The sequence below is a fragment of the Kitasatospora sp. NPDC058190 genome, assembly GCF_042883685.1.
Lineage (GTDB): Bacteria > Actinomycetota > Actinomycetes > Streptomycetales > Streptomycetaceae > Kitasatospora.
Genome location: NZ_JBHVVI010000037.1, coordinates 1 through 57,671 on the forward strand (window position 1 = coordinate 1; position 57,671 = coordinate 57,671).

42 protein-coding genes and 1 rRNA gene (1 of these 43 running past the window's edge) are annotated in these 57,671 nt (G+C 72.7%); 9 read left to right on the forward strand and 34 right to left on the reverse strand.

The annotated features are described in order from the left end of the window. The 10 genes from ACFVWU_RS18645 to eccD all read right to left on the reverse strand — a co-directional run. Window positions 1-85, reverse strand: a 16S ribosomal RNA gene (locus tag ACFVWU_RS18645); the annotation flags it as partial. Between the two features lie 480 nt (window positions 86-565). Continuing rightward, the gene (locus tag ACFVWU_RS18650; RefSeq protein ID WP_380614698.1) at window positions 566-2,251 is read right to left on the reverse strand and encodes a ribonuclease J; all 1,686 of its coding nucleotides are present in this window, start codon (window positions 2,249-2,251) and stop codon (window positions 566-568) included. Between the two features lie 169 nt (window positions 2,252-2,420). Further along, window positions 2,421-3,320 carry a 4-hydroxy-tetrahydrodipicolinate synthase gene (gene dapA / locus ACFVWU_RS18655; RefSeq protein ID WP_387621884.1) on the reverse strand — a complete coding sequence of 300 codons (900 nt, stop codon included), beginning with the start codon at window positions 3,318-3,320 and terminating at the stop codon, window positions 2,421-2,423. A gap of 214 nt (window positions 3,321-3,534) precedes the next feature. Next, the gene (thyX, locus tag ACFVWU_RS18660) at window positions 3,535-4,266 is read right to left on the reverse strand and encodes an FAD-dependent thymidylate synthase (RefSeq protein WP_387621886.1); all 732 of its coding nucleotides are present in this window, start codon (window positions 4,264-4,266) and stop codon (window positions 3,535-3,537) included. Next, on the reverse strand, window positions 4,263-4,721 hold the full coding sequence (locus ACFVWU_RS18665) for a hypothetical protein (RefSeq protein ID WP_387621889.1): 459 nt from the start codon (window positions 4,719-4,721) through the stop codon (window positions 4,263-4,265). Before ACFVWU_RS18665 ends, thyX begins: the two co-directional genes overlap by 4 nt. Before the next feature lie 25 nt (window positions 4,722-4,746). Then, on the reverse strand, window positions 4,747-5,493 hold the full coding sequence (dapB, locus tag ACFVWU_RS18670) for a 4-hydroxy-tetrahydrodipicolinate reductase (RefSeq protein ID WP_387621892.1): 747 nt from the start codon (window positions 5,491-5,493) through the stop codon (window positions 4,747-4,749). 40 nt (window positions 5,494-5,533) lie between these two features. Beyond that, window positions 5,534-6,886: a M16 family metallopeptidase gene (locus ACFVWU_RS18675; protein WP_387621895.1), complete on the reverse strand. Its 1,353-nt coding sequence runs from the start codon at window positions 6,884-6,886 to the stop codon at window positions 5,534-5,536. Window positions 6,887-7,005: 119 nt separating this feature from the next. Further along, window positions 7,006-9,213: a polyribonucleotide nucleotidyltransferase gene (locus ACFVWU_RS18680; protein WP_387621898.1), complete on the reverse strand. Its 2,208-nt coding sequence runs from the start codon at window positions 9,211-9,213 to the stop codon at window positions 7,006-7,008. 470 nt (window positions 9,214-9,683) lie between these two features. Continuing rightward, window positions 9,684-9,974 carry a 30S ribosomal protein S15 gene (gene rpsO / locus ACFVWU_RS18685; RefSeq protein WP_030062424.1) on the reverse strand — a complete coding sequence of 97 codons (291 nt, stop codon included), beginning with the start codon at window positions 9,972-9,974 and terminating at the stop codon, window positions 9,684-9,686. Window positions 9,975-10,214: 240 nt separating this feature from the next. Continuing rightward, the gene (eccD, locus tag ACFVWU_RS18690) at window positions 10,215-11,672 is read right to left on the reverse strand and encodes a type VII secretion integral membrane protein EccD (protein ID WP_387621902.1); all 1,458 of its coding nucleotides are present in this window, start codon (window positions 11,670-11,672) and stop codon (window positions 10,215-10,217) included. Window positions 11,673-12,096: 424 nt separating this feature from the next. Between eccD and eccCa the strand changes: the two genes are divergently transcribed. Together eccCa and ACFVWU_RS18700 are read left to right on the forward strand one after the other, a co-directional pair. Further along, entirely contained in the window at window positions 12,097-16,038 is a 3,942-nt protein-coding gene (eccCa, locus tag ACFVWU_RS18695; protein ID WP_387621905.1) for a type VII secretion protein EccCa, read from the forward strand. Window positions 16,039-16,507: 469 nt separating this feature from the next. After that, window positions 16,508-17,911, forward strand: a complete 1,404-nt coding sequence (locus ACFVWU_RS18700; protein ID WP_387621908.1) for an APC family permease — start codon at window positions 16,508-16,510, stop codon at window positions 17,909-17,911. 80 nt (window positions 17,912-17,991) lie between these two features. Here ACFVWU_RS18700 and ACFVWU_RS18705 read toward each other — a convergent pair whose 3' ends face one another. From ACFVWU_RS18705 to eccB, 6 genes are all read right to left on the reverse strand, one after another. Beyond that, the gene (locus ACFVWU_RS18705) at window positions 17,992-19,293 is read right to left on the reverse strand and encodes a hypothetical protein (protein ID WP_387621911.1); all 1,302 of its coding nucleotides are present in this window, start codon (window positions 19,291-19,293) and stop codon (window positions 17,992-17,994) included. 56 nt (window positions 19,294-19,349) lie between these two features. Next, the gene (locus ACFVWU_RS18710) at window positions 19,350-19,892 is read right to left on the reverse strand and encodes a SigE family RNA polymerase sigma factor (RefSeq protein WP_387621914.1); all 543 of its coding nucleotides are present in this window, start codon (window positions 19,890-19,892) and stop codon (window positions 19,350-19,352) included. A gap of 110 nt (window positions 19,893-20,002) precedes the next feature. Further along, window positions 20,003-21,271: a type VII secretion-associated serine protease mycosin gene (mycP, locus tag ACFVWU_RS18715; protein WP_387621917.1), complete on the reverse strand. Its 1,269-nt coding sequence runs from the start codon at window positions 21,269-21,271 to the stop codon at window positions 20,003-20,005. 84 nt (window positions 21,272-21,355) lie between these two features. Continuing rightward, the gene (locus ACFVWU_RS18720; protein ID WP_387621920.1) at window positions 21,356-21,649 is read right to left on the reverse strand and encodes a WXG100 family type VII secretion target; all 294 of its coding nucleotides are present in this window, start codon (window positions 21,647-21,649) and stop codon (window positions 21,356-21,358) included. Between the two features lie 111 nt (window positions 21,650-21,760). Then, window positions 21,761-22,060, reverse strand: a complete 300-nt coding sequence (locus ACFVWU_RS18725; protein WP_387621922.1) for a WXG100 family type VII secretion target — start codon at window positions 22,058-22,060, stop codon at window positions 21,761-21,763. A gap of 176 nt (window positions 22,061-22,236) precedes the next feature. After that, window positions 22,237-23,910, reverse strand: a complete 1,674-nt coding sequence (gene eccB, locus ACFVWU_RS18730) for a type VII secretion protein EccB (RefSeq protein ID WP_387621925.1) — start codon at window positions 23,908-23,910, stop codon at window positions 22,237-22,239. Between the two features lie 199 nt (window positions 23,911-24,109). On the opposite strand from eccB, the gene eccE reads away from it, so the two are divergent. The 3 genes from eccE to ACFVWU_RS18745 all read left to right on the forward strand — a co-directional run bounded on the left by eccE (window position 24,110) and on the right by ACFVWU_RS18745 (window position 28,636). Continuing rightward, a complete protein-coding gene (eccE, locus tag ACFVWU_RS18735; RefSeq protein ID WP_387621928.1) occupies window positions 24,110-25,513 on the forward strand; it encodes a type VII secretion protein EccE in 1,404 nt (467 codons plus the stop codon). Then, on the forward strand, window positions 25,513-26,280 hold the full coding sequence (locus ACFVWU_RS18740; protein ID WP_387621931.1) for a hypothetical protein: 768 nt from the start codon (window positions 25,513-25,515) through the stop codon (window positions 26,278-26,280). Before eccE ends, ACFVWU_RS18740 begins: the two co-directional genes overlap by 1 nt. Window positions 26,281-26,410: 130 nt before the next feature. Continuing rightward, window positions 26,411-28,636, forward strand: a complete 2,226-nt coding sequence (locus ACFVWU_RS18745; RefSeq protein WP_387621934.1) for a MinD/ParA family protein — start codon at window positions 26,411-26,413, stop codon at window positions 28,634-28,636. Window positions 28,637-28,692: 56 nt separating this feature from the next. Here ACFVWU_RS18745 and ACFVWU_RS18750 read toward each other — a convergent pair whose 3' ends face one another. From ACFVWU_RS18750 to rimP, 10 genes are all read right to left on the reverse strand, one after another. Continuing rightward, window positions 28,693-29,637 carry a bifunctional riboflavin kinase/FAD synthetase gene (locus ACFVWU_RS18750; protein WP_387621936.1) on the reverse strand — a complete coding sequence of 315 codons (945 nt, stop codon included), beginning with the start codon at window positions 29,635-29,637 and terminating at the stop codon, window positions 28,693-28,695. Between the two features lie 65 nt (window positions 29,638-29,702). Then, window positions 29,703-33,293: a serine protease gene (locus tag ACFVWU_RS18755; RefSeq protein WP_387621938.1), complete on the reverse strand. Its 3,591-nt coding sequence runs from the start codon at window positions 33,291-33,293 to the stop codon at window positions 29,703-29,705. A gap of 187 nt (window positions 33,294-33,480) precedes the next feature. Next, window positions 33,481-34,386 (reverse strand): tRNA pseudouridine(55) synthase TruB, encoded by a 906-nt coding sequence (gene truB, locus ACFVWU_RS18760; RefSeq protein ID WP_387621940.1) that lies wholly within the window; start codon window positions 34,384-34,386, stop codon window positions 33,481-33,483. A 35-nt stretch (window positions 34,387-34,421) separates the two neighbouring features. After that, the gene (locus tag ACFVWU_RS18765) at window positions 34,422-35,525 is read right to left on the reverse strand and encodes a bifunctional oligoribonuclease/PAP phosphatase NrnA (protein WP_387621942.1); all 1,104 of its coding nucleotides are present in this window, start codon (window positions 35,523-35,525) and stop codon (window positions 34,422-34,424) included. Between the two features lie 2 nt (window positions 35,526-35,527). Beyond that, window positions 35,528-35,971 carry a 30S ribosome-binding factor RbfA gene (gene rbfA, locus ACFVWU_RS18770; RefSeq protein WP_380614675.1) on the reverse strand — a complete coding sequence of 148 codons (444 nt, stop codon included), beginning with the start codon at window positions 35,969-35,971 and terminating at the stop codon, window positions 35,528-35,530. Between the two features lie 153 nt (window positions 35,972-36,124). Next, window positions 36,125-36,421 carry a DUF503 domain-containing protein gene (locus ACFVWU_RS18775; RefSeq protein WP_196949803.1) on the reverse strand — a complete coding sequence of 99 codons (297 nt, stop codon included), beginning with the start codon at window positions 36,419-36,421 and terminating at the stop codon, window positions 36,125-36,127. Window positions 36,422-36,574: 153 nt separating this feature from the next. Beyond that, complete coding sequence (infB, locus tag ACFVWU_RS18780; RefSeq protein ID WP_387621946.1) at window positions 36,575-39,598, reverse strand: translation initiation factor IF-2; 3,024 nt, start codon at window positions 39,596-39,598, stop codon at window positions 36,575-36,577. 230 nt (window positions 39,599-39,828) lie between these two features. Beyond that, entirely contained in the window at window positions 39,829-40,122 is a 294-nt protein-coding gene (locus ACFVWU_RS18785) for a YlxR family protein (RefSeq protein ID WP_380614926.1), read from the reverse strand. Window positions 40,123-40,225: 103 nt separating this feature from the next. Further along, window positions 40,226-41,218 carry a transcription termination factor NusA gene (nusA, locus tag ACFVWU_RS18790; RefSeq protein ID WP_387621949.1) on the reverse strand — a complete coding sequence of 331 codons (993 nt, stop codon included), beginning with the start codon at window positions 41,216-41,218 and terminating at the stop codon, window positions 40,226-40,228. Window positions 41,219-41,271: 53 nt separating this feature from the next. Then, window positions 41,272-41,811, reverse strand: a complete 540-nt coding sequence (gene rimP, locus ACFVWU_RS18795; RefSeq protein ID WP_387621953.1) for a ribosome maturation factor RimP — start codon at window positions 41,809-41,811, stop codon at window positions 41,272-41,274. 303 nt (window positions 41,812-42,114) lie between these two features. Here rimP and ACFVWU_RS18800 point away from each other — a divergent pair, with 303 nt between their 5' ends. Continuing rightward, window positions 42,115-43,110, forward strand: coding sequence for a ferritin-like domain-containing protein (locus ACFVWU_RS18800; protein ID WP_387622015.1), 996 nt, complete (start codon window positions 42,115-42,117; stop codon window positions 43,108-43,110). Between the two features lie 312 nt (window positions 43,111-43,422). Next, a complete protein-coding gene (locus ACFVWU_RS18805; RefSeq protein ID WP_387621956.1) occupies window positions 43,423-44,352 on the forward strand; it encodes an aminoglycoside phosphotransferase family protein in 930 nt (309 codons plus the stop codon). Window positions 44,353-44,445: 93 nt separating this feature from the next. Here ACFVWU_RS18805 and ACFVWU_RS18810 read toward each other — a convergent pair whose 3' ends face one another. From ACFVWU_RS18810 to dxr, 5 genes are all read right to left on the reverse strand, one after another. Next, on the reverse strand, window positions 44,446-45,003 hold the full coding sequence (locus tag ACFVWU_RS18810) for a GNAT family N-acetyltransferase (protein ID WP_387621958.1): 558 nt from the start codon (window positions 45,001-45,003) through the stop codon (window positions 44,446-44,448). Between the two features lie 141 nt (window positions 45,004-45,144). Continuing rightward, a complete protein-coding gene (locus ACFVWU_RS18815; protein ID WP_387621961.1) occupies window positions 45,145-46,038 on the reverse strand; it encodes a GNAT family N-acetyltransferase in 894 nt (297 codons plus the stop codon). Window positions 46,039-46,189: 151 nt separating this feature from the next. Then, window positions 46,190-47,350, reverse strand: coding sequence for a flavodoxin-dependent (E)-4-hydroxy-3-methylbut-2-enyl-diphosphate synthase (ispG, locus tag ACFVWU_RS18820; RefSeq protein ID WP_030290407.1), 1,161 nt, complete (start codon window positions 47,348-47,350; stop codon window positions 46,190-46,192). Between the two features lie 144 nt (window positions 47,351-47,494). Then, window positions 47,495-48,799, reverse strand: a complete 1,305-nt coding sequence (locus tag ACFVWU_RS18825) for a M50 family metallopeptidase (RefSeq protein ID WP_387621965.1) — start codon at window positions 48,797-48,799, stop codon at window positions 47,495-47,497. A 93-nt stretch (window positions 48,800-48,892) separates the two neighbouring features. Further along, entirely contained in the window at window positions 48,893-50,134 is a 1,242-nt protein-coding gene (gene dxr / locus ACFVWU_RS18830; RefSeq protein WP_387621968.1) for a 1-deoxy-D-xylulose-5-phosphate reductoisomerase, read from the reverse strand. Window positions 50,135-50,209: 75 nt separating this feature from the next. Between dxr and ACFVWU_RS18835 the strand changes: the two genes are divergently transcribed. Continuing rightward, window positions 50,210-50,878 carry an NAD(P)H-binding protein gene (locus ACFVWU_RS18835; protein ID WP_387621970.1) on the forward strand — a complete coding sequence of 223 codons (669 nt, stop codon included), beginning with the start codon at window positions 50,210-50,212 and terminating at the stop codon, window positions 50,876-50,878. Between the two features lie 106 nt (window positions 50,879-50,984). Here ACFVWU_RS18835 and ACFVWU_RS18840 read toward each other — a convergent pair whose 3' ends face one another. The 3 genes from ACFVWU_RS18840 to ACFVWU_RS18850 form a co-directional block, all read right to left on the reverse strand. Beyond that, entirely contained in the window at window positions 50,985-52,427 is a 1,443-nt protein-coding gene (locus ACFVWU_RS18840; RefSeq protein ID WP_387621973.1) for an aldehyde dehydrogenase family protein, read from the reverse strand. A 154-nt stretch (window positions 52,428-52,581) separates the two neighbouring features. Then, complete coding sequence (locus ACFVWU_RS18845) at window positions 52,582-54,147, reverse strand: PucR family transcriptional regulator (protein WP_387621976.1); 1,566 nt, start codon at window positions 54,145-54,147, stop codon at window positions 52,582-52,584. A 209-nt stretch (window positions 54,148-54,356) separates the two neighbouring features. Continuing rightward, window positions 54,357-56,438: an ATP-binding protein gene (locus tag ACFVWU_RS18850; protein WP_387621978.1), complete on the reverse strand. Its 2,082-nt coding sequence runs from the start codon at window positions 56,436-56,438 to the stop codon at window positions 54,357-54,359. Window positions 56,439-56,679: 241 nt separating this feature from the next. Here ACFVWU_RS18850 and gabT point away from each other — a divergent pair, with 241 nt between their 5' ends. Beyond that, window positions 56,680-57,671, forward strand: partial view of a 4-aminobutyrate--2-oxoglutarate transaminase gene (gabT, locus tag ACFVWU_RS18855; RefSeq protein WP_387621981.1) — the 5' portion only. The gene runs 364 nt beyond the window's last position; the window shows 992 of its 1,356 coding nt (coding positions 1-992); the start codon lies at window positions 56,680-56,682; the stop codon falls past the right edge of the window.

Below are 57,671 nucleotides of genomic sequence, written 5' to 3' on the forward strand. Positions count from 1 at the left end.
ACCCCGAAGGGCTTCACCGTTCGACTTGCATGTGTTAAGCACGCCGCCAGCGTTCGTCCTGAGCCAGGATCAAACTCTCCGTGAATGTTTACCCGTAATCGGGTCCACACCCGCGTTGAGCGGCACGGCAACCACCGGAATAAGGCGGCCCCGCGCACTGCGTCCTCGCTAGTGTTATTTCAAAAGGAATCTCCAACCCCGATCAAACGATCAAGGCCGGGGATGTCAACATATCTGGCGTTGACTTTTGGCACGCTGTTGAGTTCTCAAGGAACGGACGCTTCCTTCGGACCGCCTTCCAGCGGGCCCTCCGGGCGCTTCGTTCTTTCGTGTTTCCAGCTTATCAGATGTTTTCCGCTCCGTTTTCCGGAGTTTCATTCATCCGATTTGGCTTTCGCCTTTCGGCGCTCCCGAACTCTATCAGAGTTTCTCGGTCCGTTTTCCCGGTCGTTCTCGAATTCAGATTCGAGGACTTCCTTGGGGCTCGTCCCGTGGGGCAACCCGGAGAACATTACGCACCGGGTCGCCCCACGTCAAACCAGCCTCAGACGGGGTCGGAGCAGGCTCAGACCTCGACGACGACCGGCAGGATCATCGGCCGGCGGCGGTAGTTGTCCGCGACCCACTTGCCGATGGTCCGGCGGACCAGCTGCTGCACCTGGCGGGGCTCCAGCACGCCGTCGCTGGCCGAGCGGTCCAGGGCCTCCTGGAGCTTGGAGACCACCGGCACGAAGGCGCTGTCCTCGATGCCGGAGCCGCGGGCCTGGATGGTCGGACCGCCGACGATCTTGCCGTTGGTCGAGTCGACCGCGACGAAGACCGAGATGAAGCCCTCCTCGCCGAGGATCTTGCGGTCCTTGAGCGAGGCCTCGGTGATGTCGCCGACCGAGGCGCCGTCCACGTAGACGTAGCCGGCCTGCACCTTGCCGACGATCCGGGCGACGCCCTTCTCCAGGTCGACGCAGACGCCGTCCTCGGCGATGACCACGCGGTTGCGCGGCACACCGGTGGCGATGCCCAGCTCGGCGGCGGCCCGCAGGTGGCGCCACTCACCGTGGACCGGCATCAGGTTGCGCGGCTTGCAGATGTTGAAGAAGTAGAGCAGCTCGCCGGCCGAGGCGTGGCCGGAGACGTGCACCTTGGCGTTGCCCTTGTGCACGACCTTGGCGCCCCAGCGGGTCAGGCCGTTGATCACGCGGTACACGGCGTTCTCGTTGCCCGGGATGAGCGAGGACGCCAGGACGACGGTGTCGCCCTCGACGATGCGGATCTGGTGGTCGCGGTTGGCCATCCGGGAGAGCGCCGCCATCGGCTCGCCCTGCGAGCCGGTGCAGATGAGCACGACCTCCTTCTCCGGGAGGTCGTCCAGCTGCTTGACGTCCACGATCAGGTTGCCGGGGACCTTCAGGTAGCCGAGGTCGCGGGCGATGCCCATGTTGCGGACCATCGAGCGGCCGACGAAGGCGACCTTGCGACCGTACTCGTGGGCGGCGTCCAGCACCTGCTGGATGCGGTGCACGTGGCTGGCGAAGGAGGCGACGATGATGCGCCGGTCGGCGTTCGCGAAAACGTTTCGCAGCGCCGCCGAGATGTCCCGCTCGTGCGGGATGAAGCCGGGGACCTCGGCGTTGGTGGAGTCCACCAGCAGCAGGTCCAGGCCCTCCTCCGCCAGCTTGGCGAAGGTCGGCAGGTCGGTGAGGCGGCCGTCCAGCGGCAGCTGGTCCATCTTGAAGTCGCCGGTGGCCACGACCATGCCGGCGGGGGTGCGGACGGCCACGGCGAGGGCGTCCGGGATGGAGTGGTTGACCGCGATGAACTCGCAGTCGAAGGGGCCGATGCGCTCGCGCTCGCCCTCCTTGACCTCCAGCACGTACGGCCGGATGCGGTGCTCGGCGAGCTTGGCCTCGATCAGCGCCAGGGTCAGCTTCGAACCGATCAGCGGGATGTCCGGGTTCTCCCGGAGGAGGAAGGGGACGGCGCCGATGTGGTCCTCGTGCCCGTGGGTGAGGACGATGCCGTCGACCTTGTCGAGGCGGTCCCGGATGTAGCTGAAGTCCGGGAGGATCAGGTCGACGCCGGGCTGCTCGTCCTCGGGGAAGAGGACGCCGCAGTCGACGATCAGGATGCGGTCCCCGTATTCGAAGACCGTCATGTTGCGGCCGATCTCGCCGAGGCCGCCGAGCGGAGTGATACGGAGGGCGCCCTCCTTCAGGGCCGGGGGCGCGCCGAGTTCGGGGTGCGGGTGGCTCAAAAGACTCTCCTCACGACGCACGCCATATGCCCGGGGTCCTCCCCTGGAGACATATGGCGTGCGTACTCAGTGTCGTTTTCCTACCGGGTCGGTGCTCTCGCGCCTTCGGTCCGGTCCAGCGGCGGTCCCGTGAGGGTCCGGCGAGCCGGGGCGCGCACGTCTGTGTCTGCTACAGGTGTACCCCGCCGGCGGCGAGATCCTGCTTCAATCGGTCGATCTCCTCGGGCGTCGCGCCGACCAGCGGCAGCCGCAGCGGTCCGGCCGGCAGGCCCTGGAGTTCCAGCGCGGCCTTGGTGAGGATCACGCCCTGGGTGCGGAACATACCCGTGAACACGGGCAGCAGACCCTGGTGGATCGCGGTGGCCTTGGCCACATCACCCGCCAGGTAGGCCTCGATCATCGTCTTCAGCTCACCGGCCACCACGTGTCCGACGACGCTGACCACGCCGACGGCTCCGACCGACAGCAGCGGCAGGTTGAGGATGTCGTCGCCGGAGTACCAGGCGAGGTCGGAGCGGGCGATCGCCCAGGCCGCGGCGCCGAGGTCACCCTTGGCATCCTTGTTGGCGACGATCCGCGGGTGCTCGCCGAGCCGGACCAGCGTCTCGTGGCTCAGCGCGACCCCGCTGCGGCCCGGGATGTCGTACGCCATGACCGGCAGGCCCGTGGCGTCGGCGACCTGCGTGAAGTGCCGGTACAGGCCCTCCTGCGGGGGCTTGTTGTAGTACGGCGTGACCACGAGCAGGCCGTGCGCACCGGCGGCCTCGCCCTGGCGGGCCAGCTCGACGCTGTGGTGCGTGTCATTGGTGCCGACGCCGGCCACCACGTGCGCCCGGTCCCCGACCGCCTCCACCACGGCGCGGACGAGCTGGGCCTTCTCGGCGTCGCTGGTGGTCGGGGACTCACCGGTGGTGCCGTTGACGACGAGGCCGTCGTTCCCGGAGTCGACGAGGTGCGTGGCGAGGCGCTGGGCGCCGTCGAGATCGAGTCCGCCGTCGGCGGTGAACGGGGTGACCATCGCGGTCAGCACCCGGCCGAACGGCGTCTGGGGGGTGGAGGTCGGAGCCATGGGTCCAAAACTACTCGTAGGCGGTGGGGCGGTACCCATGCCGGTCCAGGGTTCGGACAGGTGTAGCAGGTCAGAGGCAGGAAATGGGATCCCGGTACTGCCCGCTCGGGGGTTCAGGCAGCACCGGAATCCGTGGTCACGAATCTAGGGAGCGGCTAGAAAAGCCGCAATCCAGACATGCCACACACTCTGCCCATATGCCTGTCGTCCCAGGTCAGGGGGCGACTCGACCGTGCTTCTCGAAGGCCGCATGGGTGAGCGGCATGAGCTGGGCCCACTGCTGCTCCATCTGCTCGGCGACCATCTCGATCTCGCGCTGCGGGAACGACGGCACCGCCGAGTTCTCCCGCCTGGTGCGCAACGAGAGGAAGTGCATCAGCGAGCGCGAGTTGCAGGTCGCGTACATCGAGGAGAACAGGCCGACCGGCAGCACCGCGCGGGCCACCTCCCGGGCCACGCCCGCCGCCAGCATCTCCTGGTAGCGCGCGTAGGACTCGCGGTACGCGGCCTCCATCGCCTCGGTCGTGGTCCTGTGCTGCTCCGGGGTGCCCTCGGTGAACTCGTACTTGCCGGGGCGGCCCTGCTGGACCAGCTTCCGGTCCTCGCCGGGGACGTAGAAGACCGGCTGCAGCTCGCGGTAGCGGCCAGACTCCTCGTTGTACGACCAGCCGCTGCGGTGGCGGTGGAACTCGCGGAACACGAAGATCGGCGCGCTGATGAAGAAGGTCATCGAGTTGTGCTCGAAGGGCGTGCCGTGCCGGTCCCGCATCAGGAAGTTGATCAGGCCCTTGGACTTCTCCGGGTCCTGCTGGAGCGCCTCCAGGGACTGCTCGCCCGCGGTCGAGACCCGGGCCGCCCAGATGACGTCCGAGTCGGCGGCGGCGCTGCGGACCAGCTCCACCGTCACGTCGCTGCGGAAGCTGGGGGCCGTCGGTTCGTCGCTCACGCGTTACTCCTTGCGGGTTCGGTGCTGTGCAGCTTGATGGCGTGCTGCATGGTCTTACGGGCGCGCGGGGTGTCGCCGGCGTCGGCGTACGCCACGGCGAGGCGGAACCAGACCCGCCAGTCGCCGGGCGCGGCCTCCGCCTCGGCCTGGCGGCGGGCGAACACCGCGTCGGCCGAGGCCCGGTCGATCCGCCCGCCGGTGGTGCGCTTCAGCTCGTCCACCGGCAGGCCGCCCTCGGCCTCCAGCTCGTGGGCGAGCTGCTCGCTGGCCCGGCCGAAGCGGACGGTCTGGCGCAGGAACCAGACGCCGATCATCGGGATGACGAAAGCACAGATGCCGATGCCGATGCCGAGCGGCTTGCCGGTGGCGATCAGCTGGACGCCCTCCCCCACGCAGAGCAGGGCGACCAGCAGCAGCACGCCGGACAGGACGAAGAAACCGGTACGAGAGGTCATGTCACTCTCCCAGGAATGAGCATGGTCACAGGTCCAGGAAGTGTTCGAGGCCGAAGGTCAGCCCCGGCGTCCCGACCACCTTGCGCACGCCCAGCAGGATGCCCGGCATGAAGCTGCTGTGGTGCAGCGAGTCGTGCCGGATGGTGAGCGTCTCACCGGTGTCGCCGAACATCACCTGCTGGTGGGCGAGCAGGCCGCGCAGCCGTACCGCGTGCACCGGCACCCCGTCCACGTCGGCGCCGCGGGCGCCGGGCAGGCTGTGGGTGGTCGGGTCCTGCTGCCGGGGGCGGCCGGCCTCGGCGCGGGCGGCCGCGATCAGCTGGGCGGTGCGGGTGGCGGTGCCGCTGGGGGCGTCGGCCTTGCGGTCGTGGTGCAGCTCGACCACCTCGACCGACTCGAAGTACCGGGCGGCGATCTGGGAGAACTTCATGCCGAGGATCGCACCGATGGAGAAGTTCGGCGCGATCAGCAGACCGAGCTCCGGGGCCTGGTCGAGCCAGCCGCGAACGGTGGCGAGCCGCTCGTCCGTCCAGCCGGTGGTGCCGGTGACCACGTGGATGCCGTGGTGCAGGCAGTAGCCGAGGTTGCCCATCACCGAGTCCGGGTGGGTCAGCTCGACGACGACCTGGGCCCCGGCCCCGGTCAGCTCCTCCAGCTGGGAATCGCGGCCGAGGGTGGCCACCAGCTCCAGGTCCGGCGCGGCCTCGACGGCCTTGACCGCCTCGGAGCCGATCCGGCCCTTGGCGCCGATCACGGCGACACGCAGTGTCATAGCGAAAGTCCTCTCACCAGCAAACTCACACCGGGCAATCTCAGACCAGCAGATCGGCGAGCTTGGCGGCCCGCTTGTCGTTGACCGGGCCGATCACCGCCAGCGACGGCCGGTACGCGCCCAGCACATCACGGGCCACCGCGTGGACGTCCTCCAGGGTCACGGCCGCGATCCGCTCCAGCATGTCGTCCACCGACAGGTGGTGCCCGTAGCTGAGCTCGGCCTTGCCGATCCGGTTCATCAGCGACCCGGTGTCCTCCATACCGAGCACGGTGGAGCCGGAGATCTGGCCGATCGCACGGTGCAGCTCCTCCTCGGTGATGCCCTCGGCGACCACCTTGGCCAGCTCGGTGCGGCAGATCCGCAGCACCTCCTCGACCCGCTTGGGCTGGCAGCCGGCGTAGATGCCGAACAGGCCGCTGTCCGCGTACGAGGAGGAGTACGAGTAGACCGAGTACGCCAGCCCGCGCTTCTCCCGGACCTCCTGGAACAGCCGGGAGCTCATCCCGCCGCCCAGGGCCGCGTTGAGCACGCCCATCGCCCAGCGGCGCTCGTCGTGCCGGGGCACTCCGGGCACGCCCAGCACCAGGTGGGCCTGCTCGGTGGAGCGGTTGAGCACCTCGACCCGGCCGGCCGTGCGCAGTGCCTTGACGCCGCGGCGGGCCTCGGCGGGGGCCGCGGTGGAGCGGGCCAGCACCGGGGCGAAGGCCTGCTCGACCTGCTTGACCACCTTGCGGTGGTCCAGGTTGCCGGCCGCGGCGACAACCAGGTGCTCCGGGCGGTAGCGGCGGTGGTAGAAGCCGGCGACCTGGTCCCGGGTGAGCGCCTTGATGGTCTCCTGGGTGCCGAGGATCGGGCGGCCGAGCGGACCGCTGCCGTAGATCACCTTGGCGAACAGGTCGTGGACCACGTCACCCGGGTCGTCCTCGGCCATCGCCATCTCCTCCAGGATGACGCCGCGCTCGGCCTCCACGTCCTCGGTGCGGATCAGCGAGCCGGTGAGCATGTCGCAGACCACGTCGATGGCCAGCGGCAGGTCGGTGTCCAGGACCCTGGCGTAGTAGCAGGTGTTCTCCTTCGCGGTGAAGGCGTTCATCTCGCCGCCGACCGCGTCCAGGGCGGCCGAGATGTCCAGCGCGCTGCGCCGCTCGGTGCCCTTGAAGAGCAGGTGCTCCAGGTAGTGGGTGGCGCCGTTGAGCTGCGGGGTCTCGTCCCGCGAGCCGACGCCGACCCAGATGCCGAAGGTCGCGGAGCGCACCGTCGGCAGGGTCTCGGTGACGACCCGCAGGCCGCCGGGCAGCACGGTGCGGCGCACCGTTCCGGCGCCGTCGACGCCCTTGAGCAGGGTCCGGGTGGTGCCGGGTCGCTGCTTTACCGCCGGGGCCTGGGCCACGGGGGGTACCTCCAGACAAAACGCACGTGGAAAGACACGTACGGACGAACGCGTGGGCAACAGGGTGCGGCCCGCACGCCGGGAGGCGTACGGGCCGCAAGGGGTCAGCTAGCGGCGCTTCACTCGGAAGCGGCCTCGCCGCCCTCCTCGCCCTCGATGACCGGGATCAGGGAGAGCTTGCCGCGCGGGTCGATCTCGGCGATCTCGACCTGCACCTTGGCGCCGACGCCGAGGACGTCCTCGACGTTCTCCACGCGCTTGCCGCCGGCCAGCTTGCGGATCTGCGAGATGTGCAGCAGGCCGTCCTTGCCCGGCATGAGCGAGACGAACGCGCCGAAGGTCGTGGTCTTGACCACGGTACCCAGGTAGCGCTCGCCGACCTCCGGCATGGTCGGGTTGGCGATCTGGTTGATCGTGGTGCGGGCGGCCTCGGCGGCCGGGCCGTCGGCGGCACCGATGTAGATGGTGCCGTCGTCCTCGATCGTGATCTCGGCGCCGGTGTCCTCCTGGATCTGGTTGATCATCTTGCCCTTGGGGCCGATGACCTCACCGATCTTGTCCACCGGGATCTTGATGGTGATGATGCGCGGCGCGTTCGGGGACATCTCGTCCGGGGAGTCGATGGCCTCGTTCATCACGTCGAGGATGTGCAGGCGGGCGTCGCGGGCCTGCTTCAGCGCGGCGGCCAGCACCGAGGCCGGGATGCCGTTGAGCTTGGTGTCCAGCTGCAGCGCGGTGATGAAGTTGCGGGTACCGGCGACCTTGAAGTCCATGTCGCCGTACGCGTCCTCGGCACCCAGGATGTCGGTCAGCGCGACGTAGTGGGTCTCACCGTCGATCTCCTGGGAGATCAGGCCCATGGCGATACCGGCGACGGCGGCCTTCAGCGGCACACCGGCGTTCAGCAGCGACATGGTCGAGGCGCAGACCGAGCCCATCGAGGTGGAGCCGTTGGAGCCGAGCGCCTCGGAGACCTGGCGGATGGCGTACGGGAACTCCTCGCGGGTGGGCAGCACCGGCAGGATGGCCCGCTCGGCCAGGGCGCCGTGGCCGATCTCGCGGCGCTTGGGCGAGCCCACGCGGCCGGTCTCGCCGACCGAGTACGGCGGGAAGTTGTAGTTGTGCATGTAGCGGCGACGCGTCTCCGGGGAGAGCGTGTCCAGCTGCTGCTCCATGCGCAGCATGTTCAGCGTGGTGACACCCAGGATCTGGGTCTCGCCGCGCTCGAACAGGGCCGAGCCGTGGACGCGCGGGATGGCCTCGACCTCGGCGGCCAGGGTGCGGATGTCGGTGACGCCGCGGCCGTCGATGCGGACCTTGTCCGTGATGACGCGCTCGCGGACGATCTTCTTGGTCAGCGCGTTGTAGGCGGCGCTGATCTCCTTCTCGCGACCCTCGAACTCGGGGAGCAGCTTCTCGGCCGCAACCGCCTTGACGCGGTCCAGCTCGTTGTTGCGCTCCTGCTTGCCCGGGATGGTGAGGGCCTGGGCCAGCTCGTCCTTGACGGCGGCGGTCAGCGCGGCGAGGACGTCGTCCTGGTAGTCCAGGAAGACGGGGAACTCGGCGGTCGGCTTGGCGGCCTGGGCGGCCAGCTGCGACTGCGCGGCGCACAGCACCTTGATGAACGGCTTGGCGGCCTCGAGACCGGCGGCCACGACCTCCTCGGTCGGCGCCTCGGCGCCGCCCTCGACCAGCTTGATGGTCTTGTCGGTGGCCTCGGCCTCGACCATCATGATCGCGACGTCGCCGTCCGGCAGGACGCGACCGGCGACGACCATGTCGAAGACGGCCGACTCCAGCTCGCTGTGGGTCGGGAAGGCGACCCACTGGCCCTTGATCAGCGCGACGCGCACGCCACCGATCGGGCCGGAGAACGGCAGGCCCGCCAGCTGGGTGGAGGCGGAGGCGGCGTTGATGGCGACCACGTCGTACAGGTGGTCGGGGTTGAGCGCCATCACGGTGCAGACGACCTGGACCTCGTTGCGCAGGCCCTTGACGAAGGACGGGCGCAGCGGGCGGTCGATCAGGCGGCAGGTGAGGATCGCGTCCTCGGAGGGCCGGCCCTCGCGACGGAAGAACGAGCCGGGGATGCGGCCGGCGGCGTACATCCGCTCCTCGACGTCCACGGTCAGCGGGAAGAAGTCGAAGTGCTCCTTCGGCTGCTTGGACGCGCTGGTGGCCGACAGCACCATGGTGTCGTCGTCCAGGTAGGCCACGGCGGAGCCGGCGGCCTGACGGGCCAGACGGCCGGTCTCGAAGCGGATGGTACGGGTGCCGAAGGAACCGTTGTCGATCACGGCCTCGGCGTAGAACACGTTCTCTTCCACCTGGAAGATCTCCTCTTTCGTACGTCTCCGGGAGAGCGCCCCCGCGCACTGCCTTGCGTTTGGCCCTGGGGCCCTCCTGCCAGGGAGGGCGGCAGTCGGGCCGGTCTTCGATCGAAGCCTCCGGCGTGCCCCGCTCGGCTGCGGGGGTTCCGGGGGCCACTACCGAGGACCGGCGCCTCACGGCTGCCGGGCCGGGACGGGCGGTTCGCGTCTGGACGCTCTCTCGGATGCGGGCGGCTTCCGTTTGAAGCCTTCGTCCCGCGGGGGGTTCGGGTCTTTGTGCCCGGGTGGCGCGCTGGTGCGCCATCACCCGGCATGCCCACAACCCTACGGTGCAATCCTCGGCCACCTGGGGAGGTGCGCGCGAGTTGTTATGTCCGGGTGCCGCGGGCGGCGAGTTGTCGCTGGCCGCCGCGGCATACGCGCGAGGGGCGGCTCCCCGGTGTGGGGAGCCGCCCCGAGCGGCGTTCTCAGCGGGCGCCGCCGGCGGCACCGCGGCGGATGCCCAGGCGGTCGACGAGCGTACGGAAACGCTCGATGTCCTTCTTGGCCAGGTACTGCAGCAGGCGACGGCGCTGGCCGACCAGGATCAGCAGGCCACGACGCGAGTGGTGGTCGTGCTTGTGGGTCTTGAGGTGCTCGGTCAGGTCCGAGATGCGACGGGACAGCATGGCCACCTGGACCTCGGGGGAGCCGGTGTCGCCCTCCTTGGTGCCGAACTCGGCCATGATCTGCTTCTTGACGTCAGAGGCGAGAGCCACTTGCAACTCCTTCAAGGTCTTACCGAGCGGTCCTGGTCGACAGCACAGGACTCTGCGAGAACTCGGTGTCGATGAGCGCGGCCCGTACCCTTCCGGATTTGTCGCTGGGCGACCCATCGGGGGCGGACACACGGCTGCGCTCGGAGGCCAAGCGTACCAGTGCCGCCCACCCGGCTGGCCAGCGGGCCTCACGAGGGGTAGCGGAGCGGTTCCCGAGGAGGGCGGTGGCGGGCCGCGGGGTCAGCCGGTGGCGCCGCGGACCAGCCGGTAGATGTTGAGGACGGCGAGCGCCAGCGGCACCAGGGACATCAGGGTGAGGCTGTCGACCAGGTCCAGGATGCGCCCCCAGAACGGGGAGACGCCGAGCCTGGGCACCACCAGGGCGATCGCCGTGAGCAGCGCGGCGCCGAAGGCGATGGAGGCGGCCAGCCAGATGGTGCGCAGGTCGAGCTCGGTGGTGGAGCCGGCCGCGCGCAGGAAGAACTGCGGGGTGTGCAGGGACAGCCCGACGATCAGCAGGCACAGGCCCAGCAGGCCGGCGACGGTGAGGCTGAGGACCTGCGCGGTGTAGCGGAACAGCCGGGCGCGCAGCATGGTGGCGATGCCCAGGGCCAGCGCGAGCAGCTCGGGGAAGGTCCGGTCGGTGAAGGCGAGGACGGCGCAGGCGCCGACCACCACCGCGGCGCAGCCGCCGACCAGGCCGACCAGCACCTCGTGGCCGCGGCGCGCCTGGTGGGCGATCTTCTCGTACTGGACGGCCTCGGCGCGCTCGGCCTCCTCGTCGTAGTCGCGGCTGCGGGTGCGGGTCTGGCCGGGGGCGCTGAAGCCGACCGGCAGCCGGGCGAAGCGGGCGGAGAGGCTGGGCAGGAAGCCGACCGCGGCCACGGCGGCGACGCCGGTGACGGCGGCGATGTTCCCGGCCGGGGTGCCGGGCATCAGCACGGCGGTGAAGGTGGCGAGCGAGCCCGCGGTGGCGACGAAGGCGGCGGCGACGAACACCGCGTCCTTCTCGGGCAGAAGTCCGGCGAGCAGCACGGCGACCACCAGGACGGCGACGCAGCCGGTCAGGAACTGGAGCCGGCCGGGGCCGTCCCACTTGTGGGCGACGGCGAGGATGCCGCTGCCGCCGATCATGGCGTGCGGCAGGGCGCCGAGGCCGAGCGCGAGGGCGGAGTGGGCGTCCTGGTAGACCCGGGCGCGCACCCCGGCGAGCGCGGTGAGCACGACGGCGGTGACGCCGGCCAGGATGCCGGGCAGGCCGTGCATGTCGTGGCGCGGGTCGGAGAACCAGAGCGCGAAGCCGAGCAGGGTGAGCAGCACCCCGGCGCCGATCAGGCCGAAGCCGCGCATCAGGTCGACGGTCCAGAACCGGCGGTCGGCCTCGACGGCGCCGGCGATGGCGTCGGCGACGTCGTCGTAGACCGCCGGCGGGAGGGACTCGGCGAAGGGGCGCAGCGCGAGCAGGTCGCCGTCGCGGACCTGCTGGGCGGACAGCGGCAGGCTGCTGTCGAGCACCGTGCCGTCGCGGCGGACCAGGTGGAAGCCGGTGGGGGCGCCCTCGGGCTGGCTCTGCTTGGCCAGCCGCAGCACCTCGGGGTAGACGTCCGCGAGCGGGACGTCCTCGGGCAGGGCGACGTCGATCTTGCGATCGGGGGCGACGACGGTCACCCGGCAGTAACCGGTGGCAGCCGCGCTCATGCGCCCACCTCGCTCCGCTCGCCAGGCGCTTCGCGCAACGGGCAGCTCTCGATGATGAGCTCGCTCCGCTCACTCATGGGTGACTGCACCTCGATCCTTCGACGCACTGGCGCTCCCCCTTGTTGACGGTGCCGCGGCACGGCTGCGCGCGGTGTGGCTCTGGAACCGGCCCGGCCGGGCCGCGAGTTGGCGCGGCGTTACCCTACCCGTTCGGTTCGTGCCCGGCGCCGGTGCGGGGCGGCGGGCGGTGCGGGGGCGACCGGGGCCGGAACACGCCGCTATGTAGGATCGGCGCCTGCGCAAGGTAGTACGGGGGCTGCGCTGTGTGGGGCGTCCTCAGCCACAACCGTCCCGTACGGGCCGTACGCAGTCGCGTGAGGGCTGATGCCGAAGTGATCGATCGACGCCGCGGGGTGGATGACACATGGGTGTGATCACGGTCAAGCGACCGGCCAGGGCGTACCCGCCGACCGTGCCGGACGAGCCGGTGGAGCTGGTGACTCCGCCCGAGCTGCCCCGGCAGGGCGGCGAGGACTGGCTGATGAGCATCCTGCCGATGCTCGGCATGGGCGGCTCGGCGGTGTTCTTCTTCTCGCCCGGCGCAGCCGCCCCGATGAAGATCATGGGCGGTCTGATGATCGTCTCGACGGTCGGCATGGTGCTGGCCCAGATCGTGCGGGCCCGCAAGGGCGGTTCGACCGCGATGGCGGACGAGCGGCGCGACTACCTCAAGTACCTGCAGCAGACGCGCCGCCAGGTGCGTCGCACCGCGGAGAGCCAGCGCGGCGCGCTGCTGTTCCTGAACCCGGCGCCGGACCAGCTGTGGTCGATCGTCGAGGACGGCCGGCGGCTGTGGGAGCGGCGGACCTCGGACGGGGACTTCGCGCAGATCCGGGTCGGCCTCGGGCCGGTGCAGCTGTCCACCCCGCTGGTGGCGCCGCAGACCGCGCCGATGGACGAGCTGGAGCCGCTGTCGGCGGCCGCGATGCACTCCTTCCTGAAGGCGCACGGCACCCTGCAGGACCTGCCGCTGGCGGTGTCGCTGCGGGCCTTCTACCACATCACGGTGTGCGGGGACCCGGACTCGGTGTACGGCAACGTGCGCGCGATGATCGCCCAGTTGACCACCCTGCACTCGCCGGACGACCTGCTGGTGGCGGTCGCGGCGGCACCCGGCGCGGCCGAGGAGTGGGGCTGGACCAAGTGGCTCCCGCACAACCAGCACCGCAAGGAGGCCGACGGCGCGGGCTCGCGCCGGCTGTTCGCCACCGACCTGGGCGACCTGGAGTACCTGCTGCAGGACGAACTGGCCGGCCGCCAGCGCTTCGTCCGGGACGCCGCGCCCGCGGCGGACCAGCCGCACATCGTGGTGGTCATGGACGGCGCCGGGGTGCCGCACGACTCGCTGCTGGCCGGTGCCGAGGGCGTCCAGGGGGTGACCGTCGTCGAGGTCGTCCCGGGCGAGGTGGACGAGCCCAGCGGGCACCTGATGGTGACGGTCAGCTCCGAGGAGCTGGTGCTGCGTTCGGCCTCCGGCGCGACCTACACCGGCAAGCCGGACCTGCTCTCGGTGTGGCAGTCCGAGGCGCTGGCGCGGCAGTTGGCGCCGTACCGCATCTCGGCCGGCGGCGACGACGAACCGCTGCTGTCCAACCTGGACTTCACCGACATGATGAACTCGGGCGACCCGGGCTCCTTCGACGTGAACCGCAGCTGGCGCTCCCGCCCCCAGCACGAGCGGCTGCGGGTGCCGATCGGCGTCGGCGCCAACGGCGAGCACGTCTACCTGGACATCAAGGAGGCCGCGCTGGAGGGCATGGGTCCGCACGGCCTGTGCGTCGGCGCGACCGGTTCCGGCAAGTCGGAACTGCTGCGCACCCTGGTGCTGGCGCTGGCGATGACCCACTCCTCGGAGACGCTCAACTTCGTGCTCGCCGACTTCAAGGGCGGTGCGACCTTCTCCGGCATGGCGGACATGCCGCACACCTCCGCGGTGATCACCAACCTGGAGGGCGAGCTCACCCTGGTCGACCGCATGCGCGACGCGATCGAGGGCGAGCTGCAGCGCCGCCAGGAGCTGCTGCACCGCTCCGGCAACTACGCCAACCTCCACGAGTACGAGCGGGCCCGGGCGGCCGGCGCGGCGCTGGACCCGCTGCCCTCGCTGGTGCTGATCATCGACGAGTTCTCCGAACTCCTCACCGCCAAGCCGGACTTCATCGAGATGTTCATCCAGATCGGCCGCATCGGCCGATCGCTGGGGGTGCACCTGCTGCTGGCCTCGCAGCGCCTGGAGGAGGGCAAGCTGCGCGGCCTGGACACCTACCTCTCGTACCGGATCGGTCTGCGCACCTTCTCGGCGGCCGAGTCGCGGGCGGCGATCGGGGTGCCGGACGCGTACCACCTGCCGCCGGTGCCGGGTGTCGGCTACCTGAAGTTCGGCGAGGACGTGATGGACCGGTTCAAGGCCGCGTACGTCTCGGGGCCGTACCGGGCGCCGGGGCAGCAGCGGTCGACCGGCGGACGCCGGGTGAACGCCCGCCCGGTGGAGTTCACCGCGGCCTACGTGGAGCTGCCGGACCCGGTGGAGGAGGAGGCTCCGCAGGTGCCGGAGCAGGACGACGCGCTGGTGGACACCGTGCTGGACGTGTTCGTCCAGCGGATGTCCGGCCAGGGCCCGGCCGCGCACCAGGTGTGGCTGCCGCCGCTGGACGAGGCACCGAGCATCGACCACCTGCTGCCGCCGCTGCAGGTCGTCCCGGAGCGCGGGCTGACCGCGCCGGGCTACCCGGGCGGCCGGCTGCGGACGCCGATCGGCGTCGTGGACAAGCCCCGCGAGCAGAAGACCGACATCCTGGAGGTCGACTACGCGGGGGCGGCCGGCCACGGTCTGGTCGTGGGCGGCCCGCGCTCGGGCAAGTCGACCGTGGTGCGCACCGCGGTGGCCTCCTTCGGCGTCACCCACACCCCGCGCGAGGTGCAGTTCTACCTGCTGGACTTCGGCGCGGGAAGCTTCCAGTCGCTGACCGGGCTGCCGCACGTCGGCGGGGTGGCCGGGCGCCTGGACGTGGACAAGGTGCGCCGGATGGTCTCCGAGGTGCACGGGGTGATGAACCGGCGCGAGGAGCTGTTCCGGAGCACCGGGATCGACACCATCGGGACGTACCGGGCCCGGCGGGCGGCCGGTCAGCTGCCGGACGAGGCCTTCGGCGACGTCTTCCTGGTGATCGACGGCTGGAACACCTTCAAGCAGGAGTTCGAGGCGCTGGAGCCGGTGATCGGCGACATCGCCCAGCGCGGCCTCGGCTACGGCGTCCACCTGATCATCACCGCGACCCGCTACGCAGAGGTCCGCCCGGCGCTGAAGGACCTGCTGCAGAACCGCATCGAGCTGAAGCTCGGTGACGCGATGGAGTCCGAGGTGGACCGCCGGGTGGCGCAGAACGTCCCGCCGCTGGCCGGTCGCGGCGTCACCGCGGACCGGCTGCACTTCCTGTCCGGCCTGCCGCGCCTGGACGGCTCCTCCTCGGTGGAGGACCTGCAGGACGGCGTGGCCGGCCTGATCAGCGCGGTCGACGGGGCCTGGACCGGCCCGCGCGCCCCGCAGGTGCGCATGCTGCCGGCCGTGCTGGACGGGAACTCGCTGCCGAAGGGCTCCGAGCACCCGGAGCGCGGCATCTCCTTCGGCGTGGACGAGGCCGAGTTGGCCCCGGTGTTCGTCAACTTCGAGACCGACCCGCTGTTCATCGTCTTCGGCGACACCGAGTCGGGGAAGTCGGCGGTGCTGCGCATGCTGATCAAGCAGATCACCGAGCGCTACACGCCGGAGCAGGCGGGCATCGTGGTCGGCGACTACCGGCGCGCGCTGCTGGGCACCGTGCCGCCGGAGTACCTGGTGGAGTACGCGGCGGCGCAGCCGGCCATGTCGGCGATCGTCGACATGCTGCGCGGGGCCTGCGCCCGCCGTCTGCCCGGTCCGGACGTGACCGCCGAGCAGCTGCGCAACCGCAGCTGGTACAGCGGCAAGGACATGTTCGTGATCGTCGACGACTACGAGCTGGTCGCGACCAGCTCGGGCAACCCGCTGGCGCCGCTGGCCGAGTTCCTGCCGTTCGCCCGGGACATCGGCCTGCGGGTGATCGTGGCCCGCAGCGCGGGCGGCGCCGGGCGGTCGCTGTACGAGCCGGTGATCCAGCGGATGCGCGAGCTGGGCGGGCAGGGCGTGATCCTCTCCGGCAACCGGGACGAGGGCGCGCTGCTGGGCACCGTCAAGCCGCAGGCGCTGCCGCCGGGCCGAGGCGTCTACGTGTCACGCCGCGCGACCAACGGACAGATGGTCCAGACGGGCTGGCTGCCGGTGGCGTGACCGGGCCGCCGGCTACGGACGGTGATCGAAGGGGTCGGACTCCCAGGAGTCCGACCCCTTCGTCGTCCCAGGTGCTGAAACGTTACCTAGATCTTTCCTGGTCGGGGCTGCGGTTCCCGTACCCGGCCGGGGAGTTGCGCCGCCGCTCGAAGGCGCCTGGGCGTCGCGCCGTCCAGCCCGACCGTTGCCTTCGAATGGTGGCCTGCAATACGAAGTTCACCTTCGATTCATCCCCGATACGGTCGAGGTAACAAGTCGGACAAACCGCACGATGACCGTACGTGATCATCGGATCGCATGGTTATGCCCTTTGTCGCAACGGATTCCGAAGCAGTTCCGCCGTTGACGCAATCAATACGCCCAAGGTTCCATTGCGGCCCGGGAGCGACCGGAACAGACCCGAGCAACGAGCCAGCGGAGGCGATACCGCTCCCACTCCAAGGACCGCTCAGAGCCGATCGGAAGCCACATGACCGACACGCTTCGCCCGCCACAGACCGTAGCCGCCACGGCGGACGGGGCAGCCGCCCCCCAGCAGCTCAAGCGCTCCATCGGCGTCGTGGGCGGCACACTGCTCACGCTGTCCTGCGTCACCCCGGCCTCGACGCTCTTCGTGATCGTGCCGGAGCTGTTCTCCAGCATCGGCAGCGCCACCGCCATGGCCATCGCCATCGGCTCGGTGCTCTGCATCGCGGTCGCGTTCTGCTACTCCGAGCTCGGCACCCTGATCCCCAGCGCCGGCGGCGAGTACGCGATGGTCGGCACCCTGGCCGGGCGGCTGGCGGGCTGGCTGGTCTTCATCCAGTCGCTCATCGTGGTGATGATCGTCCCGTCGGTCATCGCCCTCGGCACCGCCGACTACCTGGCGCCCGTCCTCCACGTCGACAAGCCGATCGCCGGCGCCGCGGTCATGCTGGCCGCCACCCTGGCCGGTCTGCTCGACCTGCGGGCCAACGCCTGGATCACCGGCATCTTCCTGGTCCTGGAGGTCATCGCCGCCGGCGTCGTCTCGGTCCTCGGCTTCGCCCACAGCAACCCCCACCACCCCAGCCTGCTGCACGGCGTGGTCGCCGGGGACGGCGGCGCCGTCAGCCCGGTCGGCATCGGCGCCATCATCGGCGCGCTCGGCATCGCCCTCTTCGTCACCCAGGGCTTCTCCACCGCCGTCTACCTGTCCGAGGAGCTGGAGAACCCGCGCCGCACCGTCTCGCGCACCGTGCTGTGGACGCTCGGCCTCTCCAGCGCCATCATCCTGATCCCGGTCGCCGCCATCACCGTGGGCGCCCCCGACCTGCAGACCCTGGCCTCCGGCGACATCTCCGGCATGGTCGCCACCTGGAGCAACTCCGCGGTCGGCACCTTCATCAGCCTGTGCATCGCGCTGGCCATCATCAACGCCGGCATCGTGATGGTCATCCAGAACTCCCGGGTGCTGTTCGCCTCCGCCCGCGACAAGGCCTGGCCCGAGCCGGTCAACAAGGCCTTCGGCACCCTCGGCCGCTTCGGCTCCCCGTGGATCGCCACCCTGGCGGTCGGCATCCCCGGCGCCGCGCTCTGCTTCGTCAAGGGCGAGCTGCTCAGCAACATCACCGGCGTCGCCGTCACCGCGATGTACCTGCTGGTCGCGATCGCCTCGCTGCTCTCCCGGCGCGGCCACCACAAGCACGCCTCCGCCTGGCGGATGCCGCTGTGGCCGGTCGTCCCGGCGGTGCTGATCGTCGTGCTCGTCTACATCATGACCCAGCTGGACGCCGAGCCCCTGCTGTGGACCGGCGGCATCACCGCCGCCGCCACCCTCTACTGGCTGTTCTACCTGCGCCCCCGACAGGCCACCCGCTGGGTGATCAGCCTCCCCGAGGACCAGCAGGGCTGACCCCCGCTCCCCCACACCCCTCCCCCACACGGCAGTGCCCCGGGCTCCCCCAAGCCCGGGGCACTGCCACGTTCACGCCGCTACTTCTTCAGCTGCCAGACCGGGGCGGCGGCGATCGCCTGCATCTGGTCGTCGGTCAGCACCGGGGCCTTGCGGGTCGTCGGGGCCTGCTGGGTGCCGCTGTTGAACGAGCTGATCACCACCCGCAGGCCGTCCGGGTGCAGGGTGTCGACGCTCCACATGCCCACGCCCGGCTTGTCGCTCCCCTTGCGGACCACCACCTTGGTGCCGTCCGGCAGCGTCTGGGCGTTGCCGAACAGCTCCTCCTTGGTCTTGTCGTCGTGGCTCCAGTCCTGCACGTTGAGCTGCACCATGGACTTGCCCTTGCCGTCGTCGAGCACGAAGTTGGCGTAGCCGAAGCCGTCGCTCATGGTCTCCGTCTCGGTCAGCCCGCTCGGCAGCAGCTTGGCGACGGTCTGCAGGATCTCCTGCGCGCTGTACTCCTTGGAGGTGTCGCGGACCGGGGCCGGCTTCGGCTCCGGGATCGAGGCGACGACCCGGTCCCAGGACTTGTCGGTGACGATCGCCTTGAGCTGCTCCGGCGACAGCGGCGGGGTCGGGCGGCTGTCCGGCGAGCCCTTCTCGGCCGCCGAGTTCCACTCGGACAGCTGGATCTGACGGCCGTCCTGGCCGATCAGCCTGGCGTTCCACCACTTGGTGGTGGCCCGCTTGTCCGGGTACTCGTAGCCCTGGAGGACGGTCACCGAACCGCCGCCCGGCAGGCTGGTGGTGGTGCAGGCGTCGTACGGGACCATCTTCTTGTCCGGGCAGGCGTTCTGCGCCGCGTTGGGGTCGTTCGACGCCACGCGGCCGAACGAGATGCCCATCGCGGCCTTGCCCTTGCCGTCGTCGAACACCAGGGTGGCGCCCGCGCCGCCGGGCTTGCCGGGCGTCGGCTCGGTGCCGGTGCCCTGACCGGCGGTGACCTGGCCCTTGGGCAGCAGGGCCTGGAAGGCGGCCAGCACCTCGTCACCGGAGACCGGCGCGGTCGCCGGCGAGGCGGTGGCGGAGGGCGCGGAGGCCGGGGCCACCACGGCGGTGGAGGAGCTCGCGGCCCAGGAACTCGCGGCGGCCACCGTGCCCGGGCCGGAGGAGCCGGGGGAGGTGGCCCCGGTCAGGTACACCGCGCCGGTGCCGACCAGGGCCAGCGCGGCGGCGCCGCCCACCACCGCGGCGGTCGAGCGCCGGCGCCAGCGGCGGCGGCCGCGCTGGTAGCCGCCCGCGACCAGGCCAGTCTGATCGGCCTGCTCCGGGCGGAAGCCCTCACCGGTGCGGGTGATGGCGTAAAGAACATCGTCCTCGAACTTGTCCGGTTCGGACATGGCTGATCACCGTCTCCTTGCATCACGAATGTGGTCGGTGGGCTGTGCAAAAGCGTTCAGCGGGCGGCGAGTTCGGCCAGCGAGTCGCCGAGCAGGGTGCGCAGCCGGGCCAGCGCCCGGGTGGTCCGGGTGCGGACCGCACCGGAGGAGACCCGCAGCACCTCGGCGGTCTCCTCGACACTGCGGTCCTCCCAGTAGCGCAGCACCAGCACGGCCCGGTCCTTCGCCGGCATCCGCCCGAGCGCGTCGAGCAGGGTCAGCCGCAGACTGCTGTCCGCGTCCTGCCCCTCCGGCTCCGGCAGCGCCTCGGTCGGGCGCTCGCCGCTGGAGCGGCGGCGCTGCTGGGCGATGAAGGTGCGCACCATCACGGTGTGGGTGTAGGCCGCCGGGTTGTCGATCCGGTGCCGACCGCCGGTGAAGGCACTGCGCCGCCAGAGCACGTACATCCGGCTGAGGGCCTCCTGCACGAGGTCCTCGGCGTAGTGGGTGTCCCCGCTGGTGAGCAGACAGGCCGAGCGGTACAGGTGCCCGGTGCGGCTGGAGACGAGTTCCAGGAACTCGGCGTCCTTGGCCTCCCGGCCGCCCCCGATCCACCCCATGCCCGCCGCTCCCCCGCGTCCGCCCGCCCTGACACTTCTTCGATGCGGTGAGCGGCCGACGGTGTTACAGACGTTTCACAGGATTTTTCCGAGCAGTCGCGAGGCGCGGATCAGTCGGCGGACCTGCGGCGCTGGTCGCGCAGCACGACACCGCCGCCGATCAGCAGCGCGACCAGCAGCGCCCCGGTCGCGAGCACGTACGTCGCGGTGCGGCCGTCGCGGTCGGCCTGGGTCTCGCCGAGGCCGACCGGCTGCGGCACGATCGGGGCGGCGGCCAGCTGCACCGGGGCGTCCGGGGTGGGGGCGGACGGCGCGACGTCGGGGGCCGTGGCGACGGCCTTGACCGGGTCCACCACGCCCCAGCCGGTGAACCGGTTCGGGTCGCGCTCGGTGCGCTGGGCGGTCTGCTCGATCCAGGCCCGCACCTGGGCCGGTGTCCACTTCGGGTGGGCGCCGACCAGCAGCGCGGCGAGTCCGGCGACGTACGGGGCGGCGAAGCTGGTGCCGTTGTCCACGCACTGACCGCTCCCGGGCACGGTGGACAGCATGTCGACACCGGGCGCGGCCACCTTCACGAAGGAGCCGTACTGGGAGAACGGCGCGCGCTCGTTGTTGCGGTCCGAGGCACCGACGGCCAGCACGGTCGGGAAGGCGCCCGGGTAGGTGTCGCCCTCCTTGCCGTCGTTGCCGCTGGAGGCGACCACCACGATGCCGGCGTCCTCGGCGGCCTGGATCGCGGCCTTCAGCTCCTGGTACCCGCCGAACTGGGCGTCGCCCGCGCCGCGCACGTCCTGGGAGATGTTGATGACCCGGATCGGGGGCTTCTTCGAGTCCTTGTTGTTGTTGACGACCTCGGTGATGGCCGCGACGAGGCTGGAGACGTCGCCGTTGCCCTCGCTGTCGTTCTGCCGGATCGAGTAGATCTGGGCGTCCGGGGCCAGCCCGACGAAGCCGGTCCTGTCACTCTTACGGGCGGCGATGATGCCCGCCACCTTGGTGCCGTGGCCGACCGGGTCGATCTTGGAGGTGCCGTCGACCGGCTGCTTGGTCTCCTTGTTGACCAGCAGGTTGCCGCCCTGCAGCACCTTGCCGGCCAACTGCGGGTTCTGCTCGTCCACCCCGGTGTCGATGACCGCGACCACCACGCCCGCGCCGGTGGTCTTCCCGCCCTGCCACAGCTCGTCGAGCAGCAGCCGCTGCAGCGACCACGGCACGGTCTGCACGTCGGGCGCGGGCTTCGGGCAGTCGCCCGCGGCGGCCAGCCCGGGCCCGCCGTCCGCGTACGCCGGGGCGGTCAGCGGGCCGCCCAGCACCACGAGCGCGGCCAGCGCCGCGGCCGTCCTACGGAACCCGCGTCCGGACACCCTGCCACCCCTCATGTTCTCCACCCGTGCCACGCGCCGAAGGGCGGGTGCCCGGAACCCGGGTACCCGCCCCTGTCGTTCCCGTTCGGGAACCTTCGGTCACTGGTGCCAGAGACCGGCGTTCTGCTTCTCGGTCTGCTGGTAGCTGATCGCGGCGCTCTCCAGCGAGCCGGCGATCTTCGCGCAGGTCTCCTTCAGCTCCTGGGCGGCCGAGTCCCACTTGGCCTGCTGGGCGTTGTAACCCTGCTGGGCCTGGCCCTGCCAGCTCTGGGCGATCTTGGTGACCTCCTTGCGCAGCTCGGACAGCATGTGCTCGATCTTGTTGGCCGAGCTCTGGACTTCCTGGGACGCCTGGTGGAGGGTCTGGAAATTGACGAGGATGTGGCCGTCCACAATGTCTCCCTTGACGAAGGTAACGAAGGTGCGGAGCACCCCGCAGTCAGCCGCGGGCGCCCCGCCGGGCGGAAGGTTGGAACAGAGCAGTGATCAGCGCGGAAGTCGTGATCAGCCCTGGGGGCCGAACAGCGCCTTCTGCTCCTCTTCGGCACTCGCGTAGTGCTTGGTGGTCAGCTCGATGGCGTGCTGGATCGCGGTCAGCGACTGCTGCAGCTTGGCAACGTCCTCGTTGACCTTCGTCTGCAGGGCCTTGTAGGCCTCCGAGGCCTGGCCCTTCCAACCGGGGGCGACGGAGGTGATCGTGTTCTCCATCGCCTTGCGCTCGGTCTCGATGTCCTGGCAGGCCTTCTCGATCTTCTTGGCGAAGGCCGTCATCTCCTGCGCGGTCATCGTGAACTGATCACTCATGCTCCACCGTCCCCCATGAGACACATTGTGTTCGGAGGGCCTCACGACCCCCCGTCGCATCACCCGTGTGATGCCCAGCAGCACTGTAGTCGGCACACGCAGCTCACCCAACATCGAGCGCTGAGCAGTTACCAGACCATGACACTGGTGCCAATTCCGTTGCCCGGCTTGGTCGATCAGGCGTTCTGCGGCTGCGCTGCGCTCTTCGCGGTCAGCGGCGGACCGGCCGGAACCAGGTTCGACCACTGCTGCGGCACCGGCAGCGGCTGGAGGTTCGGGTAGCCCAACCGCGCCTGGTTGCCGCCGGGTTGGTCGTCCGGGTTCTGGGTCGGCTGCCCGTCCGGATTCGAGGTGCTCGGCTGCGTGGTCGGCGGCTTCGGCGAACCGCTCTGGCCGGCACTGGGCGAGGCGGTGGGGCGGCCGCCGTCACCGTTGGACGGGACGGCGTAGCGCAGGCCGGTCTCGGTGATCAGGAAGTCGGTGCCGGAGCCGCCCGTCCCGTTGTCCATCGCGCGGTAGAACAGGCCGTGACCGGGCGTCACGTACGCCGCGCCCGCGCCGTTGTTGTACGGAGCCGGGTACGCCGGGCCGGCCCAGACGCTGCGCTTGGGCGTGCGCCCGTCCTCGGCCAGGCCGTCGAAGGTGCTGCAGACGACCAGCCGGGCGTCCTGGCGGTCCTGCCAGTTGTTCACCGGCGCACCGGACTTCAGCGGCCAGTCGTCCGCGGTGCCCGGCAGCCGGGTGTCGGTGTTGAACTTGGACTGCTCGTCCGGGGTCATCTCGTCGCTGCGCGGCTTCTTGTCCTGGTCGTACTTGTAGAGCATCTGGTTGGCCGGGTTCTGCCGGATCAGCTCCTCCTGGAACGGAGTGATCAGGTAGAGCCGGTCCTTGCCGACCACGTAGCGGCGGTCCTGGTAGTGCACCAGCCGGCCGACCCGGCGGTCCGCCTGGTTCCCCAGCTCCACCTGGGAGTTGGGGCCCTGGGAGTCGGCCGTCTCCTTGAGCTGCGGGAAGGTGATCGGGGTGGCGGGCACCAGGGTGTCCAGCCACTCCCGCTTGACCCGCTGCGGCACCGCGTTGGGCCCGAAGACCGCGGTGACCAGCGCCTTGCGCTCCTTGTCGTCCGACTGCGGCGAGCCGATCTCGTGCTTGCGGCCCTGCGCGTCGACCAGGTACATCTTCGCGCCGCCCGCGGACGGCTGTCCCGGCGCCGGAGCGGCGGAGATCTGCTGGTCGTCGGCCTGCTGCACCAGCATCAGCTGGTCCTGGCCGAGCACCCGGTCCTTGGCCGCCAGCGTCGCCGCGTCCTGGCCTGCCGCCACGAACACCGCCTGGTTGACGGTCTCCTGCTTGTCGTCCGAGCCCGGGCGGTCGCAGACCGACCACTTCATCGACTGGCTCGCGTTGTCCTTGCTCGGCAGCTTGTCCGGGGCGTACGGGATGCCGATCGTCGGGCCGTGGTTCGGGTAGCGGTCGAGCACCCCGTCGTCCACCACCACGACCTTGGCGTCCGCGGGCAGCACCAGCCGCGCCGAGGACATGTTCAGCACCTGGTGCAGCCGCTTGGTCTTGCCGTCCGGGTCGGTCAGCACCACGTACCGGGTGGTCGACTGCTTGCCCTGGATGATGTTCTTGCCGCTGTCCCACTGCAGCGGGGCGGCCGGCTTGAACACCCCCCAGACCCCGAAGCCGGCCACGACCAGCGCCCCGACCAACACGCTCGGCAGCACCGCCTTCACCGGTCGCGGCGCGTCCTCGTCACTGCCCCCGCCGGAGGGCAGCAGGAACGCCCCCACCGTGCGTTTGCGGGCGAAGGTGTACGCGTTCAGCTCGTCCCGGCGCGATGCCATCCTCGTCGTCCCCCTTGTCAGACGTGTGCCGGACGTGGTCGGCCCCCGTCGGCCCGACCCGCCCCGTGGTCCGCACCCGCCGGGCGGGATCCGGCTCGAACCCTCTACGATGCGGCAGCAGACGGTGAGTACGGTACGGGTACGGTCCGCGAACCAGCCAGCCGGGCCGTGACAACGGATCAGAGAGGGCCACCGGGGGATGCCAAGCCAGACCGCTCCAGGACGCCGCGGCACCGCAGGCGGCGGGAGGTCACGCCGGTCCGGACGGGCCCGGGGCGGCCCTTCCGCCCCGGCCGCAGCCGTCCACCCGCCCACGGTCGGCACGGCCGGCGGCCCCGTCCAGGTCCGCGTCAACCCCCGGCCCGGGCTGCTCGGCGGACGCCTGAAGCTCCAACAGCTCGTGCTGGTCGAGGTCGCGGCCGCCCTGGTCGCGGTGGGCTGGACGATCAGCCGCCCGGTCGCGGCCGGCTTCGGCGCGGTCTCGCTGGTCCTGCTGGTGCTGGCGGTCATCCCGCTGCGCGGACGCACCATCCCGGAGCTGCTCCGGGTCCGCTCCGCCCTCAAGTCCCGCCGCAAGCAGGCGAAGTCGCTGCTGCCGCCGCCCGGCACCGACCCGGCCCTGGCGCCCGCGCTGGAGCTCGAACCGGGGCTGCGCACCTGCACCCACGCCACGGAGGCCGAGTTCGGCGGCCGCGCGGTCCGCCGGGAGACCGGCATGGTCGGCGACGGCACCTTCCTCAGCTCGGTGCTGCTCGTCCAGGCCAAGGACCAGCCGCTGCGCCCGGTGCGCACCGCACTGCCGCTGCCGCTGGACGTGGTCTGCTCGGCGCTCACCGTGGACGACATCACCCTGGAGTCGGTGCAGCTGGTCCAGCACACCCAGCCCGCCCCGGCCCCGCACCTGCCCGAGCAGTCGCTGGCCGCCCGCGCCTACCGTGAACTGCCCGACGGCACCTCCACCCCCGGACTGCGGCTGACCTGGATCGCCCTCAAGCTCGACCCGGAGCGCGCGGCCACCGCCGTCCGGGCCCGCGGCGGCGGCGAGGAAGGCGCCCGCAAGGCCCTGCAGCGGGTGACCGACCAGCTGGCCGGGCGGCTCAACAGCGCCGGGTTCAACGCGACCGTGCTGGACGAACGCGAGCTGATCGCCGCCCTGGCCATCGCCACCTGCGCCAACCCGATCGCGGTGGCCGGGCGTCAGGGCACCGGCAGCGGCGGCGGCACCACCCGCCGCACCCAGGAGGGCAACCGCTTCTGGCGGATCGACGACCGCTGGCACAGCACCTACTGGATCTCCCGCTGGCCGCAGCTGAGCCGCCCCGGCGGCGCCCCCGGCCGGATCGCCGCACCGGACCTGGTCAACCTGATCACCGGCTCCCCGGCGCTGGCCAGCACCTTCAGCCTGACCGCCGCGCACGGCACCGGCGGCTCGGTGACCGTCAGCGGGCACCTGCGGGTGACCGGGCGCAGCGAGAGCGAGGTCGGCCAGGTCGGCCGCCAGGTGGAGGCCCGGGCCCAGAGCGCCGGACTCGGCCTGGTCCGACTCGACCTGGAGCAGGCCCCCGGCATGCTCGCCACCCTGCCGCTGGGAGGAGCGTCCTGATGGCGTACCAGACCTACCCCGCCCCGGGCCCGACGCCCGGCGCCGAGCAGCGCAGGGCCCGGCCGCGGATCCTGCCCGGCTTCGGGCTGCGCGGCCCGCGCCGGGAGAAGCACGTACTGGAGGCCGCCGACCTCTCCGCGCTGGCCTTCCCGGTCGGCGACGACGGCGTGGTCATCGGCGTCGATCCGCAGGGACTGCCCGCGGTGCTCGGCCTGTTCCGCCCCAGCGCCTACGACCTGGTGCTGGTCGGCGGCATGTGGACGGCGCAGATCATCGCGCTGCGGGCGGCCGCGACCGGCGCCCGGGTCGTGGTGGAGACCGCCCGCGCGCAGCTCTGGGGCCCGATGGCGCAGGCCGCCGGCGGCGGACAGCCGTGCGTGACGATCCACCAGGTCGGCCGGCTCGGCCCGCAGGGCGCCTCGGTGGCCTCGCCGGTGCTGGCGGTGCGCGACCTCGGCGCCCGCCCGCCGCGCAGCCGGCTCTCCGCCGCGCCCTGGCAGACCACCCTGACGCTGCTGCCGTACCTCGGCCCGAACGCCTCCCGGGTGCTCAACGCGGCCGACCTGGTCGGCGTGCAGCGGATCTCCCCGCAGGAAGCCGAGCTGACCGGCCGGGTGCTGTCGCTGCCGCCGGAGGACGTGGCCGCGCTCCCGACCCTCGGCGACGACCTCACCCTGTGGGCCACCCGGATGCGACGTCAGTACGTCCGGGCCGTGGCCGGACAGGCCGAACAGCAGGTGCTCGGCGGCCCGCGGCGGATGGACTGAGCCGACCGTTCCGGGTCGGTCGATCCCGGTCCGGGACGAAGCCGCCTTCAACCGGGGCAGCCGTACGGCCTAGTCTTTGTTGCGGCAACGGCACCGCTGAACAAGCGGCGGCGAACACGAGGGAGCCCTAGTGAGCAGCGATCGGGACGGCGTCTACGTCGGCGACAACGCGGCAGAGGACGACGACGACTGGTCCGACGCGCCTGACTACACTCCCCCGTCCTGGTACGTGCAGTCGGACGCCCCGGCGGCTCCGGGCGGCGTCCCGGCCGTCACACCGGCTGTCGCACCCGCCCCGGTGGCCGACGCGGCCGCCCAGGCGCCCGCCGCGGCTCCGGTACCGGCCCAGACGCCGGTCCAGGTCCAGCCGCCGGTCCCGGCCCCGGCCCCGGCCGCCGCGCCGGTACCACCGGCGCCCGCCGTCCAGGCCGAGGCACAGCACGTCCCGTTCCCGCTGCCGACCCCGGCCGCGGCACCCGAGCAGCCGCCCGCCCCGGCCTGGCCGACGGCGGAGGCGCTGGCCCAGCCCGGCCCGCCGCAGCCGTACCCGGCCCCGACGCCCGCGACGGGCCCGCAGCCGGGGCCGCCCGCGCCGCCGCAGAACTTCGCGCAGCCGCCGGCCCAGCCGGTGCCCGCGCAGCACCCGGCCCAGCCGCAGCCCCCGGCGGTTCCGCAGAACCCCCAGACGCCGCAGGCTCCGCAGGACCCGCAGGTCTCCTGGGATCCGCAGGCCGCCTGGGCCGCCCAGCCGCCCGCCGGCGCGCAGCCGCAGCCCGGCCAGCCGGTCCAGCCGCAGCCCGCGCAGCCGGTCCAGCCCCAGGCCGGCCCGGTGGACCCGCGCCAGGGCGGCTGGCCGCAGCCCGGCGCGTACCAGCAGCCGGCCCAGCCCCAGCCCGGCCAGCCGCTCCCGGGCCAGCCCGTCCAACCGCAGCAGCCGGGCCCCGCGCAGCCGTGGCAGCAGCAGCCGCAGGCACAGCAGCCCGCCGCGTTCCAGCAGGCGGCCGCCCCGCAGCAGACCGCGCACGGTGCGCCGCTCGGCTACACCGCCGCCGTCGAGCTGTCCTCGGACCGGCTGCTGCGCAGCCAGCCCAAGCAGCAGCGCCAGCAGCCGCGGTTCCAGTTCGGCGGCAAGGCCGCGGCGGCCGAGAAGGCCCGCAAGCTGGAGATCATCCGCACCCCGGTGCTGAGCTGCTACCGGATCGCCGTGATCAGCCTCAAGGGCGGCGTCGGCAAGACCACGACCACCACCGCGCTCGGCGCGACCCTGGCCAGCGAGCGCCAGGACAAGGTGATCGCGATCGACGCCAACCCGGACGCCGGCACCCTGGGCCGCAGGGTCAAGCGCCAGACCGGCGCGACCATCCGCGACCTGGTGACGGCCATCCCGCACCTGCGCAGTTACATGGACATCCGTCAGTTCACCTCGCAGGACCTGAACTCGGGCCTGGAGATCCTGGCGAACGACGTCGACCCGGCCGTCTCGACCACCTTCAACGACTCGGACTACCGCCAGGTCATCGACGTGCTGGGCCGCCAGTACCCGATCATCCTGACCGACTCCGGCACCGGCCTGCTGTACAGCGCGATGCGCGGGGTGCTGGACCTCGCCGACCAGCTGATCATCGTCTCCACCCCCAGCGTGGACGGCGCTTCCAGCGCCTCCACCACGCTGGACTGGCTCTCCGCGCACGGCTACGCGGACCTGGTGCAGCGCAGCATCACGGTGGTCTCCGGGGTACGCGAGACCAGCAAGATGATCAAGATCGAGGACATCGTCGCGCACTTCCAGACCCGCTGCCGCGGCGTCGTCGTGGTGCCCTTCGACGAGAGCCTGGCGGCCGGGGCCGAGGTCAACCTCGACATGATGCGGCCCAAGGTCCGCGAGGCGTACTTCGATCTGGCCACCCTGGTCGGCGAGGACATCATCCGGGCCCAGCAGGCGGCCGCCCAGCAGGGCGGCTGGCAGCAGCAGGCCCAGCAGCCCCAGCCGCAACCGCAGCCGTACCAGACGCAGGTCCCGCAGCCCGCCCCGGGCGCGCCGTGGGCGCCGCCGCAGGGCACTCCGCGGCCGGGCTACGACTACGACTGCTATCAGGTCGGCCAGGGCCAGCCCCCGGTGCCCGCACCGGACGGCTACCAGCCCCCGCCGCCCGGCTACGGCTACCCGCCCGCCCAGGGCCAGCCGCCCGCTCCCGCCCCGCCGGCCGCACCGGACGGCCACCAGCCCCCGCCGCCCGGCTACGGCTACCCGCCCGCCCAGGGCCAGCCGCCCGCTCCCGCCCCGCCGGCCACGCCGGACGGCTACCAGCCCCCGCCGGCGGGCTACGGCTACCCGCCGCAGGCGCCCCAGCAGTGACGAACGGAAGGGCCCGCCGACTTGAGTCGGCGGGCCCTTCCGGCGTCCTGGCGGGGTCAGGCCCCGTCGGTCAGCTCACGCGCGCGCTTGACGTCGTCGGCCATCCGGTCCAGCAGCGCCTCGATGGAGTCGAACTTCTCCATCCCGCGCAGGTAGGCCAGGAAGTCCACGGCCACGTGCAGCCCGTACAGGTCCAGGCCGACCCGGTCGATGGCGTACGCCTCGACCGTGCGGGCGGTGCCGTCGAAGGTCGGGTTGGTGCCGACCGAGATCGCCGCCGGCATCCGCTCGCCCTCGGCGGTCAGCCAGCCCGCGTACACCCCGTCGGCCGGGATCGCGCTGTGCGGCACGGTCTCCACATTGGCGGTCGGGAAGCCCAGTTCGCGGCCGCGCTGCGCGCCGCGCACCACCTCGCCCTCGACCCGGTGCGGGCGGCCCAGCACCTCGTTCGCCCCGGCCATGTCCCCGGTCTCGACCAGTCGGCGGGTCAGGCTGGAGGAGAACGGCTCGCCGTCCCCTGCGGTGCCGCACACCTGCAGGTCCACCACCTCGACCTCGAAGTCGTCCGCCCGGCCCAGCTCGGTGAGCAGCGCCACGTTCCCGGCGGCCCGGTGCCCGAAGCGAAAGTTGGGGCCCTCGATGACGACCCGGGCGTGCAGCGCGTCCACCAGCACCTGCTGGACGAAGGTCTCCGGGGACTCCTGGGAGAACTCGGTGGTGAACGGCAGCACCAGCACCGCGTCCACGCCGAGCTCGGCGATCAGCTCGGCCCGGCGCGGGTGCGGCGCGAGCAGCGGCGGGTGGCTGCCCGGGCGGATCACCTCGCGCGGGTGCGGGTCGAAGGTCACCACGACCGCGGGGATGCCGAGTTCGCGGGCCCGCTCGACGGCCCGCCCGATGATCAGCTGATGTCCACGGTGCACCCCGTCGAACGAGCCGATGGTGACGACGCTGCGTCCCCAGTCACCGGGGATCTCCTCCAGGCCACGCCAGCGCTGCACCCGACCGCTCCTTGTTCCGTACGGTGCGTACCCTCGGTACGCTCAAACGCTCAAAACCCGAACCCCTATAGCGTGCCATGCGCCTGCCCCGGCTCTGGCACCGGAATGGGGGTTGAGCGAACCGGTGCACGCGGCGCCCGCGCCGGTACGGTCCGCTCGGCCTCCGCCGCGGCGTACTGCGGGTCGCGTCCGGCCGCCGCCAGGGCCCGCATCCGGGCCAGCCGGGGGCCGTCCGGGGCGGTCGGCGCGGTGTCCCGCGGCCACTGGGCGAGCAGCTGGGCGAAGGCCGCCGAGTGCCCGGCACAACGCACCAGCAGTTCGTCCGCGTCCGCCAGCCCGGGGGTCACCCGGGCCAGCACGGCGCGGGCCCGGGCGGGGTTCTCGGCCGCGCACTGTTCGGCGAGGCGCTCCACGGCGGCGGCGAGCACCGCCGGATCGGTCTCGGAGGCGAGCAGGGTGTCCAGCAGCTCGCACCGCAGCGCGTCCGCCGCCGGATCCGTCACCGGGACGGACAGCACCTCGGCGAAGGGCCTGCGGACCACCCCCGTCCGGGCGGCCAGCGCGGCACCGAGCAGCACCCGCAGCTCCAGCCGGGCGGCCGGGCCGTCGATCGCGGCCCGGGCCAGCTTGCGGCCGAGGTAGTCGACGGCGACCGGCCCGGCCAGCTCCGGATGCCGGCGCAGCAGCCGGGCGGCCAGTTCGGCTCCGCGCCGGGCGGCCATCGGGGCGCGGGCGTCGGCGAGCACCCGCAGGGTCTCGGCGGCGGCCGCGCCGGGGGCCTCCAGCCGGTCGGCGAGCGCGGCCAACACGGGCTCCGGGTCGCTCTCCAGGGCCGGGGCGAGCGCCCGCGGGGTGAGGAAGGCGTCGCCGCCGGCGCGGTGCAGGGCGAGCGCCGCGTCCAGGTGCCCGGCCCTGGTCGCCCCGTCCGCGACCAGCAGGGCCAGGGCCGCGCCGTGCAGGCCCGGCTCGTCCTCGCGGGCGAGCAGGGTCAGCGCGGCGAACCGCAGCAGTTCGGCCCCGGCACCGGCCGCGTACGGGGCGGTCCGCAGCGCGTGCACGGCGGCCGCGACGTGCCGTTCGGGCCGCCGGTCGTGGCTCCAGCGGTCCACCGCGCGGCACAGCGCGGACGGCTCCTCGGCGGCGAGCACGCTCAGCAGCGCGTCCGCCCTCGGGTGCGCGGCGTCGGCCAGCGCGTCGGCCAACTCGTCCAGGGCGAGCCGCCGGTGGGCGTACAGCAGGCCGTGGGCGAGGTCGGCAACGCTGGGACACGCCCTGGGGCCGGGGCCGCCCGGCAGGCCGTGCGGGTCGTCGAACCAGGCGCAGAGCAGCGGAAAGACGGCGACCGGGTCGGCGCGCAGCCGCTCAGCCGCCGCGCCGAGGAAGCGCTGCCCCGGGCCGTCGGCGGCCACCAGGCGGCGCAGCAGGGCGAGTTCGGCCTCGACGGGGAGGCCGAGGCCGGTCCAGAACGCCGGGCCGAAGCGGCCCGCACCGCCGGGCGCCTCCCAGCCGCCCGCCGCGCCGACCCGCTCGGCGACTCGACCGGCCAGCTGCTCCAGCAGCGCGCGGTGTTCGACGGGGTCGGGGCTGGCGGCCAGCCCGGCGGTGAGCAACCGGGCCGCCCACCAGGCAAGTTCGCTGCCCGGCGGGCGCAGGTCCAGGGCGCGCCAGATCCGGTGCAGCCACGGGTCCAGGGCGGGCGCGCCCCAGGTCTCGGCCACCCTGCGCAGCGCGGCGGCGACCGGGCCGATCCGGTGCCGGGGGACGGAGTTCGCCCCGGCGGCGGGTGGGGCGGGGGTGTCCTCGGCCTCGCCGAGCAGCAGCCGCAGCGCCGCGTCCAAGTCCAGGTGCAGGCCCTGCAGCCAGTCGGCGAACTCGCCGTGCGCGAAGCGGAATCCGGGCCCGGCGGGGACGAACAGTCCCTCGGCGAGCACCGCCGTGGCCCAGCCGCCGTCGGCCGGGAACAGCTCCTCGAAGGCCTCCCGGCCGAGGCCGCCCGGCTCCCCGCCGAGCATCCGCCGGGCCGCCTCGTGCACCCGCCCGGCCACCGCCGCCGCGAGCCGCCGCACCCGCCGCTGGCGCGGTCCGGCGGGCCGGGCGGCGCCCCTGCGGTGCGCGCCCGGGCGGCGCGGGCGGCCGTCCTCGGCGAGCCGCTGGGCCACCCGCAGGCAGCGCAGGTCCAGGTGGGCGCCGAACAGCTCGCTGCGGCGCACCGGTTCGTCGTGCAGGCCCTGCGCCCACAACTCCCCGGCCAGCCGGACGGCCAGCGGGTGCCGCGCGTCCTCGGCGGCGGGCGGCCGGCCCGGCGGCAGCCCGTAGCGACGGCGCACCCTCTCGGCCGCTTCGGCGGGCAGCGGGCCGAGCCGGTGCCCGGCCAGACTCGGTGCGCCGGGGCCCGCGCCGTCCATCCGGACGGTCGGGGCGCTGGCCAGGTCACCGTCCGGGCCGGGCTCCGCCAGGTGCCGCGCGCCGTCGTCGCCGCTGCCCCAGGGCTCGACCGCCAGTCGCTCCCAGACCTCCTCGCCGCAGGCCATCAACAGCCGCGCCCCGCAGCCCGTCAGCCACTGCCCGGCTCCGCGCAGCCAGCGCGGGCCCAGCTCGGCCGGGGCCTCCTCGGGGCCGTCCAGCACCACCAGCAGTGGCCGCCCGGCCGCCGCGCAGAGCGCCGCCACCGGCTCGGGCGCGGGCGCCGGGGTGCCGAGTTCGGCCGCCACGGCCGCCAGCGCCCGCTCCACGGGTTCGGCCAGCGAGCGGTCCTCGGCCCGCAGGTCGGCGCCGCGCAGCCAGAGGGTGGGCAGCGGCCGGGCGCCGCCGGAACGACGGACGGCCAGCGCGGCCAGTTCGGTGGAGCGCCCGCTGCCGGGGGCGCCGACCAGCGCCGTGACGGTCGCCGTCGGCTCGTCCCCGTCCAGGCCGTCCGGCCGGTCCACCCGGTCGGCGGCCAGCCCGGCCACCCGGCCCGGCCCGGCCCCGGCGGCAGCCAGTTGGGCGGCCGTCAGCCGCAGCACCCCGGCCAGGTTGAGCGCCGGACCGTACGCGGGCACCGCCGCCGAGTTGCGCGCCAGCAGCCCCGCCAGCGCCTCGGCGACCACTGTCCCGCCTCCAGCGGGGACGGCCGGCAGCGCCCCGCCGTGCTGGGGGCCGCGCAGGCAGGGCGCGACCACCGCGACCACGGCGCCGCTGCGGGCGTCCAGCACCGGCGAGCCGGCCGGCACCGCGACCCCGCCGACCACCGGCACGTCCAGCAGCAGCACCCCGGCGAGCAGGTGCCCGCCGTACATCGCACCGCCCACGCCCAGCAGCCCGCAGCGCAGCGCGACCGCCCGTTCGTCCTCGCCGGTGAGCGCGGGCAGCAGCACCTCGTGCCCGGCCCCCACGGCGGCCACCGGCAGCGGCGGCACCGGCAGCCCGCCGACCGCGTCGGTGCGCAGCAGGGCGAGCCCGTGCTCGGGAAGCGGCAGCACGGCGTCCGGGCCGAGCACCCGGGTCTGCCCGCCGGGGGTGTGCAGCACCACCCGGTCCAGACCCGCCACGCCCTCGTGCGCGGTCAGCACGCTGCCCTGCGGGTCGGCGACGAACCCTAAGCCGTGCAGCCGCCCGTTGAGGTCCCGGATCCGCAGCAGGTACCGCCCCGGATCACCCTCCAGAAACCCCCGCATGACCGCCCCTTCGACCGTCGCTCGCTCGCCGCCGGGAGCCTGCCCGCCGAGGCGGCGGCCCGACCGCGCCCGCGCCGCTCACCACGGTCTTTCACCTCGTGCGCTCCCTCGAAGGGGTGACTACGCTCCCAAAGGTGAAACCCCCGCCGGGAGGACTCCCGACGGGGGTTTTCGGAGCGGCCGACTCTCAGCCGACGAACACCGCCACCGGCTTCGCCTGCCCGCCCTTCTCCTCGACCAGCGCGAGGAAGCGCCCGTCCGGCCCGAACACCGCGATCGGCCCGTCCACGCCCAGCCCCGGTGCCTTCAACCGCGCGCCGTGCGAGAGCTTCTCCGCGGAGGCCTCGTCCAGGTCCCAGCGCGGGAAGGCCGCCGCCGCGGCCTCCGCGATCGGCAGCACCTCCAGCTTCTCTTCCAGCTGCTCCAGGGTGCGCGCCGACTCCACCGAGTACGGCCCGACCTTGGTTCGCCGCAGCGCGGTCAGGTGCCCGCCGACGCCCAGGCCGGCACCCAGGTCGCGGGCCAGCGCCCGGATGTAGGTGCCGGAGGAGCATTCCACGGTGACGTCCAGGTCGATCACCGCGGTACCGTCCTCGGCGACCGCCGCGCGCTGCTCGTGCACGGTGAAGGAGTGGATCGTGGTCGGCCGGGCCTCCAGCTCGAAGTCCTCGCCCTCGCGCACCCGCGCGTACGACCGCTTGCCGTCGATCTTGATCGCGCTGACCTTGGACGGGACCTGCATGATCTCGCCGGTGAGCGCCGTGATCCCGGCGTCGATCGCCTCACGGGTGACGGCGTCGGCCGGGGCCGAGGAGGTGACCTCGCCCTCCCGGTCGTCGGTGATGGTGGTCTGGCCGAGCCGGATGGTCGCCTCGTACGTCTTGGCGGTCAGCATCAGGTGGCCGAGCAGCCGGGTGGCCCGCTCGACGCCGATCACCAGCACGCCGGTGGCCATCGGGTCCAGCGTGCCGGCGTGCCCGACCTTCCGGGTCCCGGCCAGCCACCGCAGCTTGGCGACGACCCCGTGAGAGGTGATGCCCTCGGGCTTGTCGACGATCACCAGGCCGTCCGGGCCGGTGCCTTTGCGCTTCATCGAGTTCTTTCTCTAAGACAGCAATCGCAAGATGATCAACGTACCGGCCGCAGCGCGCCCCGGAACCGCTCGACCACCGCGGCCACGTCCTCCCGGGCACTGAATCCGGCCGCGAAGACGTGCCCCCCGCCGCCCAGTTCGGCGCAGGCGGCGGCGACGTCCACCGCACCCTTGGAACGCGAGGAGCCGCGCAGCGTCCCGTCCGGGTCCTGCTTGAGCACCAGCGCCACCTCGGCCTCGGCCGGCCGGCGCAGGATGTCGATCAGCCCCTCGATCTCCTCGACCGTGACGCTGAACAGCGCCAGGTCCTGGTACGGCACCCAGGTCCACACCAGGCCCAGCCCGTCGGCCGCGTCCGGCTCGTAGACCGCCCGGTCCAGCGCGCCTGCGAGCACCTTGAGGTAGCCGAAGGAGGAGGTGTCCCACAGCTGCCGGGAGATCAGGTCGTGCCGGATGCCGGTGGCCAGCAACCGGGCGGCGAGTTCGTGGGTCGCGGGCGTGGTGGCCCGGTACTTGAAGGATCCGGTGTCGGTGGCGACCCCGGTGTACAGACAGGTGGCCAGGTCCTGGTCGAGCTCGACGCCGAGCCGGCGCAGCAGCTCCTCGACCAGCACGGCGGTGGCCGGCGCGGTCGGGTCGATCAACTGGTGGGTGCCGAAGCCCGGGTTGGAGGCGTGGTGGTCGAACACCACCAGGACGGGCGCGGCGAAGGCCTTGTCGTGCAGCAGCCCCAGTCGGCTCTGCGCGGCCACGTCGAAGCAGAGCACCAGCTCGGGCACGTCCGGCACCTCGGCGGCCGGCACGATCAGCTCCTGGCCGGGCAGGAAGGCCAGCGACTCGGGCACGATCTGCGGGTCGTCGCCGAAGGAGACCCGCACCCGCTTGCCGAGCGCGCGCAGCGCCAGCGCCGCCGCCAGCGAGGAGCCCAGCGCGTCGCCGTCGGGGCAGATGTGGCAGATCAGGTCGATCGAGCGGGCCCGCCCGATCTCCGCCACCACCTGCTGCCAGAGCAGCTCGAAGCCGCTCTCCTCGGCGCGCGGCCCCGGGAGCGCCGCGAGGGCACCCTCCACCGTGCTGGTGGAGGACGCCCCCGTGGTCGATCCGGTTCGCGAGGCGGCCTGAGCCGACTCACCCGCCATGACTACTCGTCCTCGTCGTCACGCTCGGACGCCGGCACCCGGTACGGGTCCGCGTCGCCGGCGTAGGTCGCCCCCGCGGCCTGGGTGCGCACGGCGGCGTCCGAGGTCCGGGCCCGGTCGAGCAGGTCGTCGATGTTCCGGGCGTTCTCCGGCAGCGCGTCCGCGACGAAGGTCAGCGACGGGGTGAAGCGCACCCCGGTCTGCTTGCCGACCTCGGAGCGGAGCACGCCCTTGGCGCTCTCCAGCGCGGCCGCGGTGGCCTCGCGCTCGGTGTCGTCGCCGAAGACGGTGTAGAAGACGGTGGCCTCGCGCAGGTCGCCGGTCACCCGGGTGTCGGTGATGGTCACGAACCCCAGACGGGGGTCCTTGATCCGCCGCTCCAGGGTCTGGGCGACGACCACCTGGATGCGGTCGGCGAGCTTGCGCGCCCTTGCGGTGTCGGTCACGTTGCCTCCTCGTGCAGTGGGCCCGGCACCCGGGCGAGCTGCGCACCCGTCGGGGCCCACGCCCCAAAGTACCGGCCCGCGCCCGGCCTTGCGGGCGCTCTGGGTCCTGATCTGTGTGAGAACGGCGACTTCCGTCGACGCCCTCCACAGCGGTCATTCGTCGTCGTCGTTGTGGTACCTCCTCCTCGCGGAGAGGAGCTGCACCTCGGGGCGGCCGGCGACCAACCGCTCACAGCTGTCCAGGATCTCGGTGACGTATCCGGCGTCGCCGGACACCACCGCGAGGCCGATCTCGGCCCGGCGGTGCAGATCCTGGTTCCCGGTCTCAGCAGCGCACACGCTGTACTTGCGCTGCAGTTCGGCCACGATGGGCCGCACGATCGAACGCTTCTCCTTGAGCGAGTGGACGTCGCCCAGGAGCAGGTCGAAGGTGAGTGTTCCCACGAACATGTGTGACAGGTCTCGCCGACCTGGAAGGCCTCGGGGACGTACGGCCCGGAACCGGGCTGACGCCGCGACAATCGACTACCCCGGACCCTACACAGCGAGACCGGGGCCGGTCGACGGAAATACCACCCGTCGACCGGCCCCGGTGACCAGCGACTACGCGCGCGGCTTCTCGCGCATCTCGTAGGTCTCGATGATGTCGTCGACCTTGATGTCGTTGAACGACCCCAGGGTCACACCGGCCTCGAAGCCCTCGCGGACCTCGGTCGCGTCGTCCTTGAAGCGGCGCAGACCCTCGATCGAGAGGTTCTCCGCCACGACCTTGCCGTCGCGCAGCAGGCGGGCCTTGGCGTTGCGGCGGATGATGCCGTCGCGGACCAGGACACCGGCGATGTTGCCGAACTTGGAGGAGCGGAAGACCTCGCGGATCTCCGCGGCGCCGAGGCGCACCTCCTCGTACTCCGGCTTGAGCATGCCCTTGAGGGCGTTCTCGATCTCCTCGATCGCCTGGTAGATGACCGAGTAGTACCGGACGTCCACGCCTTCCTTCTCGGCCGCGGTACGCGCACGGCCTTCGGCGCGCACGTTGAAGCCGATGATGATGGCGTCCGAGCCCATCGCCAGGTCCACGTCGGACTCGGTGATGGCACCCACACCGCGGTGCAGGACCCGGAGCTCGACCTCCTCGCCGACGTCCAGCTTGACCAGGGCGTCCTCGAGGGCCTCGACCGAACCGGAGACGTCACCCTTGATGATGAGGTTGAGCTGCTCGATGGAGCCGGCGGCGATGGCCTTGTCCAGGTCCTCCAGGGACACCCGGACCCGACGCTGCGCGAAGGCGGCGTTGCGGTCGCGGGCCGAGCGCTTCTCGGCGATCTGGCGCGCGGTGCGGTCCTCGTCGACGACGATGAAGCTGTCACCGGCGCGGGGCACCGAGGTCAGACCGAGCAGCAGCACCGGGCGGGACGGGCCGGCCTCGGTGAGGTTGTTGCCGTTCTCGTCCAGCATCGCGCGGACGCGACCGTAGGCGTCGCCCACGACGATCGAGTCGCCGACGCGGAGCGTACCGCGCTGCACCAGCACGGTCGCCATGGCGCCGCGGCCCTTGTCCAGGTGCGCCTCGATGGCGATACCCTGCGCGTCCTGCTCGGGGTTGGCCCGCAGGTCCAGCGAGGCGTCCGCGGTCAGGACCACGGCCTCCAGCAGCTGGTCGATGTGCAGACCCTGGCGCGCGGAGATGTCGACGAACATGGTGTCGCCGCCGTACTCCTCGGCCACCAGGCCGAACTCGGTCAGCTGACCGCGGACCTTGGTCGGGTCGGCGCCCTCGACGTCGATCTTGTTGACGGCGACCACGATCGGCACACCGGCGGCCTTGGCGTGGTTCAGCGCCTCGACCGTCTGCGGCATGACACCGTCGTTGGCCGCGACCACCAGGATCGCGATGTCGGTGGACTTGGCGCCACGGGCACGCATGGCGGAGAACGCCTCGTGACCCGGGGTGTCCAGGAAGGTGATCGGGCGCTCTTCGCCGTTCACCATCGTGGCCACCTGGTAGGCACCGATGTGCTGGGTGATGCCACCGGCCTCGCCGGCCACCACGTTGGACTTGCGGATGGCGTCCAGCAGGCGGGTCTTACCGTGGTCGACGTGACCCATGACGGTGACGACCGGCGGGCGCGGGGCCAGCTGGTCCTCGTCGCCCTCGTCGGCGCCGAAGTCGATGTCGAACGACTCCAGCAGCTCGCGGTCCTCGTCGTCCCGGCTGACGATCTCCAGCTGGAAGCCCATCTCGCCGGCCAGCAGCTCGAGGGTCGCGTCGGAGACCGACTGGGTCGCGGTGACCATCTCACCGAGGTTGAACATGACGGAGACGAGCGCGGCCGGGTTGGCGTTGATCTTCTCCGCGAAGTCCATCAGCGAGGCGCCGCTCGACAGGCGAACGGTCTGGCCGTTGCCGCGAGGCAGCATCACACCGCCGACGGACGGGGCCTGCATGGCCTCGTACTCCTGGCGCTTCGCCCGCTTCGACTTGCGACCGCGCGCCGGGCGACCGCCCGGGCCACGACCGAAGGCGCCCTGCGTGCCACCACGGGCACCCGGGCCGCCGGGACGACCGCCGAAGCCACCGGGACGCGGGCCGCCGAAGCCGCCGCCGCCACCGGGAGCACCGCCACCCGGACGCGGGCCGCCGAAGCCGCCGCCACCGGCCGGACGCGAGCCCGGACCGGCCGGACGACCCTGGAAGCCCGGACGGGCGCCACCGGCACCCGGACCACCCGGACGACCACCGGGGCCACCCGGACCACGGCCACCCGGACCCGGACGCGGGCCGGCCGGACGCTGCGGCATCATGCCCGGGTTCGGACGCGGCATGCCGGACGGGGTCGGCCCGCCGGGACGCGGCGCGGCCGGACGCGGCATGCCGTCGGGACGGGGGGCACCACCCGGACGGGGAGCACCGGCACCCGGCGCACCGGCCGGACGCGGACGGTCGCCACCCGGACGCGGACGGTCGCCGCCCTGCGCGCCCGGAGCACCCGGACGGCCACCCGGCGCGCCCGGACGGCGGTCGCCGGGGCGGGCCATGCCGGTCGCGCTGCCCGAGGTGAACGGGTTGTTGCCCGGACGCGGGCCGGCCGGACGCGGGCCCGGACGGGCGCCACCGGCGGCCTGGCCACTCGGACGCGGGGCCTGGGCGGCCGGACGCGGGGCGTCACCGGCCGGAGCCGGCGAGGAGAACTCGGCCGCGGGCGCGGCCGGGGCCGCCGGAGCGGCGGGACGCGCGGCCGGACGCGGGCCCGGAGTCGGCGCGCCCGGACGGGCGGGAGCGGCCGGAGCCGCAGGGGTGGCCGGAGCGGCGGGAGCCGCGGCGGCCGGGGTCGGACGGGGACCAGGGGTCGCGCCAGGGCGCGGACCCGGGGTCGGGGCACCCGGCTTGGGTGCACCCGCGGCACCTGCCGCGGGCTGGGGCGCCGCGGTCTTCCGCGGGCCCGGCTTGGCAGCGCCACCACCAGTGGGGGCCACACCAAGCGCGTCAGTCAGCTTACGCACGACCGGCGCCTCGATCGTCGAGGACGCCGAACGGACGAACTCACCGAGCTCGGTGAGCTTGGCCATGACGGCCTTGCTCTCCAAGCCAAGCTCCTTGGCGAGTTCGTAAACCCGGACCTTAGCCACTTCACTCCTGTCTATGAGTCCGGGGGTCTCGTCCGCCGGACTGTCGCTACTTCATGGGCGTACCCATCGCGTACTCATCGCGTACTCATCGAGTGCTCATCGCAATCTCGACCTACTTCCACATCGCGAGGTACCTGACTGGTGGCACGGCGCGCGGCTGCCCGAACGCTGTGCTTGTTGCGGTGGTTCTCCGCCGCGGTGAGCGGCGGCCGTCGCGGGAGGTGGCCCGCCTAAGAGGCTCCGCCTGCCCGCTCCTCGATGAACCCGCGGAGCCGCTCCGTGTCGAGCGTCCCCTGGAGCCGGAAGGCCCGGGGAAACGCTCGACGGCGGACCGCGAGGTCGAGGCAAGCCGGATCGGGGTGCAGGTGTGCACCCCGGCCCGGCAGTGCGCCACGGGGGTCAGGGACGCAGACGCCCTCGACCGCCGTGACACGCAACAGCTGGTGCTTGGCCGCGCGCTTGCGGCAGCCCACGCAGGTGCGTTCCGGGCGTGCTCGGACGTGCGTCCGGCCAGACGAAGGCAAGTCTACCCCTCCGAAGCGACATGGCGCCGCCCCGCAGATCCCGGAGGACCCGCGGGGACGCCAGGAACAACACTGACTACTGGGCCGGGGCCCCTACATTTTCCTACTGGGGCTCGGCCTGGCCCTCGGTGTCCGGCCGGATGTCGATCCGCCAGCCGGTGAGACGCGCGGCCAGGCGGGCGTTCTGCCCCTCCTTGCCGATCGCCAGCGACAGCTGGTAGTCCGGCACGATCACCCGGGCGGAACGCTGGGCGGCGTCCACGATCTCCACGCTGGTCACCCGTGCGGGGGACAGCGCGGCGGCGACCATCTCGCGCGGGTCCTCGGACCAGTCGACGATGTCGATCTTCTCGCCGTGCAGCTCGCCCATCACGGCGCGCACCCGGGAGCCCATCGGACCGATGCAGGCGCCCTTGGCGTTCAGCCCGGCGCGGCGCGACCAGACCGCGATCTTGGTCCGGTGGCCGGCCTCACGGGCGATCGCGGCGATCTCCACGCTGCCGTCCGCGATCTCCGGGACCTCCAGCGCGAACAGCTTCTTCACCAGGCTCGGGTGGGTGCGCGAGAGCGTCACCGACGGCCCGCGGACACCGCGGCGCACCGCCACCACGTAGCACTTCAGCCGGGTGCCGTGCCGGTAGTCCTCGCCCGGGACCTGCTCCTGCGGCGGCAGGATGGCCTCCAGCTTGCCGATGTCGACCAGCACGTTCTTCGGGTCGTTGCCCTGCTGGACGACACCGGTGACGATGTCGCCCTCCTTGCCCGCGTACTCGCCGAAGGTCTGGTCGTCGGCGGCGTCGCGCAGGCGCTGCATCATCACCTGGATGCCGATGCTGGACGCGATCCGGCCGAAGCCGCTCGGGGTGTCGTCGAACTCCTTCGGCTCGACGCCCTCGTCCAGCTCCGCCGGGTCCTCCATGGCCCACACGGTGACGTGGCCGCTCTTGCGGTCCAGGTGCACCCGCGCCCGGCGGCGCGAGCCCTCGGTGCGGTGGTACGCGGTGAGGAGGGCGGACTCGATGGACTCGACCAGCAGGTCGAAGGGGATGTTCTTCTCGTTGACCAGCGTGCGCAGGGCACTCATGTCGATGTCCACGGCTACGCCTCCTCGTCTTTCGTCACGTTCATCATGGTCGTACGGCGGCCGACTCACTCGGCGCCGTCGTCCCCCTCGTCGAAGTCGGCGGCCTCGTCCAGGAGCTTCTCGTCGTCCTTGCGGTTGAACTCGACCTGGACCCGCGCCCGGGCCACCTCGCCGTACTCGAGACGTCGCTCCTTCGGACGGCCGCGCCCCTTCACCGGCTGCACCTCGACCAGCGCGCCGTCCTCGTCCGCCTCCAGCACCCGGGCGACGATCTCCCCGCCGTCGACCAGGTGGATCTTGGCCAGCCGGCCCTCGGCCCGCTGCCAGTGCCGGGGCAGGACCAGCGGACGCTCCGCACCCGGCGAGCCGACCTCCAGCAGGTAGGGCTCCTCGCCCATCAGGTCGGACTCGTCCAGGGCCTCGCCGACCACCCGACTGAACTCGGCGATGGCGTCCATGTCGACGCCGCCGTCGGTGTCGACGTCGATCTGCACCTGCCGGCGACTGCCCGCCTTGGTGACCTTGACGTCCTCCAGGTCCAGTCCGGCCTGCTCGGCCAGCGGCTCCAGCAACGCGCGCAGCCGGTCGGTGTGGGTGGTGCTCATCCGGGTGGACTCCTCGGCCGCGTCTGCTGTTGTCAGAAGGTCGCCCCGCACCCTCCGCGCCCCACGGGCGCACACCGGGTCACGGCAGCTCGGCCCAAAGCCTAGCCGGTGAAGCCGCGAACCACCGATTCCGGACCACCCCGGACCAGCCGGACGCCACCCACTGCGAGCAAGCTCACACCGGCCCACCCACCGCACCGCACCCCCAATCCCCACCCGCAATCGTGGGGGTTCTGCAAAGATTCAGGCCAACGAGGGCAGGCGGGGAGGCCGCCCTCCCGTACACGCCCCGGAGTGACCCCGATGCAGCCGCACAGCCGACGGACCTTCCTGGCCCTCGGACTGATCACCCTCACCGCCGCCTGCACCAGCTCCAACGGGGCCGACCCCAACGGCGCCGTGATGCCCGGCAACAAGGGCCCCGGCCCCGACCCCGACAACCCGGTCCGCCTGCGCGCCATCGCCGCCACCGACACCCTGCTGGCCGCGTACGACACCGCCCTCGCCACGCCCGGCGCCCAGACCGCCCTGCTCCAACCCCTCCGCGCCGAAACCGCCCAGCACCGCGCCGCCCTCGCCTACGGCATGCCCGCCGCCTCCGTCCCCCCGGCCCCCACTCCCGGCACGCCCACGGCGACCCCCACCCACACCCCCGCCACCCTGGCCGCCCTGGAACGCCAGACCGCCCAGTCCCGCCTCACCGACCTCGGCGCCGCCCAGCCACCCCTGGCCCGCCTGCTCGCCTCCGTCGCCGCCTCCAACGCCCTGCACGCCGCCGCCCTCGGCGCTCCCCTCGACCAGACCCCCGACCAGCCCTCCCCCACCGCTCCCCCGACGGCCGCCCCCACTCCGGGCACCTCCCTCCCCGCCCTCCAGAACGCCCTCAGCGCCGAACACGCCGCCATCTACGGCTACGGCGTCGTCGGCGCCCACCTCCCCGAAGACCAACAACGCGCCGACGCCCGCACCGCCTACACCGCCCACCAATCCCAACGCGACGCCTGGCAACGCCTCCTCACCACCCTCGGCGCCACCCCCACCCCCGCCGCCGGCGGTTACCAGCTCCCCTTCCCCGTCACCGACGCCCCCACCGCCACCAAACTCGCGGCCCACCTCGAAACCCGCCTCACCACCGTCTACGCCGACCTGGTCGCCGCCGTCCCCACCCCCCAACGCCCCACCGCCGCCACCGCCCTCCGCGACTGCGCCCTCCGCGCCCACCACTGGGGCGCCCCCGACACCCCCTTCCCCGGCATCCCCGAACCCGTCCCCACCCCGACGGCAACCCGCCAGAGCTGAACGCGGTCGGGCGCCCCCACCCACCCCTCCCTCCCCTCTGGCGAGAGGGACGCGCTGCGGGAGGGGGCGGCGCAGGGGGTGGCCCGGAGAGGGGCGTGACGGGTGATTTTCAGACTGCCACCGCCCCAACGCCCCACCCCACCGAATGGGCAGTCCGAAAATCACCCAGCCCCTGGAGCCGCCCCCGGCCACCCACCCTCCCGAAAGCCCCCCACCAACACAGAAACCCCCACGCCACTGACCTGCGATTTCACCCCCATCCCCGACAATGGACAGGCCACCCCAGGCAGCGCACCAACCGGAAGGCCAGGCATGTCGGGAAACACACCGCACATCACCATCCCCACCTGGCTGACCAACAGCGTCACCGCCACCCAAGGCGAGGAAGGCCGCCACTGGCTTGCCACCCTCCCCACGAGGACAGCCGCCCACCTGGCCCGCTGGAACCTCACCCCCGAACGCACCCTGGACCCCGGCGGCAGCCTCAGCCTGATCACCTACGTCCACCGCGACGACCTCTCCCCCGCCGTCCTCAAGACCGGCCTGGTCACCCCCGAGACCGCCCACGAGCACACCGCCCTCACCCACTGGGCCGGCCGGGGCGCCGTCCTCCTCCTCGACGCCGACCCCGCCGAGGGCGTCCTCCTCCTGGAGCGTCTCCACGGCGAGATCCCACTGCGCTCACTCGCCGAGCCCAAGGCCATGCTGGAGGCGACCAGTCTGCTCCACCGCCTCTGGGCTGAGCTCCCCGACGGGCCGTCCCCCTACCCCACCCTCACCAACCGGGTCGCCGACACCGCCGCCCGCCTCACCCGGCACCGCGACCACCCCGCGGCCACCGCGGCGCAGCCCCTGATCACCGAGGCCCTGGCGACGGCCGAGTCCCTGGCAGCCTCCGCCACCGAGACCTTCCTCCTCCACGGCGACTTCCACCACGGCAACGTCCTGGCCGCCGACCGCGCCCCCTGGCTGGCCATCGACCCCCGCCCGCTGGCCGGCGAGCGCGCCTACGACCTGGCCCGCCTCGTCCTGGACCGCGCCGACACCCTGCTCGGCTCCCCCGGCGCCCCCGCCGCCGTCCGCCGCCGGCTCCACCAGCTCGCCGACGCCCTCGACGTCGACCAGGACCGCCTCCGCGGTTGGACCCTCTTCCGCTCCGTCGACCTGGCCCTGCGCGCGCTCACCGCCGGCCGCCACGAAGACGCCGAGCTCTACCTGGAGTTCGCCGGGCACCTCTCGTGACAAGGCCCCCGAACAAAAAGACCCCCGAGCCAACCCGCCCGCCCCCGAGCCGACCCCCGAGCCAACCCGCCCGCCCCCGAGCCGACCCCCGAGCTAACCCCGCCCGCCCCCGAGCCCCCGCAGGGGCAACCGCGCCCCCATCACCGCGTACAACCGGTCCGTCGCCGGAAACCGCACCGCCCGGGCCAAGTCCTGGTACCCCAACGCCCGGTACAGCCGCCGCGCCGGCGTCTCCGCGTCGATCGCCGACAGGATGCTCCGCTCCAGTCCCGACCCCTCGCACAGCATCCGGATCAGCCGGGTCCCGACCCCCTGCCCCTGGAACTCCGGCAGCACGTGCAGTTCGGTGACCGCGAACACCCCGTCCAGCCAGTCCCCGTAGCCGCGGGCGGTCAGGTACGGCTCGATGACCGTGCTCCACCAGTGCTCCCGCTGGTTCGGCATCCCGTACCCGAACCCGACCAGCCGCCCCCCGCTCATCGCCCCGAACGCGATCACCCCGGGCTGCTGGGCATGCCGCCCCACGATGTGCAGCCGTACCGCGACCTCCTCGGGCGTGAGCCCGAACGCCACCGCCTGGACCTCCAGCGCCTGCGGCGCCCAGGCCGCAAGGTCGATGGCCTCGATCGTCACCCCGGTCAGCTGATCCATGCTCCGGACGTTACTACCAGCGGCCCTGTGGCGCGGCCGAAGATCAGAACCCAACGCCCCGGGAACCGCACGACGACAGACGCCCGCCGCCCCCGACCACGACGCCCGCCGCCCCGACAGCGGCCCCCTGGAACGGAGCGCTCAGAAGAGAACGCTCATGAACGCCCCGACCTCCCGGAACCCCACCCGCCGATACGCCGCCCGCGCCCGCAGGTTGAAGTCGTTGACGTACAGCGAGACCACCGGCGCCACCTCCCGCAGCGCGACGTCCAGCACCGCCGCCATCCCGGTCTCGGACAGCCCCTGCCCCCGGTACTCCGGCGCCACCCAGACCCCCTGGATCTGGCAGGCCCCCTCCGTCACCGCCCCGACCTCGGCCTTGAACACCACCTGTCCATCGTCCGCGAACCGCGCGAACGACCGCCCGGTGGAGACGAGTTCGGCCACCCGGGCCTGGTAGAGGAGCCCCCCGTCCCCCGCCAGCGGCGACACCCCCACCTCCTCGGTGAACATCGCCACGCAGGCGGGCATCAACGCCTCGACCTCGTTGCGCCGCACCCTCCGCACCAACGGATCCGGCGCGATCTCCGCCGACGGCGAGGAGGTCGCCAACAGTGGTTGGTGGCCCCGGACTTCACGAGCCGGCCCCCAACTGCGCTCCAGCAGCGCCCAGAAGGCGGCGGTCGACTCGGCCGGCCCCACGATCGAGGAGCAGCGCCGCCCCTGCCGCCTGGCCCGCTCGGCGAAGGCCGCGACGGCCACCGGTCCGGCGTTGACCAGGACGAGGTTCGCCCCCGCGTAGCAGAGGGCGTCCAGTACGCCGCCCCCGTCGTACCACCCCCACAGCTCCCCACCGAGCCGCCACGGGTCCAGCCCGACGGCCTCGACCCGGGTGGCGACGAAGGCGTTGGCGACCGGGTCGCGGTGGAGGATCTCCAGGGCGTCCGCGAGATCCGGGGGTTCCAGCACGCGGGTGGTGGCCAGGGCCCGGGCGGCCTGGAAGGAGCTGGGGAGAATCACACCTCGATCGAGCATCGAGACAGCACCTCACTGAGACGACTCTGGCCGCACCCTACTCCGTGGCCCCACCCGGCTACGGCCGCGGGGCCGTCCACGAACGGACGGCCCCGCTTCCGGAAAACTGCGCTGCGGTTGCGTTCGGACCGGAAACACCCGATCCGAACGGTCACTCCGCGGCGACGACGGTCGGCGAACCGGCCTCGACGCCCTCCTCCTGCATCTGCTCGGCGAGCTTGAGCGCCTCCTCGATCAGGGTCTCGACGATCTTCGACTCGGGCACGGTCTTGATCACCTGCCCCTTGACGAAGATCTGCCCCTTGCCGTTGCCGGAGGCGACCCCGAGGTCGGCCTCGCGGGCCTCGCCCGGGCCGTTCACGACGCAGCCCATGACGGCGACGCGCAGCGGCACCTCCATGCCCTCCAGCCCGGCGGTGACCTCCTCGGCGAGCTTGTAGACGTCGACCTGGGCGCGGCCGCAGGACGGGCAGGAGACGATCTCCAGCCCGCGCTGGCGCAGCCCGAGGGACTCCAGGATCTGGTTGCCGACCTTGATCTCCTCGGCCGGCGGGGCCGAGAGCGAGACCCGGATGGTGTCGCCGATGCCCTCGGCGAGCAGCGCGCCGAAGGCGACCGCGGACTTGATGGTGCCCTGGAAGGCCGGCCCGGCCTCGGTCACGCCGAGGTGCAGGGGGTAGTCGCAGGCGGCCGCGAGCTGCCGGTAGGCCTGGATCATCACGACCGGGTCGTTGTGCTTGACCGAGATCTTGATGTCGCGGAAGTCGTGCTCCTCGAACAGCGAGCACTCCCACAGCGCGGACTCGACCAGCGCCTCCGGGGTGGCCTTGCCGTACTTCTCCAGCAGCCGCTTGTCGAGCGAGCCGGCGTTGACGCCGATCCGGATCGGCACCCCGGCGTCCTTGGCGGCCTTGGCGATCTCGCCGACCTTGTCGTCGAAGGCCTTGATGTTGCCCGGGTTGACGCGCACGGCCGCGCAGCCGGCGTCGATCGCCGCGAAGACGTACTTCGGCTGGAAGTGGATGTCGGCGATCACCGGGATCTGCGACTTCTTGGCGATGATCGGCAGCGCGTCGGCGTCGTCCTGGGAGGGGACGGCGACCCGGACGATCTGGCAGCCGGACGCGGTCAGCTGGGCGATCTGCTGCAGCGTGGCGTTGATGTCCGAGGTGACGGTGGTGGTCATCGACTGCACCGAGACGGGGGCGTCACCGCCGACCGGCACGTTGCCGACCATGATCTGCCGGGAGTAGCGGCGCTTGGCCAGCGGCTTGAGCGGCAGGGACGGAATACCGAGCGAGATCGCGGTCATGTGCGCAGGGTTCCCCGGGGTTGAGGTGTGGTCGACCGCCCGGCCGCTGGGACGGCCGAGGCCGGGCGCGCGGACGATCGCGCACCCGGCCTCCACGGTACGGCACGGTCCGGGGGCCCAGCACACCCGCCGTACCCGAACGCCCTAGCTGATCTTCACCGGGTTCACCAGGTCGGCGACCATCACCAGCAGGGTGAAACCGATGAAGACGCTGGCCACGACGTATGCCACCGGCATCAGCTTGGCGACGTCGAACGGGCCCGGATCGGGCCGGCGGAACAGCTGTGCGATCCGGCGGCGGACGGCCTCCCAGACCGCGCCGGCGACGTGGCCGCCGTCCAGCGGCAGCAGCGGCAGCATGTTGAACAGGAACAGCGACAGGTTGATGCCGGCCAGCAGGTTCACGAAGAAGGCGACCCGCTGGGTGCCCGGGATGTCCAGCGAGAACACCTCGCCGCTGACCCGGGCGGCGCCGACCATGCCGATCGGCGAGTCCGGGTCGCGCGGGGCGTCGCCGACGACGGCGTTCCACAGGCCGGGAATCTTGCCGGGCAGGGCGGCCAGCGACTTGACCCCGCTCTCGGCCATGGTGGACATCCGGTCGACGGACTGGCCGAAGCCCAGCTGGACCACACCACTCGCCGGGGTGAATCCGAGGAACCCGGCCTGGAGGGTCTGGCCCTTGAGCGGGACGCCGTTGCCGTCGTACTTCTGGACGTCGTTGACCGCGATGGTCGGGTTCAGGGTCAGCTGCGCGTCGCCGCGCTGGACCACGACCGGCACGGTCTTGCCGGCCGACCGGCGGATGTCCGCCTGGAGCTGGTCGTACGTGTGGATCCGGTCCCCGTCGAAGGAGAGGATCTTGTCCCCGGCCTTCAGACCGGCCTGGGCCGCCGGGGTCTGCGGGGCGCCCGCCGGGCAGCTGTCGGTGGGCTGGCCCGCCTTGACCACGCACTGGGCGACGGTGCTGACCGTCGGCACGTTCATCGAGACGCCGAAGCCCATCATGACGGTCAGGAACAGTCCGAACGCCAGGATCAGGTTCATGAACGGCCCGGCGAACATGACGATGATCCGCTTCCAGGGCTTGCGGGTGTAGAACAGCCGGTGCTCGTCGCCCTCCTGGAGCTCCTCGTAGGAGGCCTCACGGGCGTCCTCGATCATGGTCCGCCAGGGCGAGCTGCTGCGCTTGGTGATCCGGCCGTCCTCGCCCGGCGGGAACATCCCGATCATCCGGATGTACCCGCCGAACGGGATCGCCTTGATGCCGTACTCGGTCTCGCCCTTCCGGCGGGACCAGAGGGTCGGGCCGAACCCGACCATGTACTGCGGCACCCGGATGCCGAACAGCTTGGCCGTGGAGAGGTGGCCGAGCTCGTGCCAGGCGATCGAGATGAGCAGCCCGATCACGAAGACCAGGATGCCGACCACCGTCAAAACCGTTGCCACCGCTGGCCCTCCGTCATGCCGCTCCGCTCATCGTCTCGTCGTACCGCGTTCCGCGACGCGACGGGGGTACCGCCGACGCCGCGGGCCGGTCCGTCAGCCCGCCGCCAGCTCGCGGGCCCGGGCGCGCGCCCAGTCCTCCGCGTGCAGGACGTCCTCGACCGTCAGGGAAGTTCCCGCCGCCGGCCCACCGTCGCGCTGTCCGTGCTCGGCCACGACCTTGGCAACAGTGTCCACGATTCCCGTGAAAGCGAGGCGGCCCTTCAGGAAAGCCTCCACGCACTCCTCGTTCGCCGCGTTGAACACCGCCGGCGCCGTACCGCCCAGCGTGCCCACCTCGCGCGCCAGCTCGACCGCCGGGAAGGCCTCGTTGTCCAACGGGAAGAACTCCCAGGTCGCAGCCTTGGTCCAGTCACAGGCCGGGGCGGCGTCCGGCACCCGGTCCGGCCAGCCGATCCCCAGCGCGATCGGCATCCGCATGTCCGGCGGGCTCGCCTGCGCCAGGGTCGAGCCGTCCGTGAACTCCACCATCGAGTGCACCACTGACTGCGGATGGACCACAACGTCGATCCGGTCGAACGGCACGTCGTAGAGCAGGTGCGCCTCGATCACCTCCAGGCCCTTGTTGACCAGGGTGGCCGAGTTGATCGTGACGACCGGGCCCATCGCCCAGGTCGGGTGCGCCAGCGCGTCCTGCGGGGTCACCCCGGCCAGCTGCTCCCGGGTCCGGGTCCGGAACGGGCCGCCGCTCGCCGTCACCACCAGCTTGCGGACCTCCGCCCGGGTGCCGCCGGCCAGCGCCTGGAACAGCGCCGCGTGCTCGGAGTCCACCGGCACGATCTGCCCTGGCTTCGCCACCGCCTTCACCAGCGGGCCGCCGACGATCAGCGACTCCTTGTTCGCCAGCACCAGCACCCGGCCGGCCTTCAGCGCGGCCAGCGTCGGCCGCAGACCGATCGAACCGGTGATGCCGTTCAGCACCGAGTGGCACTCCATCCCGGCCAGCTCGGTCGCCGCGTCCGGGCCCGCCAGCACGGTCGGCAGCGGCCGACCCGCCGCCTTCGCGGCCAGCGCCTCGCGCAACGCCGGTTCCGCCGCCGGATCCGCCACCGCCACCGTGTGCACGCCCAGCCGCAGCGCCTGCTCGGCGAGCAGCTCCACCCGGCCGCCGGCCGCCGACAGGGCGACCACCCGGAAGCGGTCCGGGTTGCGGAGCACCACGTCGATGGCCTGGGTGCCGATCGAACCGGTGGAACCGAGGATCACCAGCTCCCTGGGGCCGGAGGGGTCCGCCACGGTGGGCGTGAAACGCAGCTGCGGGTGGGCGAGCGAAGTCATGCGCCCATTGTGTCCTGTTCGCGACCCTCCCGGACGACAGGACGGCCGGCGATCCTTCGGACTACCGTCGGAGCCATGCGTACCGTCATCGCCGGGGGCCACGGACAGATCGCGCTGAAGCTGGAACGGCTGCTCGCCGACCGCGGCGACCGCCCGGCCGGGATCATCCGCCGCCCCGAGCAGGCCCAGGACCTCGTCGACGCCGGCGCCGAGCCGCTGCTGCTCGACCTGGAGTCCGCCACCGCCCCGCAGCTGGCCGCCCTGCTCGCCGACACCGACGCGGTGGTCTTCGCCGCCGGCGCCGGCCCGGGCAGCGGCGCCGCCCGCAAGAACACCGTCGACCGCGACGCGGCCGTCCTGCTCGCCGACGCCGCCGAGCTCGCCGGCGTCCGGCGGTACCTGCTGGTCTCCTCGATGGGCGCCGACGCGGCCGCCCACCACCCCGCCGACGCGGTCTTCGAGACGTACCTGCGGGCCAAGGGCGCCGCCGACGACGCCGTCCGCGCCCGCGCCGCGCTCGACTGGACGGTGCTGCGCCCCGGACGGCTCACCGACGGCCCCGGCACCGGCCTGGTCCGGCTCGCCCCCTCGGTCGGCCGCGGCGCCGTCGACCGGGCCGACGTGGCCGCCGTCCTGGCCGCGCTGCTGCGCGAGCCCGGCACCGCCGGGCAGACCCTGGAGCTGGTCGCCGGGAACGCCACCGTCGCCGAGGCCGTCGCCGTCGCAGCCGGACAAGACGGCTGAACACGACGGCTGAACACGACGGCTGAACACGACGCGGGGCCCGGTCCGCGAACGGACCGGGCCCCGCGTCAGGCGGCCTCCGTCAGTCGGCCACCGTCCGTCGGCCTCAGAGGTCGAGACCGGTCAGGACCATGACCTTCTCGACGGTGTAGTCGTCCATCGCGTACTTGACGCCCTCGCGGCCGACGCCGGAGTCCTTGACGCCGCCGTACGGCATCTGGTCGGCGCGGTAGGACGGCGCGTCACCGATGATCACGCCGCCGACCTCCAGCTCCCGGTGGGCGCGGAAGGCGGTCTGCAGGTCGTGCGTGAACACGCCCGCCTGCAGGCCGAACGGCGAGTCGTTGACGGCCGCGAAGGCCTCGGCCACGCCGTCCACCTTGTGCAGCGACAGCACCGGGCCGAACACCTCGGCCTTGGCCAGGATCGCGTCGGCGGGCAGCTCGGCCAGCACGGTCGGGGCGTAGGTCGCGCCCTCGCGGGTGCCGCCGGTGAGCACCTTGGCGCCCTTGGCGACCGCGTCGTCCACCCAGGACTCCACCCGCTTGGCGGCGTTCTCGTCGACCAGCGGGCCGACGTCCGTCGCGTCGTCGTTCGGGTCACCGGTGACCTGGGCCTTGACCTTGGCCACGACCTTCTCCAGCAGCGCGTCGTACACCGACGCGTCGGCGATCACCCGCTGCACCGAGATGCAGGACTGGCCGCCCTGGTAGTTGGCGAACATCGCGATCCGGGTGGCAGCCCAGTCCAGGTCGGCCTCCGAGGACCAGTCGGCGAGCACCACGGCCGCGGCGTTGCCGCCCAGCTCCAGGGTGGTGTGCTTGCGCGGCACCGAGTCCATGATCTGGTAGCCGACCTTGTCCGAGCCGGTGAAGGAGATCACCGGCAGGCGCCGGTCCTGCACCAGGGCCGGCATCCGGTCGTTCGGCACGGTCAGGATCGACCAGGAGCCGGCCGGCAGGTCGGTCTCGGCCAGGATCTCGCCCAGCACCATCGCCGACAGCGGGGTCGCCGGGGCCGGCTTGAGGATGATCGGCGCGCCGACCGCGATCGCCGGGGCGACCTTGTGCGCGACCAGGTTCAGCGGGAAGTTGAACGGGGCGATCCCCAGCACCACGCCGCGCGGGAAACGGCGCACCATCGCGAAGCGGCCCACGCCGCCCGGGTCGGTGTCCAGCCGCATCGTCTCGCCGTTGGTGCGGCGCGCCTCCTCGGCGGCCCAGCGGAAGACCGACACCGCGCGGCCGACCTCGCCGCGGGCCCACTTGATCGGCTTGCCGTTCTCGGCGGTGATCAGCTGGGCGAGCTCCTCGGTGCGCTCGGTCAGCCGCTTGGCCACGTGGTCCAGGGCGGCGGCCCGCTGGTGCGCCGGGGTGGCGGCGAACACCGGCAGCGCGGCGACGGCGGCGTCCAGCGCCTCCTCGACCTGCGCCTCGGTCGGGATGCTGACCTTGCCGACCAGACGGCCGTCCCAGCTGTTGTGCACCTCGAAGTCGGCGTCACCGCTCGCCCGGCGGCCGGCGAGCCAGAAATCGTACGTGGTGGTCACCGTGGTACCGGCCCTCTCCTCGTCGTCGTACGGCCCACGGGCGTGGGACCCGAACCCGAGGGTAGGTGCGAGGGCAAGCCAACCGGATTGGCCGACTAGGAGCGTTCGGCTCCGGGGCCACTCCACCGCGTCCAGGCGTGTGTTCCGTTCCGGTCTATTCCTCGCCGGAGCGCAGTGCCAGCCACAGCTCCATCCGCACGTCGGTGTCGTCCAGCGAGCGGCCCAGCAACTCCTCGACCCGGCGCATCCGGTAGCGCAGCGTGTGCCGGTGCACCCCGAGGTCGGCCGCCGCCGCGTCCCACTGGCCGTGCCTCGACAGCCACGCCCGCAGCGAGGCCACCAGGTCACCGCGGGCCGTCCGGTCGTGCTCGCGCAGCGGCCGCAGCAGCCCCTCCGCGAACGCCGTCACCGCGTCCTCGCCGAGCAGCGGCAGCAGCGAACCCGCGCCGACCTCCTCGTGGTCCACCGACCGGCGCCCACCGCGCAACGCCACCGCCAGCGCCCGCTCCGCCTGCGCGTGCGCCGTACCGGCCTCCTCCAGCGCGGCCGGCGCCGAGACGCCCAGCGACAGGCCCTCGTGCTCCTCCACCACGCCCAGGCAGGCCCGGTGCACCGCGCCGTTGTCCAGCGCCAGCACCATCAGCCGCGGCCCGTGCGCACCGTCCTCCCGCGCCACCAGAAGCTTCTCGCCCACCCGGGTACCCGCCTGCTCGGCCCGGTCGCCCAGCTCCGCGAGCGCCTCCGAGGCGTCCGCGTTCGGCCCGGCCCCGGCCACCAGGACCCGTATCGTCCCCTCCGGCATGCCGCCGAACAGCCCCGCCGCGACCTGACGGGCCGTCGCCACCTCACCCGCCAGCACCATCCGCAGCAGCGCCGCGCCCATCCGCTCCTCGGCCTGCCGCAGCTCGCGCGAACGCTCCAGGGTGAGGGTCAGCAGCGCCACCGCCGCGTTCAGCACGTACCGCTCGGTCGGCGTGATCCGGTCCTCGGTCCCGACCGCCAGGAAGCCCCGGGCCCGCCGGTCCGCCCCCAGCGACTGGACCACCACGTAGTCCTCGTCCGCCGTGTCTATCCCCGGCGAACGCCCCTGCAGCGCCGCACTCGACGGCGCCGGCCGCCGACGCAGCCGGTCCACCTCGGCCGCCAACCGCCCGGCCCGGCGCGCCGCCCAGTCCGGAGCCACCACCGACAGCGCGCCCGACCCGTCGTACAGCGCCGCCCAGCCCCCCAGCCGCGCCGCCAGCCGACGCACCACGGCCGTCGTCCCGTCCTTGCCCAGCGCCGCCCGGGTCAGCTCCTCCTGCGCCTCGAAGCTGGTCGTCACCGCCTCGTACTGCTCCGCGGCCAGCGCCGCCGACACCACCTTGCTGATCGCGATGAACGGCGTCGGCTCCGGCACCCGCAGCAGCGGCAGCCCCCGCTGCGCCGCCGCGTCCACCAGCGGCTGCGGCACCTCGGTGTGCGACAGCCCCACCCCCAGACCCAGCCCGACCACCCCGGCATCGGCCAGCCGGTGCACGTACGCCTGCAGCTGCGCCGCCGTACGGCCCAGCTTGATACCGGTGGTGAGCAGCAGCTCGCCACCCTCCAGGAACGGGGTCGGGTCGTCCAGCTCGCTGGTGTGCACCCAGCGGACCGGCCGCTCCAGGTGGTCCGCGCCGGCGAGCACCGTCAGATGGAGCGAACTGTTGCGGACGACGGAGGCGAGTGTGGGGGGCATGGCACCTTCGAGGGATCGACCTGACCGCGCCGTTGCGGCCGGGCGAGGAGAGGGACGTGGGACTGGTGAGGGTCTCTCCCCTTCATTATGGACGCCCCGGACAACCGGCACTGCCGAATCCACCTCGAAGGCGACTTCCGCCCCGGCCTCTCCACAACCCCCGTCCCGCCGCTGTCCCGCCGCCGTCCCGTCCCCGCCTCAGCCCCGCCTCAGCCCCGCAGATCCACCAGCAGCGGCGGCACCTGTTCCCCCGACACCGCCGTCAACGACACCACCGCGTGCCCCGCCGGCAACGCGTGCGCCAGATCCGACGGCGACCACCGCAACCGCTCCACATCCCGGGTCGTCACCGACTCGGTCTGCGCCGTCGTACCCGACAGCGCCTTCCGCCCGAGCCGGCCGGCCCGCCTTATCACCCCGCCGGAGGTGTCGGGGGTGTGGGTCACCGCGGTCTCCTGCACCAGGTGCGTCCCCCAGGCCTCCGAGAACAGCCGCCCGTCCCAGGGCGCGATCCCCGGGAAGGCCATCCGGCAGCCGACCGCGCCGAACAGTGGCGCCCGCAGCGCCTCCGGCAGGTCCACCAGCGTCCGCAGCAGCAGCACCGCGCCCGCGTTCGCGCCGCGCATCCGCTGCAGGCCGCGCACGGAACCGGCGTCCAGGGCGGCGGAGGCGTCGTCCACCACCAGCCCGGCGAACAGCGAGCGGTCCTCGCGGGCGCCCGCCGCCTGCACGAACTGACCCACCACCAGCCGGGACAGCATCCGGGCGGCCTCCGGGTGGCTGCGCTCGGGCAGCTTCACCCGCACCCGCAGCGGGTGGTCCAGCACCCGCATCGCGAACGGGGGGCGGCCGGTCCCATCGGTCGCGAAGGCGCCCTCGAAGGCGGGCCGGTCCAGCAGCGCCAGCCGGTCCGCCAGCAGGGCTCCGGGATCGTCCGCCCGGCCTCGCTGGCGCTCCCGGTGCTCCAGGTCCCGCTCGTACACGGCCAGCCGACCCGCCGCGCCGAGTCCCTTCACCAGCGCCGCCAGCGCGTCCGGCTCACCGCCCAGCACCGCCCGCAGCTCGCGCACCCCCGGGTAACGGCCGTACGCGGCGTGGAAGGGGCCGACCACCTGCTGCAGCGCCGTCCGGGCGTTCTCGGCGCGGGCGGTCAGCTCGTCCGGCAGCAGCGCCTCGGCCAGCCGGGCGGCGGCCTCGTCCGGGTCCTGCGCCGCGCCGTACAGGTCCAGCCCGTACACCGAGGCCGGGTCGCCGGGGGCGATCACCACGTCGTACCAGGCGTCCGGGCCGAGGTCGACGTCCGCCGCCCCCACCACCACCGCGCACGCGGTGCCGGCCAGCGCCTGCAGGCACAGCGCCTCGGCCACCGGCCGGGCCAGCCGCGCGGTCTTCCCCGTCCCGGCCGGACCGACCGCCAGCAGCGAGGTGCCCAGCACCGCCGGGTCCAGCGCGAAGCCGGCCGCCCGGTGGCTCAGCGGGTTCTTCGGCACGTCCTGGGCGACACCCAGGCAGACCTGACCGAGCAACAGATCGTGCCGCCGCGCCCGGCCGGGCAGCTCGCGCGTCTCGGAGGGGTGAGCGAAGGCCGCGGCGCCGCGGGCGGCCACCTGCTCGCTGAACGCGGGCACGAACACCGGATCCGCCTGCGCGGACTCCCAGGCGCGGTGGATCCGCACGAAGTCGACGTCGCCCACCGCCTCGGCGTCCAGCCGCGCCGCCGCCTCGGCCGCCCCGCCCCGGCGCAGCCCGTCCCACGGGTCCTGCCCACGGGCGGCCTCCGCCGCTACGCCGTCCTCCTCGGCGGGCTCCTCCCGCGTCACCGTCCGGGACAGCAGCGGGGCGGCGTAGCGGCGCCACACCTCGGGCCAGCGGCCCATCCGGCCGAAGACCTTGATGACCACGCCGATCACCAGGGCGTTCGCCACCAGGAGGGTGAACATGGCCTCGGACTCGGATGGCGAGGCAAGCGGACCGATGCCCGTCTGCCCACCGAACCACACCAGCACGTACATGAGGAGTTGCGTGCCGTAGAGATACGCGAACCACCCCACCACCACGTTGAGCGCGGCCCGCAGCAGCAGCGGCCAGGTCGGGACCTTGGCGGCCTCGGCGCGTTCCGGGTCGATGCGGCGGTAGCCGAGCCGGTAGACGCCGGGTTCGGCTTCGGGGCGCGGGGCGGTGGCCCAGTCGGCGAGGTCGAAGGCGGGCCCGCCGGGCCGTTGGTGGGGCAGGGCGGTCGGGGGTCTGGTGGTGGTGCGCTCGCCGTTGTGGTGTGCCCCGTGCTGTGCCATGTACGGCCCCGCTCCCTCGCCCGCCCGGCCCGACCGCCGTCGGTGCCGCCATACCCATGCCGCCGTACCGGCGACACGCCCGCGCTCAGGGTAGTGGAGCGGGACCTGCGGGTAGTCGCGTCACCCGCGCTGGCCGTGCCGGACAAGTCGGATGGCGCAGTGCTACCGAGTGGCGCATGCCCGGTCGGGGAGGGCGGCCGTAGCCTGCGAAGCACCGAGCCGAGAAGTCTGGAGATACCCCATGAGCGCCGTAACGCCGCTCCCGCAGGAGCGCCGCCTGGTCACCGCGATCCCGGGCCCGAAGTCGCAGGAGCTGCAGGCCCGCAAGCTGGGTGCGGTGGCGGCCGGCGTCGGCACCACCCTGCCGGTGTACGTCACCCGTGCCAACGGCGGCGTGCTGGAGGACGTGGACGGCAACTCGCTGATCGACTTCGGCTCCGGCATCGCCGTGACCAACGTCGGCAACAGCGCCGAGGCCGTGGTGGCCAAGGCGAGCGAGCAGCTGGCCGCCTTCACCCACACCTGCTTCATGGTGACCCCGTACGAGGGTTACGTGGCCGTCGCCGAGCAGCTGAACGAGCTGACCCCGGGTGACCACGAGAAGCGCACGGCGCTGTTCAACTCGGGCGCCGAGGCGGTCGAGAACGCGGTGAAGATCGCCCGCGCCTACACCAAGCGCACCGCCGTCGTGGTGTTCGACCACGGCTACCACGGCCGCACCAACCTGACCATGGGCCTGACGGCGAAGAACATGCCGTACAAGCAGGGCTTCGGTCCGTTCGCCCCGGAGATCTACCGGGTGCCGGTGGCCTACCCGTACCGCTGGCTGACCGGCGCGGAGAACTGCGCCGCCGAGGCCGCCGCGCAGGCGATCGACATCATCAACAAGCAGATCGGCGCCGAGAACGTCGCGGCGATCATCATCGAGCCGATCCAGGGCGAGGGCGGCTTCATCGAGCCGGCCAAGGGCTTCCTGCCGGCCATCGTGGAGTACGCGAAGGCGAACGGCATCGTGTTCGTCGCCGACGAGATCCAGACCGGCTTCTGCCGCACCGGCCAGTGGTTCGCGTGTGACGACGAGGGCATCGTCCCGGACCTGATCACCACCGCCAAGGGCATCGCCGGCGGTCTGCCGCTGGCCGCGGTGACCGGCCGCGCCGAGATCATGGACGCCGCGCACGCGGGCGGCCTGGGCGGCACCTACGGCGGCAACCCGGTGGCCTGCGCCGCCGC

Bases quoted from the DNA above. Each gene is read 5' to 3' on its own strand.
- dapA (WP_387621884.1), bottom strand. From the start codon at position 3,320: ATGGCTCCGACCTCCACCCCCCAGACGCCGTTCGGCCGGGTGCTGACC.
- ACFVWU_RS18665 (WP_387621889.1), bottom strand. From the start codon at position 4,721: ATGACCTCTCGTACCGGTTTCTTCGTCCTGTCCGGCGTGCTGCTGCTG.
- dapB (WP_387621892.1), bottom strand. From the start codon at position 5,493: ATGACACTGCGTGTCGCCGTGATCGGCGCCAAGGGCCGGATCGGCTCC.
- eccD (WP_387621902.1), bottom strand. From the start codon at position 11,672: ATGAGCGCGGCTGCCACCGGTTACTGCCGGGTGACCGTCGTCGCCCCC.
- eccCa (WP_387621905.1), top strand. From the start codon at position 12,097: ATGGGTGTGATCACGGTCAAGCGACCGGCCAGGGCGTACCCGCCGACC.
- ACFVWU_RS18700 (WP_387621908.1), top strand. From the start codon at position 16,508: ATGACCGACACGCTTCGCCCGCCACAGACCGTAGCCGCCACGGCGGAC.
- ACFVWU_RS18705 (WP_387621911.1), bottom strand. From the start codon at position 19,293: ATGTCCGAACCGGACAAGTTCGAGGACGATGTTCTTTACGCCATCACC.
- ACFVWU_RS18710 (WP_387621914.1), bottom strand. From the start codon at position 19,892: ATGGGGTGGATCGGGGGCGGCCGGGAGGCCAAGGACGCCGAGTTCCTG.
- mycP (WP_387621917.1), bottom strand. From the start codon at position 21,271: ATGAGGGGTGGCAGGGTGTCCGGACGCGGGTTCCGTAGGACGGCCGCG.
- ACFVWU_RS18725 (WP_387621922.1), bottom strand. From the start codon at position 22,060: ATGAGTGATCAGTTCACGATGACCGCGCAGGAGATGACGGCCTTCGCC.
- eccB (WP_387621925.1), bottom strand. From the start codon at position 23,910: ATGGCATCGCGCCGGGACGAGCTGAACGCGTACACCTTCGCCCGCAAA.
- eccE (WP_387621928.1), top strand. From the start codon at position 24,110: ATGCCAAGCCAGACCGCTCCAGGACGCCGCGGCACCGCAGGCGGCGGG.
- ACFVWU_RS18740 (WP_387621931.1), top strand. From the start codon at position 25,513: ATGGCGTACCAGACCTACCCCGCCCCGGGCCCGACGCCCGGCGCCGAG.
- ACFVWU_RS18755 (WP_387621938.1), bottom strand. From the start codon at position 33,293: ATGCGGGGGTTTCTGGAGGGTGATCCGGGGCGGTACCTGCTGCGGATC.
- truB (WP_387621940.1), bottom strand. From the start codon at position 34,386: ATGAAGCGCAAAGGCACCGGCCCGGACGGCCTGGTGATCGTCGACAAG.
- ACFVWU_RS18765 (WP_387621942.1), bottom strand. From the start codon at position 35,525: ATGGCGGGTGAGTCGGCTCAGGCCGCCTCGCGAACCGGATCGACCACG.
- ACFVWU_RS18775 (WP_196949803.1), bottom strand. From the start codon at position 36,421: ATGTTCGTGGGAACACTCACCTTCGACCTGCTCCTGGGCGACGTCCAC.
- rimP (WP_387621953.1), bottom strand. From the start codon at position 41,811: ATGAGCACCACCCACACCGACCGGCTGCGCGCGTTGCTGGAGCCGCTG.
- ACFVWU_RS18800 (WP_387622015.1), top strand. From the start codon at position 42,115: ATGCAGCCGCACAGCCGACGGACCTTCCTGGCCCTCGGACTGATCACC.
- ACFVWU_RS18805 (WP_387621956.1), top strand. From the start codon at position 43,423: ATGTCGGGAAACACACCGCACATCACCATCCCCACCTGGCTGACCAAC.
- ACFVWU_RS18810 (WP_387621958.1), bottom strand. From the start codon at position 45,003: ATGGATCAGCTGACCGGGGTGACGATCGAGGCCATCGACCTTGCGGCC.
- ACFVWU_RS18815 (WP_387621961.1), bottom strand. From the start codon at position 46,038: ATGCTCGATCGAGGTGTGATTCTCCCCAGCTCCTTCCAGGCCGCCCGG.
- ispG (WP_030290407.1), bottom strand. From the start codon at position 47,350: ATGACCGCGATCTCGCTCGGTATTCCGTCCCTGCCGCTCAAGCCGCTG.
- dxr (WP_387621968.1), bottom strand. From the start codon at position 50,134: ATGACTTCGCTCGCCCACCCGCAGCTGCGTTTCACGCCCACCGTGGCG.
- ACFVWU_RS18835 (WP_387621970.1), top strand. From the start codon at position 50,210: ATGCGTACCGTCATCGCCGGGGGCCACGGACAGATCGCGCTGAAGCTG.
- ACFVWU_RS18845 (WP_387621976.1), bottom strand. From the start codon at position 54,147: ATGCCCCCCACACTCGCCTCCGTCGTCCGCAACAGTTCGCTCCATCTG.
- ACFVWU_RS18850 (WP_387621978.1), bottom strand. From the start codon at position 56,438: ATGGCACAGCACGGGGCACACCACAACGGCGAGCGCACCACCACCAGA.